The sequence below is a fragment of the Paraburkholderia sp. Ac-20336 genome (genome assembly GCF_017105025.1).
Lineage (GTDB): Bacteria > Pseudomonadota > Gammaproteobacteria > Burkholderiales > Burkholderiaceae > Paraburkholderia.
This window is the reverse complement of sequence record NZ_JAAGPS010000064.1, coordinates 1-41,840: the sequence shown is the minus strand read 5'-3', so window position 1 is coordinate 41,840 and position 41,840 is coordinate 1. Positions and strand designations below refer to the sequence as shown.

Below are 41,840 nucleotides of genomic sequence, written 5' to 3'. Positions count from 1 at the left end.
CAAAGCCAGCGACGACGACGAACCCCGCAGCGACACCAGCACGGAAGGCGGCCGCTTCGCGTGAACGGCAATCACCACGCATGACGCCCGCCCGATGCTGCGTCGCTATGCACAAAGCACGCGCAAAACGCCTCAAGAAACCGCTCTCTGTTGCAGATCGTTACATCGGCGCATGACACATGACCAGCCGTCGGCAACCTGGGCCGCCACACCGATACCGCAACTACGACAACAGCCTCCGCCGCACGGCAAAACCCGCGCGCAGCCGCCTCGCGCAAGCCATTTCGAGACAAAGCCGATGGTGTAATATCCGCCGTCAAGTGCAGGCTCGCGAGGCGCTTTCGCTCATCGAAACGTCATCGATTCAAGCCATGCTCGCGAACAATTCGGGGCCGCGCTATTGCAATTGGCCGGTACGCCCCGAACTCCGGTCCGAACGTTGCGCAGCATCGCGCGCGGCGGCGTAAAGTAGCAGTTCAAGGCAGTCGCGGCGCGCGGACATCGTCGGCGCCGCTTACATTCTCTGGAGGTTTTCATGTCGCTTTTTGACAGCATTTCGCGCACGCTCAAAGGTCTTCTGAACGATGCGGCCGACTCGGTGCAGGATCCGTCGCGCGACTCGCGCCAGATCGTGCGCGAACTCGACGACAGCATCGGCAAGGCCGAGAACTCGCTGATCGAGATTCAGGCGCAGGTCGCCACTCAGCAGAGCAAGCGCGATGTTGCCGCGGACAAGGCGAAGAAATACGAAGACGGCGCGCGCCGCGCGCTGCAGTCCGGCGACGAGGCGCTCGCGCGTGAAGCGCTCGGCGCGCAGGCCACCGCCGAAGCCGAACGCGATGCGCTGACGAAGGAGCTGACCTCGCTCGAGCCGTCGGTCTCGCAGCTGAAGAGCCAGATCGACGACATGCGCACGCGCCGCAACGACCTCAACGCACGCTCGAACATCCTGCAGGCGAAGCAGCAGATCGCGCAGGCGAAGGATACGGCGGCCACCGCGCTGGGCGGCATCGGCGGCAAGAATCTGTCCGAAGATTTCCAGAAGCTCGAAGACAAGGTCGCGCTGTCGAACGCGCGTTCCGACGCACGCCTGAATTCCGCCGACGAGAAAAGCGGTAAGGCGCTCGACGACAAGCTCGCGGACCTGAACCGCGGCCCGTCCGTCGACGATCGTCTCGAAGCGCTGAAGAAGCAGCTCAACACGCCGGCGCAGTAATTGTGCAGCGACAAGCGTGCCGTGGCGAGCGTGCCGCGGTACGTGTACGTGAATCGCCGCGCCTTCGAGGTACGCGCGGCAACCGCAGTGCTTGCCGGACCGCCGCTCGCGGCAGAGCCGGCATACCGGCCGCTCATGGCGGCCACCGCAATCGACTGAAGGAGACGGGCGCGCCGCGCCCGGTCCGCACATGAAAAAATTTCTCGCAACCGCCTGCGCTTCGCTGCTGCTCGTTTCGGCCGCCGCGTTCGCGGTGCCGACGGTGCAGCAGATCGAATCGGCGATGTCGCAAGGCAACTGGCAGCAGGCCGATGCCGGCCTCACCGAAGTGCTGCAGGCGCATCCGAACAACGCGCGTGCGCACTACCTGTACGCGCAGGTGCTCGATCGCGAAGGCCGTTACGGCGACGCGCTCGCGCAGGTGCAGCAGGCGAAGACGCTCGATCCGCAGATCCGCTTCACCGACCCGGGCCGTTTCGCGCAAACCGAAGCACGCCTGCGCCGCGATGCGGAAAACGCGGGCGGCAACGTCACCCGTCACGCCGCGAATCCGTTCGCGCAGCAGAATGCGCCTGCTGTGCAGCAACCGTCGGCGATGATGCCGCAAGCGCAACAATCTCATGGTCCGGGGGTGGGTATGTGGATCGGTCTCCTTATTCTGATCGCGATCATCGCGCTCGTGCTGCGCTGGACCTTGCGCCGCGCCCGCACGCAGGAAGACACGCGCGCCGACGACGAGCGCCGCACGCAACTGAAGCGAGCAACCGACATGCTGAACGCGGTGCGTTCGATCAAGCTCGACGTGAAGATTTCGACCGCGCCGGGTCATGAAGCGCTGGAAAAGGAAGTCGAAGCGACGGAAGACCAATTGCGCGGCGTCGTCGAAACGCTCTCGAACGGCAAGAATCCGCTGCCGCCGTATCAGCTCGACGAACTCGAACAGCGTATCGCGAGCTTGCGCGCGCGCGCCGACGGCCGGCCCGATCCGGCCGCAGCACCAGCGCCCGGCAGCCAGCAATCGGCCTATGCGCAGGAAGCCGAGCGCTTCGGCAGCCCGCAGGCGCCTTATCCGCAGCAGGGTCCGTATCAGCAGCAGCCGCAGGTCATCGTGCAGCAAGGCGGCGGCATGGGTGGCGGCATGGGCGGCCTCCTGACCGGCGTGCTGCTCGGCGAGGCGCTGAACCATGGGCGCGACCGCGTGGTGGAGCGCGACGTGATCGTCGACGACGACGAATTGCGCCGCCGCGGCAACGATGGCGGCAACGGCGGCGGACTCGACTTCGGTCAGGGTTCGAACGACTGGAACGACAACAGCGGCGGCGGTATCGACATGGGCAGCAACGACGATTCGGGCGGCTGGACCGATACCTGATCCCCGACCCTGATCTGATATCGCGGGTCGCCATGCGGCCCGCGTCGACGAAAACAGGCTCCTTCGCGAAGGAGCCTGTTTTTTTGCCGGCCGGTTTTGCTGAGCGCTGCGCAGCGCGAATTCGTCGACCTCAAACCCGCGCCGGCTCATCCGCGCTACCGGCCGCGTGTTGCGCAAGCAGTACCGCCCCCGCGAACAGCCGCACGATGAAGCGCTCCGCATAATCGATCAAGGCGTCGCGCCGCTCGGCACTCGCGTCGATGTATTCAGCGGATAGATGAAACAGTTGCAGCACGACCTGCGTGCAGACTTCGTCGACGGTCCCGCGCGCTAACTGTGGCATCAAGTCGAGCTGCACGACGTCGTCCGCCATTTCCGCCGCCACCTCGTGCAGATTCGCGCGCACCGCTTCGCGCAGTGCCGGCGAGGTGCCGTGATATTCGGCGAGCGCGCTCAGAAACGCCGCGCGGTTTTCCTGCACGAACGCAAAGAACGCCACGCAGGCGCGACGCGGCACGCTATGCGGTTCGTCGTGCGCGGCGAGCCAGCGTTCGCGCCGCAGCATCGGCCGCAGACGCCGGCTTACCGATTCGACGGCTTCGCGCGCCAGATCGTCGAGCGTGCTGAAATGGCGATAGAACGTGTTCGGGTTGAGCCCCGCCTCGCGCGCGAGTTCGCGCAAGCCGAGGCTCGCGAAACTGCGGCCGCCGGCGGTCAGCCGCAGCGCGGCTTCGATCAACTTGCGTTTGCCGGGCGGCAATTCCTGGCCGGCGAGAAGCGCCGCTTCGGGGAAGGAGGTCATGGGGTTTTCGGGCATGACGCTGTAGGTGCCACAGTGGGTACCACGGTAGGTGCCGCCGTGGGTCCGTTTGATAGCAGCACTCTAAACGATCTTGACGCAATGTGTACAGTTGTCTACCCTGCGCTTTACGCTGCGCGTGTAGACAGGCGTAGACGTAGAGGCTGCCCGCCTCGGCCCGGCGTTCGCAACCGGAACGAACACCCGTCGGCGTAACTGTCGGCGTACCCATTCGCCCTACCTGTCCTACACCGCTTTCACCCCATGCCGGAGACCGCCGTGACGCCTGCCCCTTCCGCTTCATCCGCGACACCGCACATTGCGATCGTCGGCAGCGGCTTTGCCGGCATCGGCATGGCGATCCGTCTGCTGCGGATGGGCATCGCGTCGTTCACGATTTACGAGGCCGCGAGCGATATCGGCGGCACGTGGCGCGACAACACCTACCCCGGCGCGGCCTGCGACATCCCCTCGCATCTCTATTCGTTTTCGTTCGAAGCGAACCCGTCGTGGTCGCGCGCATTCAGCGGTCAGGCCGAAATCCTCGCGTATCTGCGGCACTGCGCGCGCAAGTACGGCATCGAGCGCTACGTGCGCTGCAATGCGAAGGTGAGCGCGGCGCGCTTCGACGACACGCGGCAGCTCTGGCATGTCGACATCGATACGAACGGCACACGCGAAACCGTCGAGGCCGACGTGCTGATTGCCGCGAGCGGCCCGCTCTCGCGTCCCGCCTTGCCGCGCATCGCGGGCATCGAACGCTTCGCGGGCAAGCTGTTTCATTCGGCGCGCTGGGACCATGCCTATCCGCTCGACGGCAAACGCGTCGCGGTGATCGGCACCGGGGCCAGCGCGATCCAGTTCGTGCCGAGAATCCAGCCGCGCGTCGCGCACCTCGATCTGTTCCAGCGCACCGCGCCGTGGGTCATGCCGAAGCCCGACAAAGCCGTCGGCCCGCGCATGCAGCGGCTATTCCGCGCGCTGCCGTTCACGCAGCGTCTCGTGCGCAGCGCCATCTACTGGCAGCTCGAATCGCGCGCGCTGGCGTTCGTCGTCAATCCGAAGCTCATGAAGCTGCCGACGAAATTCGGTCTCAGCTATCTCGAGCGTCGTGTGCGCGACCCGGCGCTGCGCGCGAAGCTGACGCCGAACTACCGGCTCGGCTGCAAGCGCATCCTGCTGTCGAGCGACTACTACCCCGCGGTTTGCGCGCCGAACGTCGAGGTGGTGACGAGCGGCATTCGCGAGATCGTCGCCGATGGCATCGTGACCGAAGACGGTGTGCATCGTCAGGTGGACGCGATCATTTGCGGCACCGGCTTCCAGGTCAACGACGTGCGCGCGCCGTTCGAAGTGAGCGGACTCGATGGCGCCGATCTGAGCACGCTATGGCTGCGCGACGGTCCCGAAGCCTATCTCGGCACGAGCATCGCGAACTTTCCGAACTTCTTCATGATCGTCGGCCCGAATACGGGGCTCGGCCACAACTCGATGATCTATATGATCGAGTCGCAGTTGCAATACATCGTCGATTGCCTGCGCGTATTGCGCAGGCGGAACGCTCGCACGATGACCGTGCGCGCCGACGTGCAGCGCGATTTCAATGCGCGTCTGCAACAGGACATGCGCCGCTCGGTATGGACCACGGGCTGCCATAGCTGGTATCAGACGAATAGCGGCAAGGTCACGGCGATCTGGCCCGGCTTCACGTTCGCGTTTCGCAGGCGCACGCGGCGCGTGCGGCCCGAGGATTACCGCTTCGCGCGTTGAGGCTGGGCGTGCCGCCCTGCCTGGCGCCGGGCCTGGCGCTTTACTTGCTGCCGGGCTGCCGCAGGCAAGGCGTGACTGGCGAAAAGCATGCGGCCCCCGAGCGACACCCACACCGAACAACTAACAACACAGGGAGATAAGAACATGGCAGACACCGGCTCCACCTCATCCGCTTCCGCTGCGATGCTGCCGCGGCGCCCGCTCGCCGCGCGTCTCGGCATCACGAGCGTGCCGCGCGACGAACTGCGTCGGCGCTATACGCAAAGCGGCTCGAAGTTCGTGACGATCATGGGCGCCGACGTGCATTACGTGGACGAAGGTGCAAGCGAAGACGCGGGCCAGGGCAGCACGATCGTGATGATTCACGGCTTCGCTTCATCGTTGCATACGTGGAACCGTGTCGCCGACGAGCTGAAACGCGCGCATCGCGTGATCCGTCTCGATCTGCCGCCATTCGGCGTGACGGGACCGCTGCATTCGGCGAGCGGCGCAATCGAAACGATGGACCTGCCGACCTACCGCCGCTTCATCGACACGTTCATGCAGGCGCTCGGCATCGCGCGCGCGACGCTGATCGGCAATTCGCTCGGCGGCCTGATTGCATGGGACTACGCGCTGCGCCATCGCGGCGCCGTCGAGCGGCTCGTGCTGATCGATTCGGCCGGCTTTCCGATGAAACTGCCGATCTACATCGACCTGTTCAACCGCTCGCTGGTGCGCGTCAGTTCGCCGTGGTGGCTGCCCGAGGTGATCGTCACAAGCGCGGTGCGCAACGTGTATGGCGATCCGCGCAAGCTCGACCCGCTGACGCTGCGCCGCTACGTCGAGTTCTTCCACGGCGAGGGCACGCGCGCGGCGATCGGCAAGATGGTGCCGACGCTAGACTTCCGCGCGCTCGACACCGAGGCGCTGAAAACGCTCGACGTCCCCACGCTCGTGCTGTGGGGCGCGAAAGACCGCTGGATTCCGACCGCCCATGCCGCCGAGTTCGCGAGCCGCATTCCGGGCGCGCAATCGGTCATGTATGCGGAACTCGGCCATATTCCGATGGAAGAAGCGCCCGAGCGCGTGCTCTCCGATCTGCGCACGTTTCTGGGGACGCCAGCGGTTCATGCGCGGGTCCAGGCGGACGTGCAGGCCTGAGGAAACGCGCCGCGCCTCGGTCTAAGCCGATGCATCGATCCGCCAGCCTTGCCGGCACCGCCGCGGGCCGGCGCTCTCAGCCGCCGCCGCTCAGCAGCCGCAGCAGGTCCCACAGGAACTTGCAGATCATCACGATCAGTTCCCACAGGCGATAAAGCGGCTCCCAGTCCATCACGCGCGCAAGGCACTCGAGCAGGGTCATCGGTTGGAAAAACAGTAGCCCGCACAACGGCGGTCGAGGAAAGAAATAGCCGCCGCGCACGCGGCGCGCCGCACGTCCTTGCGCGCGGGCACGCTATGTCCGCGTCACACCGCCATCATCGCGCGCTTGCGCTCGGCGCGCTGCATGACGAAGTTGGCCGCGACCACCCCGACCGTCACGACCGCGATGAACAGCGTCGCAAGCGCGTTCATCTCGGGATTCAGGCCCAGGCGCACGCGCGAGAACACGACGAGCGGCAAGGTCGTCGAACCGGGGCCGGACAGGAACGCCGACAGCACGAGGTCGTCGATCGACAGCGTAAACGACAGCAGCCAGCCCGACACCAACGCCTGCGAAATCAGCGGCAGCGTGACGAAGAAGAACACGCGCAGCGGCGTCGCGCCGAGGTCGAGCGCGGCCTCTTCGAGCGACGGATGCAACTCCCGCACACGCGACTGCACGATGATCGCGACGTACGAAATGCACAGCATCACATGGCCGATCCAGATCGTGAAGATACCGCGTTCGGCCGGCCAGCCGATCAGGTGCGCCATTTCGATGAACAGCAGCAGCAGCGAGATGCCCTGAATCACTTCGGGAATCACGAGCGGCGCGTTGATCATGCCCGTATACAACGTGAAGCCGCGAAAGCGCCCCATGCGCGCGAGCACGAAACCAGCCCAGGTGCCGATGACAACCGACGCGAACGCCGTCATCAAACCGATGCGCAGCGACAGCCACGCCGAGGCGATCAGCTCGTCGTCGTGCAGCAGCGCCGCATACCAGCGCGTCGAAAAACCGGTCCAGACCGTGACCAGTTGTGATTCGTTGAACGAATACACGACGAGGCTCACGATCGGGATATACAGGAACAGAAAGCCGATGCCGAGCGCGATCAGCTGCAACAGGCGATTCGGCTTCATTGGCGGCCCTCGTCCAAGGCCTTCGCCTGCGCATGCTGGAACAGCGCCATCGGCACGAGCAGCAGCAGCACCATCGCGCACGTCACGGCGGATGCCATCGGCCAGTCGGCGTTGTCGAAGAACTCGTTCCACATGACGCGGCCGATCATCAGCGTATTCGCGCCGCCGAGCAGCTCAGGGATCACGTACTCGCCGACCGCCGGAATGAACACCAGCAGGCAGCCCGCGACGATGCCGTTCTTCGAGAGCGGCAGCGTGATCTGCCAGAACGCCTTCCACGGTTTCGCACCGAGGTCGTAGGCGGCTTCGAGCAAGGTCAGGTCCATTTTCACGAGGTGCGCGTAAAGCGGCATCACGAGAAACGGCAGGTACGAATAGACCATGCCGATATAGACGGCCGTGTTCGTGTGATACAGCTCGATCGGCGTATGAATCAGCCCGATCGACATCAGGAAGTTGTTCAGCAAGCCGTTGTTCTTCAGGATGCCGATCCATGCGTACACGCGGATCAGGAACGACGTCCAGAACGGCAGCATCACGGCCATCATCAGCAGATTGCGCGTGGCCGGATTCGAGCGCGCGATGTAGTAGGCCATCGGGTAGCCGATCAGCAGACACAGCACGGTCGAGATCGCCGCGACCACCACCGAGTTGACGTAGGTCGCGAAGTACAGGCTGTCGGTCAGCAGAAACGCGTAGTGCGACAGGTCGAGCGTGATGTGCAGCGCGCCGTCGGCAAAGTCGACGAGGCGCGTATACGGTGGAATGCCGAGCTGCGAATCGGCGAAGCTGATCTTCACGACCAGCAGGAACGGCACGAGGAAGAACAGCAGCAGCCAGATAAACGGCCCCGCTACCACCGCGGTGCGGCCCGTGAGCTTCAGGCGCCGCACCGGCCACGCGAAGAACGACACGAGCGCCTCTTTCATGACGTCAGCACCACGCCGGCCGATGCGCTCCAGCGCACGTACACTTCGTCGCCCCAGGTAGGCGGCTCGATCTCGGTGAGCGCGAGGCTCGTCACGTTCGCGATCACGGTCTTGCCGCCCTCAAGCTTCACGTGATAGAGCGAATAGCCGCCCATGTACGCGATATTCGTGACGACGCCCTTGCCCCAGTTGTGCGCGCCCTCGGGCGGCTTGCGCGTGAGCGCGATGCGCTCGGGGCGCACCGAGATCGTCACGGGCATGCCGAGCGGTCCCGTGATGCCGTGATTGACGTGCAGCTGGCACGGCAGGTCCGGCGTTTCGATAAAGACGTGATCGGCTTCGTCCTCGACCGTATGGCCGTCGAACAGATTGGTCGAGCCGATGAATTCCGCCGAGAAGCGGCTGTTCGGATACTCGTAGACCTCGTGCGGCGTGCCGAGCTGAACGATCTGGCCTTCGCTCATCACGGCGAGGCGGCTCGCCATCGTCATCGCTTCTTCCTGATCGTGCGTGACCATCATGCAGGTCACGCCGACCTGGTCGAGAATATTGACGAGTTCGATCTGCGTGCGCTGGCGAATCTGCTTGTCGAGCGCCGACATCGGCTCGTCGAGCAGCAGCAGCTTGGGGCGCTTGACCAGCGAGCGCGCCAGCGCGACGCGCTGCTGCTGGCCGCCCGACAGCTGATGCGGCTTGCGCTTCGCGAAGCGGCCCATTTGCACGAGTTCGAGCGCGTTGTGCACGCGGTCTTTCAGTTCGGCCTTCGGCACGCCTTCCTGCTTGAGGCCGAACGCGACGTTCGCCTCGACCGTCATATGCGGAAAGAGCGCGTACGACTGGAACATCATGTTGACCGGCCGGCGGTACGGCGGCAGTTGCGCGAGGTCTTCGCCGTCGATCAGGATCCTGCCCGAGGTCACGGTTTCGAGCCCGGCCATCATGCGCAGCAAGGTCGACTTGCCGCAGCCCGAACTGCCGAGCAGCGCGAACAGTTCGCCCTTCTTCACCGACAGATTGACGCCCTTGACCGCCACGGTCTCGCCGAACTTCTTCACGACGTCGACGATCTGGATGAACTGGTCCGCTGCGTCGCCCGTCACGGCGTTCGGGCCCGGGGACGGCGCGCCCACCCCCGCCAGCGCGCCCGGCTGGTCACTACTGATCATAATGCTGCTTCACTCCGGCGTTTGACGAACAAAGCCCCCGGTGAACACCGAGGGCTTCATGATGATGCGGATTCCCTGCTGCGCGCCGCGCTCAGCGGCCGGACTTGAGTTCGGTCCACAGCCGCGTTTGCAGCCGCTGGATTTCCGGCGGCAACGGCTTCAGCAGGAACAGCGTCTTGATGGTCTCAGGCGACGGATACACGGCCGGATCGTTCGCGACGTCCTTGTCCACGTACTTGCGCGCTTCCAGGTTGGTGCTCGGATAGTACACGGCATTGGTGATCGCGGCGTGTACCTGCGGCGTCTCGATGTAGTTGATCCATTCGAGCGCGGCTTCCTTGTGCTTCGCGTCCTTCGGAATCGCCATCACGTCGAACCAGACCGGCGCGCCGCCCTTCGGAATGTAGTACTCGATCCTGTACGGCTTCTTCGCTTCGATCGTGCGATGCTTGGCGATCACGACGTCGCCCGACCAGCCGTACGCGAAGCAGATGTCGCCGCCGACCAGATCGTTGATATAGCCCGACGAGTTGAACTGCGTGATGTACGGACGGATCTTCTTGAGCACTTCGAGCGCGGCGCGATAGTCGGCCGGGTTCGTGCTCATCGGATCCTTACCCATGTAGTGCAGCGTGGCCGCGAACATCTGGTCCGGCGCATCGAGCACCGACACGCCGCAGGCCTTCAGCTTCGAGATGTTCTCGGGCTTGAAGAGGATGTCCCAGTTATCGAGCGGGGTGTCCTTGCCGAGAATCTGCTGGGCCTTCGTGACGTTGTAGGCGAGCCCGGTCGTGCCGTAAGCCCAGGGCACCACGTACTTGTTGCCCGGATCGGCGCCGGCGACGAGCGCCATCAGCGACGGGTCGAGATATTTAAGGTTCGGCAGCTTCGATTTGTCGAGCGGCTCGAAAATGCCGGCGGCGATCTGCTTGCCCGCGTAGTTGCTGGTCGGCACGACGATGTCGTAGCCCGAATTGCCGGTGAGGAGCTTGGCCTGCAGCGTGTCGTCGCTGTCGTAGTTGTCGTACCTGACCTGCACGCCGGTCTGCTTCGTGAAGTTCGGGATCGTGTCCTTCGCGATGTAGTCGGACCAGTTATACACGTTGAGCTGCGTATCCTTCGCAGCGGCCGTCAACCACGGCGCCGCGCACAAGACCAGCGCCACCACCTGCCCCACTACCCGTCGTTTCATCCCGTTCTCCGATCCCGTCGTCACTCAAGCCGCTGCGTCGCGCGCGGCCCCCGAAAACTACCACCAATTACCGCGCGGTCCAAAAAAAACGCCGAGCTGTCGCGCAAACGGCACAGCTCGGGCCGCACCGCTGCAAAATGGCCGCAATTTTAACGGGTTATCGGCGCGTGTCCACCTAAAATTATGCGGGATTATGGGGCTGATAACCGGGTGGCCGCGGCTTGCGCCGGCGTCGCCAGCCCGCCGTTATCGCACTGTCATCCCGTTGTCAGGTGAGCGCGCGAGTAGCGGTGCACAATAGGCGCTTGAGGCTGGCGCCGCCATCATGCAATAGCCGCCCTGCCTCGCTCCACCGCCCGCCGCGCGCGACGGGCAGGTGGCTTGCAAGAGGATGCGTCTCTCCGACCTCAGGCACCGATGAACACCAATCCTTTCGCGTTGCGCCCCAACCGCCGCCGGCGTCTGCCGGGCGAGCCCACGCGGCCCGCGCACTGGTTCTCGTTCCTCGGCGCTGGCGCGCTGATCGCGGTCGGCTATATCGACCCCGGCAACTGGGCGACCGCGCTCGGCGCCGGCGCGGGCTACGGCTACCGGCTGCTCGGCATCGTGCTGCTGTCGAGCGCGATGGGGATGCTGATGCAATGGCTGTCGTCGCGGCTCGGCGTCGTAACCGGGCGCGACCTCGCGCAGCTATGCCGCGAGCGCAACGGCCGGCGCGCGACGCTGTTCCTGTGGCTGACGAGCGAGGTCGCGATCATCGCCTGCGACGTCGCCGAGGTGGTCGGCAGCGCCGTTGCACTGCAACTGCTGCTCGGCGTCTCGCTGACGGTCGGCGTAATGATGTCGGCGGTCTGCACGTTCGCGCTGCTCGCGCTCCAGCAGAAAGGCGGCCGCCGCCTCGAAGCGGTGATCGCCGTGCTGATCGGCTTCGTCGGCCTGTGCTTCGTCGTGCAACTCGCGCTCGCGCGGCCCGACTGGCGTGCGGCGCTGGCCGGCACCGCGCCGAGCGTCGAGCTGCTGAGGAATGCGGGCATGGTGTGGCTCGCGGCCGGCATCGTCGGCGCGACGGTCATGCCGCACAACCTCTATCTGCACTCGGCGCTCGTCAAGCATCACGCGCCGGACGGCAGCGACCCGCGCATCAAGGTCGCGCTGCACGTGGTCAATCTCGATACGTTCGGCTCGCTCGCGTTCGCATTCGTCATCAACGCGGCGCTGCTGATCGTCGCGGCGGCCGTGTTCTACGCGAGCGGGCATCGCGACGTGACCGATCTCGCCGACGCGCACCGGCTGATCGCGCCGCTCGTCGGCAGCCGCTGGGCCAGCATCCTGTTCGCGGCGGCACTGCTCGCCTGCGGCCTGAGCGCGACCGTCACCGGCACGCTGGCCGGTCAGACCGTCATGGAAGGCTTTCTGCAAATCCGGCTGCCGCGCTGGAAACGCGCGCTGCTCACGCGCGCGCTCGCGATCGGGCCGGCGCTGCTCGCGGTCGCGCTGTTTGGTCCGCGCGGCTCGAACCAACTGCTCGTCGCGAGCCAGGTGGTGCTGAGCCTGCAATTGCCGCTCGCGGTCGTGCCGCTGATCCGCTACGCATCCGATGCGAACCTCATGCGCGGCTGGCGCGTGCATGGCGTGCCGCTTGCGCTCGCGTGGCTGTCGGCGGCGTTTATCGTGATGCTCAATGGGGCCTTGCTGTGGCAGTTGGCGCTGGGCGCGTGACGCTTACGCATCGGGTAACATGGCGGGACTCCGCTTTTGCGCCACAAGGTTTCCGATGACTTCGAATCTTCACGATCTCCCCGACAGCCCGTGCGTCGGCGTCTGCTCCACGCTGTTCGATGAAGTCTGCAAAGGCTGCGGCCGCACCGCCGACGAAGTATCCAACTGGGTGTTCCTCAGCGACGAGGAAAAGCGCGCGATCTGGGAACGTATCAAACGGGAAGGCACGGCGATGCGTTTTCAGTACGACCGGTTGTAGGCCAGACAAGCCGTAGGCCGGTTTTCTCCGCAAATCGCGGGGAATGCGGGTGAGGCAGGTCGCGCATCGTGTCGTACCGCGCCTGAATGCCATGCCATGGAAAATGCCGGGACGTCCCGGCATTTTCTATTTTTGCGGCCGGCATTCGTGTCCGGATAAGGAAACGCCTGCGCCACAGCAAAAAGCCCGCCGAGGTATCCACCTCGGCGGGCCATCGGGTTCCATCAGGTTTCGCTACGCTGCCTCAAGACAATCAGGACAAACCGGCTGCCTCGAACAGGCTTTACTCCACGCCCTGACTCGTCAGGAAGTCCTCGTAATTACCGCCGAAGTCGTTCAACGTCCCATCGGTCTTCACTTCGATGATCCGGTTCGCGAGGCCGCTCACGAATTCGCGGTCGTGCGAGACGAAAATCAGCGTGCCGTCGAACTTGTCGAGCGCGATCTGCAGCGACTCGATCGACTCCATGTCCATGTGGTTGGTCGGCTCGTCCATCAGCAGCACGTTGTGGCGGCCGAGCATCAGCTTGCCCCAGATCATGCGGCCCTTCTCGCCGCCCGACAGCACCTTGACCGATTTGCGGATGTCGTCCGCATTGAACAGCAGGCGGCCGAGCGTGCCGCGCACCATCTGCTCGTCGTCGCCTTCCTTGCGGTACTGGTCGATCCAGTCCATCAGCGTGACGTCAGTCGGAAACTCTTCGTAGGTATCTTGCGGCATGTAGCCGATGTTGGCGTTTTCCGCCCACTTCACCGTGCCGTGATCGAGTTGCAGATTGCCGAGCAGCGAGCGCAGCAGCGTGGTCTTGCCCGCGCCGTTCTCGCCGATGATCGCGATGCGCTCGCCCGGCTGCACGCTGATGCTGAAGTTGTTGAAGATCGAGCGTTCGTATTTCTTCGAGATGGTATCCGCCACCACCGCGATGTTGTGCAGCTTCTTCTCGAACTCGAAACGGATAAACGGGTTCTGCCGCGACGACGGCTTGAATTCCTCAATCTTGATCTTGTCGATCATCTTCAGACGGCTGGTGGCCTGGCGCGCCTTCGACTTGTTCGCCGAGAAGCGGCGCACGAAGTCCTGCAGGTCGGCCACGCGCTCCTTGGCCTTCGCATTGGCAGCCTGCTGACGCTCGCGCGCCTGCGTGCTGGCGAGCATGTAGTCGTCGTAGTTGCCCGGGTAGACCTTCAGCGTGCCGTAGTCCATGTCGGCCATGTGCGTGCAGACCTGGTTCAGGAAGTGCCGGTCGTGCGAGATGATGATCATCGTCGAGTTGTACTGGTTCAGAACATCTTCCAGCCAGCGGATCGAGTTGATGTCGAGGTTGTTGGTCGGCTCGTCGAGCAGCAGCACGTCCGGCTTCGAGAACAGCGCCTGGGCGAGCAGCACGCGCAGTTTCCAGCCCGGCGCCACGTTGCTCATCGGGCCGTTGTGGTCTTCGATCGCGATGCCGATGCCGAGCAGCAGTTCGCCCGCGCGCGCTTCGGCCGTGTAGCCGTCGTACTCGGCGAACTTCGCTTCGAGTTCGGCGGCGTGCATGTAGTCGTCGTCGGTGGCGTCGGGGTTCGCGTAGATCGCGTCGCGCTCGGTCATGGCGGCCCACATTTCGGTGTGGCCCATCATCACGACGTCGAGCACGCGTACGTCTTCGTAGGCGAACTGGTCCTGGCGGAGCTTGCCGAGACGCACGTTCGGTTCGAGCATCACGTTGCCCGAGCTCGGTTCGAGATCCGAGCCGAGAATCTTCATGAAAGTGGATTTACCGCAGCCGTTCGCACCGATCAGGCCGTAGCGGTTCCCTTCCCCGAATTTGACCGAAATGTTCTCGAAGAGGGGCTTCGGCCCGAATTGCATGGTGATATTGGCAGTAGACAGCACGGCGCGTCCCTTTGAATGTGATATCGGCGAAAAACCCAATATTTTAGCAGACTATCGCTAATCTAACCCGCACGGACTGCGCCGCTTTGCCTGACGGCCCCATCCGTTGTTGCGGCGTCGGTAATACGGCGGTGAAAACCGGCGGCTCGGTATCGATCGGTATCGGCAAATTTCGTGGCCGCGCGCCACGGCGGGATGGCCGGCCAACGCCGCACGGCCTGACGGATCGGGCCATCGCATGTTACGTGCCGCGCATGACGCCGCTTTAACGGTCACACACCCGGCCCCACACGCGGCCACGCCACCGCCCCAGGCGTGCGGCCACACGCATCACCCATAAACCGCGCACATCGTTGCCTATACTTTTCGAAGGCGCTTGTCTCGCCCGCGCCCGGCCGAACGGCGCTTTGCCGATCTGCGGCGCAGACCCAGGAGAACATCCATGTCAGAGCACGTTTACAAGAAGATCGAACTGACCGGCTCGTCGACGAAATCGATCGACGACGCCATCAGCACCGCCATCGCCAAAGCGTCGAAAACGCTGCGTAATCTGCACTGGTTCGAAGTGACGGAAACGCGCGGGCAGATCCAGGACGGCAAGGTCGCGTACTGGCAGGTAACGCTCAAGGTAGGCCTGCGTATCGACGACTGAAAGCAGGATTGAGCAGCGGCGTTGCAGTGTCGTGACGCGGCGGCAGTCTCCGGTACTGCGACGTCGCGGAATCGGCGGTAGAAAAAAGCTGCACCCGGGCTGAGGCGGACGCAGCTTTTTCGCAGCGTTTTCGTGAAACCGGCCCGGCTTGCCGCAGCAGATGTCGCAGACGAGCCGCTCAAGAACCGGCTGCGGCTACAACGTGCCAGCGTTCACCGGCCGATGCCGATACCCGCCGGGCACTGCGAACCGGCCCGAGGCGACACGCCCCGGCCGCCCTGCCGCGCCTCACTTCGGCAACGACCCGTCCACCCCCTCGACATACCAGTTCAGGCGCTGCAATTCCGGATCGGTCAGCGTCTTGCCGTCCGGAATCTTCACCGCCCCCGACTGATCCTTGATCGGCCCCGTGAACACGTCGCGCTTGCCGCTCGCGAGTTCCTCGCGTTTCGCCGCCACCTGTTTCTGCGCATCGGCCGAAATCGCCGACGTGTTCAGGTCTTCGAGATTGACCGCCTTCTGCGGCAGGCCCCACCACACCGGATCGTTCTTCCACTTGCCGTCGAGCACCTGCTGGATCACCGCGTTGTAGTACACGCCCCAGTGCGCGACCACCGAGCCGAGGTGCGCGTCAGGACCGAACTTCTTCATGTCCGAATCCCAGCCGAACGCATGCACGTGTTTCTCCGACGCGGTCGCGAGCGTCGCGCTCGAATCGGTGTTCTGCAGCAGCACGTCGGCGCCCTGGCCGATCAGCGTTTCGGCGGCCTGCTTTTCCTTGCCCGGATCGAACCAGCTGTTGATCCAGATCACCTTCGTATGCACCTTCGGATTCACCGAGCGCGCGCCGAGCGTGAACGCGTTGATGTTGCGCACGACTTCCGGAATCGGCACCGACGCGACGAAGCCGAGCGTGTTGCTCTTCGTCACGTAGCCCGCGGCGACGCCGGCCAGATAGGCGCCCTGGTACATGCGCACGTCGTAGGTGCCGAAGTTCGGCGCTTTCTTGTAGCCGGTCGCGTGCAGGAACACGGCGTCCGGGAAGTCCTTCGCCACCTTCAGCTGGAAGTCCTGGAAGCCGAAGCTCGTGCCGAAGATGATCTTGTTGCCCTTGTTCGCGAGATCGCGGAACACACGCTCCGAGTCGGCCGATTCCGGCACGTTCTCGACGCGCGTGATTTTGATCTTGTTGCCGAACTTCGCCTCGACTTCGCGCGAGCCCTGGTCGTGCGCGAAGGTCCAGCCGGCATCGCCCGGATTGCCGATATAGACGAAGGCGACGCCCGGCACATCGGCGGCCTGCGCGGTTTGCGCGAGCGGCGCGGCGAGTGCGAGCGAAGCCGCGCACGAGGCGAAAGCGGTCAGCAGATTTCTTCTCTTCATGTGGTTCCCCTGTCGTGTTAACCGGAATGTGCAGCGCGGAATGTGCAGCGCGGACTGTGATGAGCGAAACGTGAAGCGCGGACTGCGATGAACGGACTGTGAAGCGCGAATGGCAATGAGCCGATGATGAAGCGCGAATCGCCAAAAACGCCGGCCCGCTCAGCCCGCCGAGAAAAACGGCTTGCCGAGCGATGCGGGCGCATTCAGACGGATCGTGTTCGGATTGCGCGAGATCAGCGCGAGTACGACGATCGTCGCGACGTACGGCAGCATCGCGAGGAACTGCGTCGGCACCGGCACGCCGATCGCCTGCGCATAGAACTGCAGGCCCGTGACCGCGCCGAACAGCAGCGCGCCGATCAGGAGACGCCCGGGGCGCCACGTCGCGAACACGACGAGCGCGAGCGCGATCCAGCCGCGCCCCGAGGTCAGACTCTCCTGCCACAGGTGCAGATTGACGATCGAATAGTAGCCGCCGGCGAGCCCCGCCATGCCGCCGCCGAAGGCCACCGCGCCATAGCGCACGCCGACCACCGGAAAGCCGACCGAGTGCGCGACCTGCGGCGATTCGCCGACCGAGCGCAGCACGAGCCCGGCACGCGTGCGATACAGGAACCAGCCGATCGCGGCAAACATCAGGAATGCGAGGTAATCGAGCGGCGTGAGCGTAAACAGCGCCAGGCCGAGCACCGGAATCTTCGAGAGGCCGGGAATGGTCCACGTGTCGATCGTCGCGCGCACGGCGGTCGACGTGTACGGCTTGCCGACATAGGCCGACAGGCCGATGCCGAAGATCGTCAGCGACAGGCCGGTCGCGACCTGGTTGGCGAGCATCGTCAGCGTGAGGAACGCGAACAGCAGCGACATCGCGAGACCGGCGCCGATCGCGGCGAGCACGCCGAGCCACGGGCTGCCCGTGAGCGCCGTGACCGCGTAGCCGCTCACGGCGCCCATCAGCATCATCCCCTCGACGCCGAGGTTGAGCACGCCCGACTTCTCGGCGACGAGTTCGCCCGCGCCCGCGAACATCAGCGGGATCGACGCGGTGACGGCGCTCGACGTGAGCGCGCTGGCTTGCTGGATATCCATAAGCGGCGGATGAGCGGATAAGAAATGGATAAGAAGCTGACAAGAAACGGATCAGCGGATTAGCGGGCCGCGACGGCCGCCGAGCGGCGCCGCACACGGTAGTTCACGAACAGATCGGCGCCGAGCAGGCAGAACAGCAGTAGCCCCTGGAACACGCCCGAGAGCGCCTGCGGCAGTTGCATCGAGGTCTGCACCGCTTCGCCGCCGAGATAGAGCAGCGCCATCAGCAGACTCGCGAGCACGATGCCGAGCGGATGCAGGCGCCCGACGAAGACGACGATGATCGCGGTGAAGCCGTAGCCCGGCGACCAGGTCGCCTGCAACTGGCCGATCGGACCGGCGATCTCGCCCATGCCGGCGAGCCCCGCGAGACCGCCGCTGATGAGCAGCGAGGTCCAGACGGTCTTCGTGTCGGAGAAACCGGCATAGCGCGCGGCGAGCGGCGCGAGTCCGCCGACGTTCATCCGGTAGCCCGCGAAGCTCTTGCGCATGAAAAGCCATGCGAGCGGAATCGCGATCAGCGTGAGGAAGACCGAGGCGTTGAGGCGCGTGCCGCGCAGCCATGTCCAGTGCCAGTCGCCATAGAGCGTCGGATAGAGCGCGTCGCCGCCGAACATTTCCGACAGCGGAAAATTCATGCCCTGCGGATCGCGCCACGGGCCGCTCACGAGATAGATCAGCAGTTGCGTCGCGACGTAGGTGAGCATCAGGCTCACGAGAATCTCGTTGGTGTTGAAGCGGCTCTTCAGGAACGCCGGAATCGCGGCCCACGTCATGCCGCCGAGCACGCCGGCGAGCATCATCGTCGGCAGAATCCACCTGCCGCTTGCCTGATCGAAATAGATCGCGACGCCGCTCGCGGCAATGCCGCCGAGCAGCATCTGCCCTTCGGCGCCGATGTTCCAGACATTCGCGCGATAACCGATCGCGAGACCGAGGCCGATCAGGCACAGCGGCGACGCCTTCAGCAGCAGTTCCGACCAGCCGTTGATGCTGGAGAGCGGCTCGATGAAGAACGCGTGCATCGCCTGCAACGGGTCGCGGCCGACGAGGCCGAAGATCAGGAAGCCGATCGCGAGCGTCAGCAACGCGGCGATCAGCGGCACGGCAAGCTGCATCGCGCGCGAGGGCGCCGTGCGGGCTTCGAGTCGATAAGGAAGCGTCATGAATAGCGTGTAATGGTTCGGGTTCGGTTCGGTGAGTCACGCATGCGCCGGCTGGTCCGCCGCGCCCTCGCGGTCGCCGAACAGCCCCGCCATCCAGCGGCCGATTTCCTCGGCATGGGTCGCGCCGGTCGCACGCACCGGCGAGAGCCGGCCGCCCGCGAGCACCGCGAGGCGATCGCAGATATCGACCAGCTCTTCCAGCTCTTCGGAGATCACGAGAATCGCGACGCCGCGCGCCGACAGATCGAGCAGTTGCTGACGGATAAACGCCGCCGCGCCGACATCGACACCCCATGTCGGCTGCGCGACCACGAGCACCTTCGGCGCCTGCAGGATCTCGCGGCCCATGATGTACTTCTGCAGATTGCCGCCCGACAGACTCTGCGCGAGCGCGTCCGGGCCGCCGCAGCGCACGTCGAATGCATCGATGCAGCGCTTCGCGAACGCGCGTATCGCGCCCGCGCGAATCCAGCCCGAGCTCACCATCTGCTGGCGATGCGCGGTGAGCAAGGCGTTGTCCGCGAGACTCATCGACGGCACCGCGCCGCGGCCGAGACGCTCTTCCGGCACGAAGCCGAAGCCGAGCGCGCGCCGGCCGCCCGCGCCGAGACGCGCGGTGGGCTTGCCGCAGATCGTGATCGCATCGGCCGGCATGCTGCGTTTTTCGGCGCGTTTTTCACCCGATAGCGCCGCCAGCAATTCCGCCTGCCCGTTGCCCGACACGCCCGCAATGCCGAAGATCTCGCCCGCATGCACGCTGAACGACACCTCATGCAGCGACGTGCCGAACGGGTCGTCGCTTGCCACCGACAGCCGCTTCACGTCGAGCAGCACCGCACCCGGCTGGTGCTCGCGCCGCGTGTAATCGGGCAGCGAATGGCCGACCATCAGTTGCGCGAGCGATGCGTGCGTCTCGTGCTTCGGCTTGACGTGACCGGTCACGCGGCCGCCGCGCATGACGGTCGCGGTGTCGCACAACGCCTGGATTTCGTCGAGCTTGTGGCTGATGTAGAGAATGCTGCAACCCTCGGCCGCGAGCCGGCGCAGCGTCGCGAAGAGCTTGCGGACCGCCTGCGGCGTCAGCACCGAAGTCGGTTCGTCCATGATCAGCAGCCGCGGCTTCTGCAGCAGACAGCGCACGATTTCGACGCGCTGCCGCTCGCCGACCGTGAGGCTGTGCACGTGACGCTGCGGATCGATGTCGAGGCCATAGTCGGCCGACACCTCGCGAATGCGCTTCGACAAGGTCTTCAGGTCGAATGGTTCGTCGAGCGCGAGCGCGATGTTTTCGCCGACCGTCAGCGTCTCGAACAGCGAGAAGTGCTGGAACACCATGCCGACGCCGAGCTTGCGCGCGGCCGCCGGATTCGCGATCTCGACCGTCTCGCCTTCCCAGCGAATCTCGCCGGCGTCGGGCCGCACCGCGCCGTAGATGATCTTCATCAGCGTGCTCTTGCCCGCGCCGTTCTCGCCGAGCACCGCGTGGATTTCGCCCGGCGCGACGACGAGCGTGACGTCGTCGTTGGCGCGCACGGACGGATATTGCTTGGTGATGCCCGTGAGCATCAGCCGTGGCGCCGTGGTGCCCGTGTTCGATGAACCCGGCCCCGGCTGCGCGGCGGCGTTGCCGCCAGAGGGAAAGTCGCTCATGTGATTGCGTCGTGCGTCAGTGACTGCCGGTTTCCGCGCGGGTTCGTCCAGCGTGCCCGCGAACGATCCGTCACCATAATCGGATGACGATACCTAATTCGCCCTACTCAGTCGAGCCGCCAAAATTCCCGCAAACCCGCGCCACTGCGACCTCTGCGGGTATGCCACCCTTGACGGCATGTTTCGTCCATATTAAAACGCTTATACCCACACGCCCATTCGATCAGCCAGCACATATATTTCGGAGAATCCATGAGTCAGCAACGCGAGGCGATCGACACGTACCTGCTGCGGGTCCTGCACACGCTGTTGATGGAGCGCAGCGTCACGCGCGCCGCCGTCAAACTCAATCAATCGCAGCCGGCGATCAGCGCCGCGCTGCGCCGTCTGCGCGACATCACCGGCGACCCGCTGCTGGTACGCGGCAAGTCCGGCATGGTGCCGACCGAATACGGCCTGCGCCTGCTCGAACCGGTGCAGAACGCGCTGCGCGAAATCGAGCGCATCAAGTTCCAGCAGCACAACTTCGACCCGGCCACCTCGATCCGCTGCTACCGGATCGGCTGCCCCGACTACCTGAACGTGCTGTTCGTGCCGACCGTCGTCGAACGCTTTCGCCAGGCCGCGCCGAACGCGACGCTCGAATTCCATTCGCTCGGTCCCGCGTTCGACTACGAACTCGCGCTCGAAGACGGCAAGCTCGACATCGTGGTCGGCAACTGGCCGGAGCCGCCCGAGCAGTTGCATCTGTCGAACCTGTTCGTCGATCAGATCGTTTGCCTGATGAGCAACACGCATCCGTTCGCCAAACGCGGCGGGCTTACGCTCGACCAGTACCTGAACGCGCCGCATCTCGCGCCGACGCCGTATTCGGTCGGCCAGCGCGGCGCGATCGACGTGCACCTCGCGCGCGAGCGCTTAAAGCGCCACGTGGTCGTCACGCTGCCGTACTTCAATCTGGCGCCGTACGTGCTGATCAAGTCCGACCTGATCTTCACGACCACGCGCCTCTTTGCCGACTACTACGCGAAGTTCCTGCCGCTGACCGTGGTGCCCGCGCCGCTCGATTTTCCGCCGATGCAGTACTACCAGCTGTGGCACGAGCGCGTGCATTACTCCGACGAAGTGCGCTGGCTGCGCGGGCTCGTCGCCGAGGCGACGAAGACGTTGATCGACAAGCCTTGAGGCTGCCCCGGGGGGCGAGGTCTTTGGCCCGTCCCCTGCCTGTCTTTCGCCGGCCCTCTTCTCGCTGCCCGTCGGCCCCCGCTGGTCAGCCTGCTGGTCGGCCTGCTATTCAGCCCGCTGTTTAGTCCGCTAATCAGCGCGTTAGCAGGGCCCTACACCGCCGCCTCATACAGCACCCGCGCCAGCCCGTTATGCCGCTCGATGACCGGCCCGAGGTCGAGCGTCGTCAAGCGTCCATCCCGCACGACCACCTGGCCGTCGATCACGCTATGGCTCACCTGCGACGGCGCGCAAAACACGAGCGCCGCCACCGGATCGTGCAGCGCGCCCGCAAACAGCGGCTGACGCAGATCGAACGCGATGAAATCCGCCGCCATGCCGGGAGCGAGCGCGCCGATGTCGTCGCGGTTCAGCACGCGCGCGCCGCCGAGCGTGGCGATTTCGAGCGCATCGCGCGCGCTCATCGCATCGGGGCCGAAACCGACGCGCTGCAGCAGCAGCGCCTGGCGCACCTCGGCGACCATCTGCGCGCCGTCGTTCGAAGCCGAGCCGTCGACGCCGAGCCCGACCGGCACCCCCGCCGAGCGCATGCGCCGCACGCGCGCGATGCCCGACGCGAGCCGCATGTTCGAACAAGGACAATGCGCGACGCCGGTGCCGGTGCGCGCGAACAGCTCGATGCCGGCGTCGTCGAGTTGCACGCAGTGCGCATGCCAGACGTCGCGGCCGACCCAGCCGAGATCGTGCGCATACTCGGCCGGCGTCATGCCGAACTTCTCGCGGCTGTACTCGACGTCGTTGACGTTCTCGGCAAGATGCGTGTGCATCGACACGCCGTACTCGCGCGCGAGCAGCGCCGATTCGCGCATCAGATCGCGGCTCACCGAAAACGGCGAGCACGGCGCGACCACGACGCGCAGCATCGCGTAACGCCCTTCGTCGTGATACGTCTCGATCAGACGCTGCGTGTCCTTCAGGATGTCCGCCTCGCGCTCGACCACCGAATCGGGCGGCAAGCCGCCCTCTTTCTGGCCCACGCTCATGCTGCCGCGCGCCGCATGAAAGCGCATGCCGATGCGGCGCGCAGCGGCGATGCTGTCGTCGAGACGGCTGCCGTTCGGGTAGATGTACAGATGGTCGCTCGACGTCGTGCAGCCGGACAGCAGCAGTTCGGCCATCGCAGTTAGCGTCGAGACTTCGATCATTTCGGGCGTGAGGTTCGCCCACACCTTGTAGAGATTCGTGAGCCAGCCGAACAGTTCGGCGTTCTGCGCGGCCGGAATCGCGCGCGTGAGGCTCTGGTACATGTGGTGATGCGTGTTGACGAGGCCCGGAATCACGAGATGGCCGCGCATGTCGAGCACCTCGTCGGCCGTATGCGGCAATTGCGCTGTCGGGCCGACCGCGACGATGCGGTTGTCCTCGATATACAGGCCGCCGTCGCGCAACTCGCGCCGCTCGCCGTCCATCGTGACGAGTACATCCGCGTGCTTCACGAGCAGCGTTTTTTTCGGTTTGCCCGCCGTCGCCGTCTGGGATGTTGCCTCGCTGGATGGCGTATTCGTGGCTGCTGCCGGTTCCATCGTCATTCGTTTTCTCCGCCTTTGTGCTTTCGGTGCTGTCGTGCAAAGTCGTTCGAACGCGATGCGGCGGCACGCGAACCGCGCCGCCGCGTTCCGTCGAACGCCGTTGGCCCGGTTACCCAGCGTGTCACGCCGTCTTCGGGAGTTGCGCGGGTTTGAACCTCGGCGTTGAACCTTGAACTATCGGTTCATCGCGCGCCGCGCATAACGTGAACCTTGCGTGGCCAAAATAACGGCCGCAACTCGCGCCGTTGCGATACCCGGATTCACGCCGCCGATATAGTGGTCCGTTTTTTGTCCGCGCTACGATGATCCGGCGAGCAAATGAACGTAAAACAGGCCGGAAAGCGGCGCGCGCGGGCTTTCAGAAGGCTGTCCGTCATGCGCCAGCTATTATCTTTCCTATCGCTCGCGCGCGGGACGGCGCATCCTTTCTACAATGACTTCCACGGCGCTCGCTTCAGTTCGCCGACGGGTATGTAGCCACTGACGTGGAGCCTCGATCCGCCGCTAACGTTAATGGATCGGGCCGCCACCGACACCTCGCATTCACACAAGGACAATTGCGAATGGGCAAGCTCACTACCCACGTGCTCGACACCGCGAACGGCCGTCCCGGCGCGGGCATCAAGGTCGAACTCTTCGCGCTCGCGGGCGACACGCGCCGCGTGCTCAAAACCACCCTCACGAATCACGATGGCCGTTGCGACGAGCCGCTGCTCGAAGGCGATGCGCTCGTCGCGGGCGAATACGAACTCGTGTTCGGCGCCGGCGACTACTTCGCGTCGCTCGGCACGCAGCTGCCCGAGCCGCGCTTCGTCGATCGCGTGGTGCTGCGCTTCGGTGTCGCCGATACGGGCGCGCACTATCACGTGCCGCTGCTCGTGTCGCCGTGGGCTTACAGCACGTATCGGGGCAGCTAGGCCACGGGCACCAGGCCACGGAGCAACCAGGCCGCGTACGCGAGAGCCGCGCCCGAACGCATTGCGCGGATGCTCGCCGGTCCCGCGGAGGAGACACGAGCGACGACCGGCGAACCTGCGCGCAACGCGATGGGCCGCACGCCCCGCGATACCCATAAAAACCCGTGCTGCGTCTTTTACCCCGCAGCCGGCGCGATGACCGGCAACGTCGAACGTCATCGCGCGCACAACGAATCAGAAGTGGAGGAGTTTCATGGAAGGCTTTATCACCGACTGGCTGAACCTCGCGATTCGCTGGTTCCACGTCATCGCCGCGATTGCGTGGATCGGCGAATCGTTCTATTTCGTCGCGCTCGACAACAGCCTGAAACCACCGACCGATCCGAACCAGCGCCGCCGCGGCGTGTTCGGCGAGTTGTGGCACGTGCATGGCGGCGGTTTCTACAACATGCAGAAGTACACGGTCGCGCCGCCCGAAATGCCGGAAGACCTGCACTGGTCGAAGTGGCCGTCGTACACGACGTGGATGTCGGGCTTCGGTCTCTTTACCGTGCTGTATCTGTTCTCGCCGAGCACTTACCTGATCGACAAGAACGTGCTCGACATGGGGCCGGTGGTCGCGGTCGCCTCGGCAATCGGCTTCCTCGCGGCCGGCTGGATCGTCTACGACTCGCTGTGCCGCATTCTCGGCACACGCGACAGGCTGCTCGGCATCTGCGTCGGCGCCTACGTGCTGATCGCGGCGTACCTCGCCTGCCATATCTTCGCGGGTCGCGCGGCGTATCTGATCATGGGCGCGATGCTCGCGACGATCATGTCGGCCAACGTGTTCTTCGTGATCATTCCGGGCCAGCGCAAGATGGTCGACGCGATGCTCAAGGGCGACACGCCGAACCCGATCTACGGCAAGCGCGGCAAGCAGCGCTCGGTGCACAACACGTATTTCACGCTGCCGGTCGTGTTCGCGATGCTGTCGAACCACTACGCGATGACCTACACGCATCCGTACAACTGGGCCGTGCTCGTCGTCATCATGCTGGCCGGCGCGCTGATCCGCCAGTTCTTCGTGATGCGCCATCGCGGCCAGGTGCTGTGGTATCTGCCGCTCGTCGGCGTCGCGCTGATGTGCGTCGCGCTCGCGTGGACCATGCCGCGCCCGGTGGTGCCGCAGGCGCAGGCCGCCAACGCGCCGACGCTGAAGGTCGCCGACATCGCGCCGGTGCTGCAGCAGCGCTGCGTGGCCTGCCACTCCGCCCATCCGACGATGATGGGCAGCGCACCGGCCGGCGTGATGATGGATACGCCCGACGAAATCTCGCAGAACGCGCAGCGCATCTATCAGCAGGCGGTCGCGCTGAAGGCGATGCCGCTCGGCAACGTCACGCACATGACCGATGAGGAACGGATGAAGATCGCGGCGTGGTTCGAGGGAGGCGCGGCGAAGTAAGGGTGGGTGCCGGGCGAGCGATCCGGCACCGAAGTCGAGGCTGCAATGTAAAGCGGGCTTGTCGCGGGAGCGGCAAGCCCGCGGTCGTTTGGCGATGGTGGCGTGTGTGGTCGGCAGAATCGATATAGCACTTTGACGCCCTGAGTTGATGCCCTGAGGCTACAAAAAGCATCGAAAACGGGAAAAATGTAGCCCAAGAGGCACAAAAATAAATCGTATTTCTGTGTCTCCTGGGCTACAATTCAAGCTGAATTCGCCGAATTTGATGCCCTGAGGCTACAAATGACCCACCTCGCCGATGTCTCCGAGATGCTCAAAACCGTGCGGCGCAACAGCAACCTGTCGCAGGAAGAACTCGCGCGCCGCGCGGGTGTTGCCCGCACGACCGTCGCACGTATGGAAACGCTCGCCAAAAACGACATGAGCGTGTCCGTGCTCGTGCGCCTGCTCGAAGCCGCCGGCTACGACCTCAAGTTCGTCGCTCACGGACACGGCCGCACGCTCGAAGACATCCTCGCGGAACAGCGCAGCCCGGACGCGCAGCCATGAAGCTCGACGTCCAGGTACTCGGCAAAAACGTCGCCACGCTGTTTCGCGAACGCGACGACTATGTGCTCAAATACAACGGCGACGCGAGCGCGGCCGACTTCATCAGCCTGACGATGCCGGTGCGCGAAGAGGCCTGGCGCTGGCCGCGTGACCTGCATCCGTTTTTCCGGCAGAACCTGCCCGAGGGCTATCTGCTGAATCTGATCCGCGAGCAGTTCGGGCCGCTGCTCGACGGCACCGATCTCTCGCTGCTTGCCGTCGTGGGCTCGATGGGGATTGGCCGGGTCACGGTCACGCCCGAAGGGGTCGCGCCGGGCACCGAACTCCAGGCGCTCGACGTCGAGGACATCCTGCACGGCGACAACTCCGCCGAACATTTTGCGCAGCTCGTCCGCGAATACGCGCGGGCCGCCATCTCGGGCGTCGTGCCGAAGTTCATCGCACCGGAAGCGACGCCGCCCGTTGCGCCCACGCTGTTGCCGCTCGGCAAACCCACGCTTCGAACGAGCCGCCACATCGTCAAGGGTTCGGACGACAACACGCCGTTTCTCGGTTTCAACGAGTTCTATTCGATGCGCGTGCTGGAGAGGCTCGGCGTTGCGCCGGTTGCGCGCACGCGGATGTCGGACGATGGCCGCGCGCTGATCGTCGAACGCTTCGACGTCGATGCGCAGGGATTTCCGGCATATGGCGTGGAAGACATGTGCGGCCTGCTCGGCTTGCCGCCGCACGAAAAATACAATTCGACCAGCGAAAAGCTGCTCAACGCCGCGCGCGCCTATCTGCTCGATCGCGACGCCATGCGCGCGCAACTTCAGCAGCTTGGCTGGCATCTGCTGACGAACTACGTCGTGCGCAATGCGGACTGCCACACCAAGAATGTCGCGCTGTTCTATACCTCGATTGACGATGTCGCGTTCACGCCTGTCTACGACGTCGTAACGACGCAGGCATATCCGCGCTTCGCAGCCAATCCGCCGGGCCTGGCCGTTGACGGCCGCAAGACCTGGGCAGCCGGCAAGACACTGGAGCGCTTTTTCAACACCCGTATGGGTATCGCGCCGCGTCAATATGCGCAGATGGTCGAGGCGTTATGCGACTCGGCGGTCGACGTCGGCCATGAACTGATCGAAGCGGCCCGCAACGAACCGCAGTGGCGCGCGCTCGCCAAGCAGATGCTGCATGCGTGGGACGACGGCATGGCCTCGTTGCGCTCCTCGAAGAAAAGCCTGCAATTCAAGGGGCTCAAGCCGGCAATCGAAGCAGCGGGATTTTCGGCGCCCGAGCCGCCCGAACGGACAAGAGAGGTGATCGGACATTCGCCGCTGCTTGGCAGGCGAAGCTGAGCGCGCACGCTGGCGTCGACGTTGACGCGGCCCTTGATGCAAGCCTGAATGCAAACCTTCATGCAACCTTTGAAGCCAGCGTTTTCGTCTCGCCAACCACCGCCCCCATAAAAAAGCCCGCGACATACCCTACGTCGCGGGCTTCCCCTTCAAACCGGCACGCTACCGGCTCCCCGGCAGTCGTCTTGCCATCAAACCGCCACCGCGCTCAACGCATCCTCGGTCAGCCACAGCGGCTCGTCGAGATCCTGCTCGTTGAGATTGAGCCCGTCCCCGCCGCGATCGACAACGATAAAGTCGCTCACCTCGCCCAACGCGATCAGCGGATGGTGCCACACGCCCTTCGCGTAGTTGACACCCTGCCAGCCGCTCGTCACGAACGCGCGAATCCGCGCCGGGTCGAGTTCGCCCACAGGCGCGACGACGACCAGATACGGCTTGTCGTTGAGCGGCACGAACGCCTGGCTGCCGAGCGGATGACGCTCGAGCATCTTCACCTCGAACGGCAGCGTGCGCGGCTGACCACGAAACAGATTGACGAGCGTGCGGCCGTTCTCGTCGCTCACGTCCACTTTCGCGAGATCGTGATAGCGGATCGTCGTGCCGAGGTTGATCGGAATCTGCCTTGCGCCTTCGAGTTCGATCACGTCGCCGAATGCGGCGAAGGCGTCCTTCGTCAGCGGTTCGATGGCGAGCGTTTTCATTCGAGCGTACCCCACAGACGCAGACGCGACACGCCGCCGTCCGGATAGATATTGAAGCGCACGTGCGTGACCGGCCCGAGCGCCGCGATCTCGCTTTCGAAGAAATGCTGCTTGTCCATCTGCAGCTTCTGTTCGCCGAGCAGCACCGGCCAGAACATCGCCTGCGTGACGAGCGAGCTGTCGGTGCCGCCCTTCACGTACGCGGCCTGGATCGAGCAGCGATCCGGATAGTTGCCCTTGAAGTGCGCGGTGTCGACTTCGATCTTGCGGATCACGCCCGGCTGCGCGAGCGCGACGATCGCCCAGTCGTTGCCCGGCTCGCGGCGACGGCGCGTTTCCCAGCCGTCGCCCATGTTGACGCCGCGGCCCGGCATCATGATCGTCGAGGCCGCGCCGAAGTGCTGGTTGTTCGCGCCGACCAGATACGCGCCGTTTTCCATCGCGGCGAGATCGAACTGCTCGGTGCGGCTCGCGCCGGCCCAGTCGACCTGCGGCTGACCGTACACACGCAGACGCGCGATGCCGCCGTCCGGATAGATGTTCACGCGCAGATGCGTGTACGCGTTCGCGTCGCTGACGTCGAGGTAGTGGTGGCTATTGCCCTGCAAGGTAGTCGACGGCACGATCTCGGTCCATTGCGTCGCCTGGTTCGGCGCGCCATCCACGACGCGCGCCGCTTCCACCGACGCCGCCGGCGGGAAGTTGCCGGTGAAGTGGCTCGTGTCGAGGTCGAGCCCCTTGATGACGCCCGGCCGCGCGAGCTTGACGACGCACCAGTCGTAGCCGGTCGTGCGCTTGCGGCGCGTTTCCCAGCCGTCCATCCACTTGCCGTTGTCGTCGTACTTGCCCGGAATGAAGACGGCCGGCTCCGGATTCAGCATGCGGTCCTTCGGCGCGAAAAATTCGTCGCTGGCCGCGAGCGCCTGCGCGCCCAGACGCGGGTCCGCCAGGTTCACGTAACGGCGCGTGAATTCCGGTGCGTTGGGATCGAGAATCGGAAGTGCCATCTTTGTCGTCCTTGATATCGATTGGTATGGGTGCGGAAAAAAACGTTACGGTTCGCGGCCTGCGCCGGATGACCGGGCACGCCCGCCTGCCGGGCGCGATGACGTCACGCGTCGATCAGGTCGTCGAGCCGGAAACGTGCGATGCGATAGATCTGATCGAGGCTCGCGCGCATTTCGTCGGCGCGGCTGTTGTTCACGCGCGACTCGAAGTTCGCGATGATGCCGTGACGGTCGTAGCCACGCACCGCGAGAATAAACGGGAAGCCGAATTTCTCGCGATACGCATGATTCAACGCATGCAGCTTGTCGAACTCCGCCTGCGTGCATTGTGCAAGCCCCGCGCCGCTCTGCTCGCGCGTCGATTCGGCGGTCAGCTCGCCGCGCACGGCGGCCTTGCCGGCCAGTTCCGGGTGCGCGTTGATGAGCGCGAGTTGACTGGCTTCGCCGGCCGTCTCGACGATCTTCGACATCCGGTGATGCAACGCGTCGATGCTCGCAAACGGCCGCTCGCGCGCCGCGATTTCCGCGACCCACGGCGAGTGCTCGAAGATGCCCGACAGCGCCGCGACGAACGCGTCGGTAGAGAGGCTGTTGAGTTGGTCCAGGGTGTATTGCATCGCCTTCATGCCGCTGCCTCGCGGTTGTCTGGTTGGTAAGGATGATGTTCGTGCCAGTGCCGCGCGATGTCGACGCGCCGCGCGACCCACACGCGCTCGTGCTGTTCGATGTGATCGAGAAAGCGCTGCAGCGCGCGAAACCGCCCCGGCCGCCCGAGCAGCCGGCAGTGCATGCCGATCGACAGCATCTTCGGCGCTTCGGCGCCTTCTGCGTAGAGCACGTCGAATGCGTCGCGCAGATAGGTGAAGAAATGATCGGCGGTATTGAAGCCTTGCGGCGTCGCAAAGCGCATGTCGTTGGTATCGAGCGTGTACGGCACGATCAGTTGCGGCACCTGCCGGCCGCCCGTCACCTCGACGTCCATCCAGAACGGCAGGTCGTCGCCGTAGTAATCCGAGTCGTACAGGAAGCCGCCGTATTCGGCGACGAGCCGATGCGTGTTCGGGCTGTCGCGCCCGGTGTACCAGCCAAGCGGCCGCGTGCCCGTGACACGCTCGATCGCTGCCATGCCGAGGCGCATGTGCTCGGCCTCCTTCTCCGGCGACATGTCCTGATAGTGAATCCAGCGATACCCGTGGCAGGCGATCTCATGACCGAGTTCGACAAATGCGCGCGCGAGCTCGGGATGCCGTTCGATCGCCATGCCGACGCCGAACACCGTGAGCGGCAGGCCGCGCTTTTCGAATTCGCGCAGGATGCGCCACACGCCCGCGCGCGAGCCGTATTCGTAGATCGACTCCATGCTCATATGACGCGCCGGATACGCCGCCGCGCCGACGATCTCCGAGAGGAACTGCTCGGATGCGGGGTCGCCGTGCAGCACGCAGTTCTCGCCGCCCTCTTCGTAATTGAGCACGAATTGCACCGCGACCCGCGCGCGTCCCGGCCAGTTCGCGTGGACCGGGTGGCGGCCGTAGCCGATCAGATCGCGTGGGTAGTTCGGGTCGAGTGGCATGGGCTGACGAATGCGTGGTAACGGGACGAAAAATGCATGTGAGGCTCGGGCAATGCGCGGGCCGGTATGGGATTCATGCCGGCTCGCCGAGTTGACCCAGTGTAGCGAAAACGTCCGGGTGCGCCCATACACATGGGCAGATAGTGCGTGTTACACGGAATGTATGTGCGGGGCCGCGGTTTTAGCGTTTACCCGTGGATGGCGGGGGTGCGATGGGGTTGTGATCGACGCTCAGGATGCCGTAATGTGGGGAGCCCCAGGCACTGTCGGTTAGTTGCGTTTTGATGATGAAAAGAAAGCAGGCCAGCGCTGCCCGCTTACGTCTTTAACGTCTTCACGTCTCTGCTTCCTCCCGCCCGCTCCTGCCCGTCTGCGTCCTGCTCTATGCGCCCCGTTCAGCCCTCCGGCCTCAGGCCAGGCAGGGATAACCCGACAACGTCAACCTGAAACCGTGCGCGTTGGCGACGAGATGCGCGTCCGCGCCGACCGGCAGCGTCAGCATGTTGCGGATATGGCCGAACTGCAGCCCCGTGACGACCGGAATGCCGATCAACGCCCTCACCTGCTCGATCATCGCGTGCAGGTCGTAGCCGTTGTCGTACTCGTAGGTCTTGCCGCCCGAGAAATCGCCGAGCACGAGTGCCTGCTGCTGCGCGAGAATGCCGGCCAGATGCAGTTGATAGATCATCCGCTCGATGCGGAACGGCTGCTCGTTGACGTCCTCGAGAAACAGGATGCCGCCTTGCACCGGCGGCATGTACGGCGTGCCGACCAGCGACGCCAGCACCGCCAGATTGCCGCCCCACAGCATGCCCGACACGTCGACCGTCTGCGCTTGCGGCGTGTTGCCCGTCACGGTCATGGACGGCTTCGTCAACGCCGACCAGAAATGCCGCATCGTGAATTCGCTCAGCTCTTCCGCGCCGAAATCGCTCATCAGCATCGGGCCGCCGAAGGTCTTCACGCCGGCGCGCGCGAGCAGCGCAAGCTGGATCGCGGTGAAGTCGCTATGGCCGACCAGCGCGACCGGCTGATCGACGAGCCGCCGCCGCAGCCCTTCATAGTCGAGGCCATGCAGGATGCGCACCGCGCCGTAGCCGCCGCGCACGGCGAGCACGACGTCAGGCAATGCGCGCGACGGATCGGCGAGCCGGTTCAGATCGGCCGCGCGCTCGCCGTCGGTGCCGGCAAAACGCTGATAACGGCGCATCGCCGCCGCTTCGCCCTCGACCCGATGCCCCTGCGCGCGCAAGCGATGCAACGCGCGATGCAAGCCTTCCGGATCATGCGGATACCCGGACGGCGCAATCAGTTCGATGGTGCGATGAGCGATCATGGCAAGGCCCGTTGCGGGTTGTCGTTTTAGAGCGGCGGAGTTGGGGGCGATTCGCTGCTGGGGCGGTCGGTGTCGGTCGCGGTGTCGAAGCTGGTGGTCGCTGCACTATTGGCCGGAACCTGCGTGCTGGCGTCAGCCGTCTTTTCCGTGGATTTTTCCGCTGCCTGTTCCCCGCTTCCTGTCGTGGCTTTTCCCGTCTCTTCGCCCATGCCAACGACCTCGCCTCGCGCCGCCGCGCGGGCCGCCCGGCTCGCGCGACGCCGCTCCGCGAAAAACGAACTCAGCGCCTCGCCGCATTCGGTTTCGAGCACACCGCCGCTCACGCTCGTGTGGTGGTTCAGTTGCGGATTCGCGAACGCATCGACGACACTGCCGCACGCGCCGGTTTTCGGATCGCGCGCGCCGAACACGACCCGCGCGATGCGCGCGTGCATGATCGCGCCGGCGCACATCAGGCAAGGTTCGAGCGTCACGTAGAGTTCGCAGCCCGGCAGGCGATAGTTTTCGAGCGCCTGCGCAGCGGCGCGCAACGCGACCATTTCCGCATGCGCGGAAGGATCGTGCGCGCCGATCGGATGGTTGAAGCCCTTCGCGATCACTTCCTCGCCACGCACGATGACCGCGCCGACCGGCACTTCACCCGCCGCGCGCGCTTCTTCGGCGGCGGCCTGGGCCAGCGCCATAAAACGCAGGTCGCGTTCGGAAACGACGGGGATTTCGGGAGACTCGGGTGGGACGACGGCGGTAGCGGAAGCGGCCGCGATGCCGTCGGCCACCGGCGCCACGGCAGTACCGGCTACGTCAGCACGAGCGGATTCGGCACCGACAGCCGGCGAAGATGGTGCAGCGACTTCGGCAGCGTTCGCGTTCGCGCGGCGGCTTTCGGCACCCGCGCAACCAGGCCCGCTACAGCCCTCGGCCGGCCCCGACGCATCCGCTGCAGCGGCTTGAACGAAGGGCTCGCTCACCGTGAACCCGCGCCGGTTTGATCGGGATTGCCGGCACGCTCCGACAGACGTTCGGCGATCCGGCGGCAGTATTCGCGCGGCAGAACGAGCGGACCGCCGCGCAGCGATTCGAGCGCCATATCAAGTGCGAGCATGCGCGCCTGAAGACGGCAACGGGTTGCCGGATCGCTCACGGCATTGAGCTCCGTTTGCAGGTCGCGTAACGCGCGCAACTGTTCGACAGCGGGCGGCACGAAGCCCGCGTTTTTCAGAATCCGGTTGGCGACGCGCACCTCTTGCGGCACCAGTGCATCGTCGTCGAGAGGCAGCGGCGCTCCCGCACCCGGCAAATCGTCGAACTCGCCGCGCGCGGCGGCGGCAATACGCTGTTCGACAAGCGCATCAAGCAATTTCATCTGCAATCCACTACGTTGCGGCCCGTGCATTCTATCAGGGAGCGCACGAGCGTTCAGGCTGCCTCGCCGGCATAAAACCGCCGCCGATCCGTGGCCTTCGTAGCCTTCGTGGCTTTTCTGGATTGCGCGAATTTGCCGCCCCCAGGAGCGAAACCCGGGTGAAGCCCCGCCGCCGACCAACCGCTCACTCTCCATCAAGGCTCTCCCGTCAACGGCCAGCGCGCGAGGACGATGTGCCGCGTACGCCCCAGCAAACTGTGGATCAGCGCAAATTCCCGCACGTTCCAGCCCGCTGGCTCGACCGGGCGACGCTCGGCCCAAGGTATCCCATAGGCGAGCGTCACGTGCGGCTCGAAGTGTGTATCGGACCCGAAACTGGGCCCGATACCAGCGTTCCGCAAGGCCCCGCCGAGCACCTCGTGCAGCCTATGCAGCCCCTGTACGCCATCCTCGCCGACCAGCACCGCCGGGCCTGGCCGCGGCTTCTTCGCGAAGCTCTCGAGCGCGTCGAACTCGGCCGTGAACGGCGCCATGCTGACCGCGCCAGCCGCCCGCTTCGCCACGTCGACGTATTCCGGCGGCAAGCCGCCCGCGAAATTCCCCAGATGACGCAGGGTGACATGCAAGCGGCCCGCCGCGAGCGGCTTGCTGCGCACGCGCGCCTCGTCGCAGACCTGCCGCGCGAACTTCGCGATGCCGGCCGCCGTATGGGTGTCGGGAAAGACGGCGAAAAAAAGTCCGTCGGTTGGCGTGGGCGGCGCCTCGAGTCCGGGCAGCCACAGTTGTTCAGGCATCTTGCCTCGTTCCTTCGCTGGTTTCCGCGCGAGTTTTCACGTGTCCGTTCGTGCGCTGCGCGCGCCGCCTGCACTCGCGGCCGGTCTTTCCATCATACTGTATATTCATACAGTATTTCATGCCCCACGCAAAAAAAACAGGCCCCGGCTACACCTCGGCCGGCTTGCCGATGCGCTTGTACCAAAGCTCGATAAACGACTCGGCGGCCGGCGAGAGCGAATGCCCGGCACGCCGGATCAGGTTCACGTCGCGCGTGACGGCGGGCGCTTCGAGCTTGCGCGCGACGAGATCGCGGTGCGGAAACGCGCCGAGCAGAATGCCCGGAAAGATCGCGATACCGAGACCCGCCTGCACCATCGAAAGCCCGGTCGTCATATACGACACCTCGTATTCGACCGGCTTGCGCGTGCCGAGCGCAAACAGCGTTTCGTCGATCAGCGTGCGGATGCCGCTCGTCGAACGGATGCCGATCCATGGGTACTGCAACGCATCCTTCCAGCTTACGCGGCGCTTTTTCGCAAGCGCCGAATCCTTGCGGCAGATCGCGCACAGCCGGTCGCGCGCGAGGCATTGCAGCGTGATGCCGTCGAGCCGGTCGCTGATCGTGCCGATGCCGAATTCGACGTCGCCGGTCAGCGTCGAGGCGGTCAGCCGATCGGGCGCGGCGTCGTCGACCGACACCTCGATGTTCGGATAGAGCGCGCGATATTCCGCCAGCAGCTTCGGCACGATCGCCGCCGCGATCGACGGCGTGGCCGCGAAACGCAACTGGCCGCGCTCGCGCCCCGTCAGTTCTTTGGCGCTCGACTGGATCGTTTCGAGATCGCGCAGCATGCGTTCGACGGCCGGAAGAATTTCGTGCGCGGCCGCCGTCGGCCGCAACGCACGCGACGTGCGATCGAACAGGCGCAGGCCGAGCGCTTCTTCCATCTGGCGAATCAGCACGCTCACCGCCGGCTGCGTGATGAACAGCTCGTCGGCCGCGCGCGTGAGCACGCCGAACCGGCACACGAGTGCGAACGCGCGCAGTTGCTTGATCGTGGGAGTCATGAGAGCAAGGTCATAAGGGCAAGATCATGAAGGCAGGGGTCGTGAGGACAAGGCCATCGAGACAATCCAGCAAAAGCACAATCATAAAGTTACTTTATGCAAGCATTGATTTTGTTCGATTGTTTTCATGCCGACAGTACCCTACATTGCTTGCCTACGCATTGCACCGCCGCCGGCAGACCGGCACGGCCATGCAATAGCGCGGCGGCGCGCCGAAGCGACGGGCGCGACCGGATAAAACGACAGGCGAGCCCTCGCAGGAGACAGTCGTGACAACGACCGCAACCGATTCACGCAGGCGCTGGCTAGGCGCCGTGGCATCGACGCTCGGCAACGTGCTCGAGTGGTACGACTTCGTGGTGTTCGGCTTTCTGTCGATCATCATCGCCAAACAGTTCTTTCCGAGCGACAGCGAATACGCCGCCTTGATGCTCACGACCGCGACGTTCGGCGCGGGCTTCGTCGTGCGTCCGCTCGGCGGGATTCTGCTCGGCATGTATGCCGACCGCAAAGGACGCAAGGCCGGCCTGACGCTCGTGATCGCCCTGATGACTCTCTCCGCCGCAATGATCGCCCTCACGCCGGGCTTCCAGCAGATTGGCCTGATCGCGCCGGCGATCGTGCTGTGCGCGCGTCTGCTGCAAGGCGTGTCGGCCGGCGGCGAATTCGGCACTGCCACCGCGATGCTGATCGAGTACGCGCCGCCGACGCGCCGCAATCTCTATGGCAGTTGGCAGATGTTCGCGCAGGCGCTCGGTGCGCTGCTCGCGGTCGCGATGGGCAGCGCACTCACGCATCTGTTCACGCATAAAGCGCTCGAATCGTGGGCGTGGCGCCTGCCGTTTCTGCTCGGTCTGCTGATCGGTCCGGTCGGTTTCTACATCCGCCGCAATCTGCCTGAAACGGGAGCGTTCGAGAAGCTCGGCCAGCGCGCGAAGGTGCCGTTCTCGCGCGTGCTGACGCACTATCCGCGCGAGCTGTTCGTCGCGCTCGCATTGAGCGCCGCGCTCAACGTCATGTCGTACGTGATCATCACGTATCTGCCGATTTACGCGGTGCAGAATCTGCATATGCCGGTGACGCTACCGTTCACCGTGCTGCTCGCGAGCGTGCTGCTGCGCGTCGTGATGATTCCGGTGTTCGGCCATCTCGCCGACCGCATCGGCGGCGCGCGCATGATCCGCGTCTCGCTCGTGCTGTTTCTCGTCGTGCTGTATCCCGCCTACTACTGGATCGTCAACGCGCCGTCGATGGCGTCGATTCTCACGGTCGAACTGAGCTTCGCCTTGCTGATCGGTGCCTCGAACGCGCCGATTCCGACCGCGCTCGCCGGCCTCTTTCCGACCGAAGTCCGCTCGACCGGACTCGCGATCTCGTACAACATCGGCGCGGCGCTGTTCGGCGGCCTGTCGCCGCTCGTGCTCACATGGCTGCTGCATGTGAGCGGCAACAACATGATGCCTGCGCATTTCTGCGCGGTGTTCTTCGCGCTCGGCCTGATCGGCGCGTTCATGCTGAACCGTCACGCACACGACGGCAACGATTTTGCCGCGCCCGCGCCGCTTCCCTCCTATCCACACGGCGATTCGCATCGATAGATCGTCAGTATCGCGAATCGTTCGCCTCGAACCGAAGGCGCATGGAACGCCTTCATGCCCTTTCTTTTTCGGGAGAGCTTGCATGCCTGTCATCGACGTTCACACGCACATCTTCACGCACAAATGGCTCGAACTGCTGCGGCAGCGCGGCGGTGCCTACAACATCCAGACCCGCCCCGACGGTCAGCAGGAAGTGTTTCGCGGCAACACGCCGGTCGTGATTCCGCAGAAGGGTCATTTCGATTTCGACATGCGTATCCGTCAGATGGACGAATCGGGCATCGACATCTCGGTCGTTTCGCTGACCTGCCCGAACGTCTATTGGGGCGATCAGGAAACGAGCTGCCTCGCCGCGCGCGAATCGAACGACACGCTTGCCGAAGCGCAAACGAAGTACCCCGGGCGCATCCGCTGGTTCACGTCGTTGCCGTGGGAATATCCGCAGGCCGCGCTCGAAGAACTGCGCCGTACCTGCGATAACGGCGCGAGCGGCGTGATGGTGCTCGCGAACGTGGCGGGACGCAGCCTCACCGATCCGATGTTCGCGCCGATCTGGGCCGAGATCGACCGGCGCGCGCTGCCGGTGCTCGTGCATCCGACCGATCCGCCGGGCGCCGAACTGATGGACATGACGAAGTTCGATCTGAGCTGGGCCGTCGGCTTCATGTTCGACACGACGCTCGCGATCACGCGCATGATCTTCGAGGGCTTCTTCGATCAGTACCCGAACCTGAAGATCATCGCATCGCATGCGGGCGGTGCATTGCCGTATCTGGCCGGCCGCTTCGAGAAGGGCAACGAGGTCGAGATTCCGCAGCGCCGTCAGATGAAGCGCAAGCCGATCGACTATCTGCGCCATATCTACTACGACTGCATCACGTACAGTCCGGCCTCGCTCGAATTTCTCGTCTCGGTCGTCGGCGCGGATCGCGTGATGTTCGGCACCGACTGGCCGCATCAGGTGCACGATATTCGCGGCGCGTTTGCGAACACCGCGCGTCTGCCGAAGGAGCAATGCGAGGCGGTGCGCGGCAACAATGCGCTGCGGGTGTTCGGTTTCTAGGAACGCCAAGGGGTTAATCGGGAGACGCTCATGCTCCCGGCGAGCATGACGGTGATCGACACCCGCCCGGATATGAGCGCTGCGATCAACGCCGGAATACCTCGACGCGAGGTGTTCCCGCGGAAAAAGCGGAGCGCAGCGCCCATTCCTCATAGGGTTTTGCGCCGGCCAGATACGCCGGCAACTTCATTGCCAGATCATGCCAGACGGGATCGCCCTCAGGCACGGTCAGGGTACGGCCATCGTTCAGGCCGACCAGCAGCAAGACAGTATTCCCGACCAATTGATCCGACCGTGTGGCGACCACTTCGCCAATATCCTGCCAGGCAATGTACTGCTCGCCTTGCGGGTGCTTCACGGTAAGACCCTGGTCGCTCAGGGATAGCGAGACGGAGAGTCTGCGCGATGGCAAGCGCCCGAGCAGCCAGGCGTTGATCCGGCTCATTATCATGTCGTCACTCTATTTCCATTGGATCGAAGCGAGGCGCCAGATATCCGCTGCTGCCTCATTACTTACATTGTGGCCGATCCGGCCCGCCATCCGGCAACCATTTTCAATCGCGTTCTAAAGGGACCCGCGAACGCGTCTGCCTGACGCCGGCGCGGCGGCTTCCCTTTTCACCGCACCGACCGCCCCGTCAACCCTCCCCGCTCGGGCCAGCCGTCGTCGCCGACGAGCGGCACGAACCTCACTTCGTCGAACGAAGTTTCCTCGTATTCCTGCTCGCTGCGGCGCACGATCTTCACGAGCCGCTGGCGCCCTGCCTCGCGCCCGATCGGCATCACGAGGCGGCCACCGCACGCAAGCTGCGCGAGCAACGCCTTCGGCACGTGCGGGCCGCTCGCGGCCGCGACGATCGCGTCATAAGGCGCATGTGCCGCGAAGCCAGCGGTGCCATCGCCGAGATGCACCGCCACGTTCGCGTAACCGAGCCGCTCCAGGCGTTCGCGAGCGGCCTCGACCAGTTCGGCGTCGCGTTCGATCGAATCGACGCTCGCCACGATCCGCGCGGCAATCGCGGCGGCATAGCCGGAGCCGGTGCCGATATCGAGCACGCGGTCGCCCGGATGCAGCGCCGCCGCTTCGAGCATCCTCGCGACGATAAACGGCTGCGAGATCGACTGCCCGCCGCCGATCGGCAACGGCGAATCGTCATAGGCGAATTCTCTCCAGCCCGGCAGCACGAACGCATCGCGCGGCACGCTGCGCATCGCCGCCAGCACGTGGGGGGCGCGCACGCCCCGGCGCACGATCTGCCGCTCGACCATGCGCTCGCGCGCCTCGGTGAAATCGCTCATCGCAGCCTCCTGCCGGTCGCCACACCGACCGGCCCCATCAACCCAGCATAAGCCGTGCCGCCGGAATGCGCGCAACGCGTGCGCGGCCGTCCCGCGAACCGCCCTGCTCCATCCCGCGGCCTTGCGCTTATCCGCGATAACGATAGCGCTCGATATTATTTGCGCGGCCACGGGCGCCTCTCTACGATCTGATGACCTTCATTTCCCTTCATTCGATAACAGCAAGATCATGAGAACAACGAACCTGCTCAAGACCGCCTTTCTTTCTCCGTTGCTCGCGGTTCTTCTCGTCTGCGGCATCGTCGGTGCGCAACCGGCACGCGCGGCCGGACAGACCGTGCGCGTCGGCATCATGTCCGGCGAAGACGAGGACGTATGGCGCGCGGTCGCGGCCAATGCGGCCAGACAGGGCATCACCGTGAAGGTCACGACGTTCTCCGACTATACGCAGCCGAACGAAGCGCTCGCGCAGCACGACCTCGACGCGAATTCATTCCAGCACAAGCCGTATCTCGATGCGCAGATCGCCGCGCGCCACTACGATATCGTGCCGGTCGGCTTCACCTATGTGCAGCCCATCGGCCTCTATTCGGTCAAGGTGAAATCGGTCGCGGCGCTGCCGCAGAACGCGACAATCGGCGTGCCGAACGATCCGAGCAACGAAGGCCGCGCGCTGCTGCTTCTGCAGGCGAACGGGCTCATCAGGCTACGGCCCGATGTCGGTCTGCTGCCGACCGCGCGCGACATCGCGGACAACCCGAAGCACATCCGTATCAAGGAGCTCGACGCGGGCATCGTCGGCCGGGCGATTGGCGATCTCGACGCAGCCGTCGTCAATACCGACTGGGCGATCAAGGCCGGCATCCGGATTCCGCAGCAACGCATCGCGCAGGAAAAAGTGCCTGGCAATCCGTATCGAAACTTCATCGCGGTCAATGCCAAAGATTCGAGCGCACCTTGGGTGAAGGTTATCGTGGACAGCTATCAGCAGGCCAATGTCGCCTCGGAGATTCTGAGCGTCTATCGCGGCGCGACACTGCCGGCATGGGACGGCGCGCCGCAGCACTGACCACCCTCTTTCTTCTACCGCTCGCCATCATGTCCACTCAACGAACGACCCGCGATCGTCGCGCCTTCCTGAAACTGTCGCTCGGCGCCGCGGCGCTCGCCGCATCGTCCGCCAGCGCGCCACCCGCTTTCGCACAAGGACCCTCGGGAACCTCGCGCACCTTGCGCATCGGCAATCAGAAGGGTTATCTGACTCTGCTCAAGGGGCGCGGCACGCTCGAAAAACGGCTCGCGCCGCTCAACGTCTCGGTCAGCTGGACCGAGTTCGCGGCGGGTCCAGTGCAACTGGAAGCACTGAACGTCGGCTCGATCGATTTCGGCGACGTCGGCGAAGCACCGCCGATCTTCGCGCAGGCCGCCGGCGCGCCGCTGGTGTACGTCGCCGCGACGGTCAAGCGTCCGCAATCCGAAGCGGTGCTCGTGCCGCCGCAATCGACGATCCGCTCGGTCGCGGACCTCAAGGGCAAACGGATCGCGCTCAACAAGGGCAGCAACGTCCACTACTTTCTCGTGCAGTTGCTGCGTCAGCATGGCCTGCAATACGCCGACGTGAAGCCCGTGTTTCTCGCGCCCGCCGATGCGCGAGCCGCATTCGAGCGCGCCTCGATCGACGCATGGGTGATCTGGGACCCGTTCTTCGCGGCCGCGGAAAAATCGCTCGGCGCGCGCGTGATTGCCGATGCGAACGGCGTGGTCGGCAATCGTGCGTACTACTTTTCGTCGCAGAGCTATGCCGCGAATAATCCCGACGTGATCCGCATCGTGATCGAGGAACTGGACAAGATCGACCAATGGGGCCAGCAGAACCGCGACTCACTCGCGAGCGAACTGGCGCAACTCTGGGGTCTGCCGAAACCGGTCGTGGACACGGCCGTGCAGCGCCAGCAGTTCGGCACGCAGCCGATTACCCGCGCGATTCTCGGCGAGCAGCAGCAGATTGCCGATACGTTCCTCGAACTCCGCCTGATTCCGAAGCATGTCGACGTGTTGAAGGCCGCGCCTTCGAATCTCGCGTAGCGGCAGGCGCCTATGAGATGAACCCGCACTATCAGTTCGAGTCGTGAGCACGAACACCGCGTGCGGTGATTGCCATGTCGATGCAATCACCGCACGCGGTTGTCGTCACCGATCGTGACTACTATGACGCGCTCATGCCGCCCGCTTCAGCGGCGCCGTATCGTCTGGCAATTCGATCCGCTTGATATCGCCGAGAATGAAGATGTACGACGCTGCGCCCAGTATCGCCACCGCGCCGATAAACATCAGCCCCCAGTAGAACGACCCCGTCAGTGAGACGATCGCACCGATCACGATCGGTGTGACGATGCCGGCGATGTTCGCAGTGAAATTGAAAATACCGCCGGTGAGTCCCATCAGGCGCTTCGGTGCGATATCGGGAATGATCGACCAGCCGAGCCCGCCCATGCCCTGACCGAAAAACGCGA

Annotated in this window: 38 protein-coding genes and 2 pseudogenes; 16 read left to right on the top strand and 24 right to left on the bottom strand. The window is 64.7% G+C overall.

Features of this window, described 5'->3' with window-relative positions; genetic code table 11:
- Positions 1–535: 535 nt before the first annotated feature.
- On the top strand, positions 536–1,216 hold the full coding sequence (locus GXB81_RS18895) for a PspA/IM30 family protein (RefSeq protein WP_167046048.1): 681 nt from the start codon (positions 536–538) through the stop codon (positions 1,214–1,216).
- A 190-nt stretch (positions 1,217–1,406) separates the two neighbouring features.
- Positions 1,407–2,588, top strand: a complete 1,182-nt coding sequence (locus tag GXB81_RS18890; RefSeq protein ID WP_205990029.1) for a tetratricopeptide repeat protein — start codon at positions 1,407–1,409, stop codon at positions 2,586–2,588.
- A 130-nt stretch (positions 2,589–2,718) separates the two neighbouring features.
- Here GXB81_RS18890 and GXB81_RS18885 read toward each other — a convergent pair whose 3' ends face one another.
- On the bottom strand, positions 2,719–3,405 hold the full coding sequence (locus GXB81_RS18885) for a TetR family transcriptional regulator (RefSeq protein ID WP_205990028.1): 687 nt from the start codon (positions 3,403–3,405) through the stop codon (positions 2,719–2,721).
- Between the two features lie 261 nt (positions 3,406–3,666).
- Here GXB81_RS18885 and GXB81_RS18880 point away from each other — a divergent pair, with 261 nt between their 5' ends.
- Together GXB81_RS18880 and GXB81_RS18875 are read left to right on the top strand one after the other, a co-directional pair.
- Positions 3,667–5,157: an NAD(P)/FAD-dependent oxidoreductase gene (locus GXB81_RS18880; protein WP_167284046.1), complete on the top strand. Its 1,491-nt coding sequence runs from the start codon at positions 3,667–3,669 to the stop codon at positions 5,155–5,157.
- Positions 5,158–5,301: 144 nt separating this feature from the next.
- Complete coding sequence (locus GXB81_RS18875) at positions 5,302–6,300, top strand: alpha/beta fold hydrolase (protein ID WP_167046060.1); 999 nt, start codon at positions 5,302–5,304, stop codon at positions 6,298–6,300.
- Positions 6,301–6,376: 76 nt separating this feature from the next.
- Here GXB81_RS18875 and GXB81_RS31790 read toward each other — a convergent pair whose 3' ends face one another.
- The 5 genes from GXB81_RS31790 to GXB81_RS18855 all read right to left on the bottom strand — a co-directional run bounded on the left by GXB81_RS31790 (position 6,377) and on the right by GXB81_RS18855 (position 10,712).
- The gene (locus GXB81_RS31790) at positions 6,377–6,502 is read right to left on the bottom strand and encodes a hypothetical protein (RefSeq protein ID WP_277396795.1); all 126 of its coding nucleotides are present in this window, start codon (positions 6,500–6,502) and stop codon (positions 6,377–6,379) included.
- A 104-nt stretch (positions 6,503–6,606) separates the two neighbouring features.
- The gene (locus tag GXB81_RS18870; protein ID WP_167046063.1) at positions 6,607–7,425 is read right to left on the bottom strand and encodes an ABC transporter permease subunit; all 819 of its coding nucleotides are present in this window, start codon (positions 7,423–7,425) and stop codon (positions 6,607–6,609) included.
- Positions 7,422–8,354 (bottom strand): ABC transporter permease subunit, encoded by a 933-nt coding sequence (locus GXB81_RS18865; protein WP_205990027.1) that lies wholly within the window; start codon positions 8,352–8,354, stop codon positions 7,422–7,424. The genes GXB81_RS18870 and GXB81_RS18865 overlap by 4 nt, the downstream gene beginning before the upstream one ends.
- Positions 8,351–9,520, bottom strand: a complete 1,170-nt coding sequence (potA, locus tag GXB81_RS18860; protein ID WP_167046069.1) for a polyamine ABC transporter ATP-binding protein — start codon at positions 9,518–9,520, stop codon at positions 8,351–8,353. Before potA ends, GXB81_RS18865 begins: the two co-directional genes overlap by 4 nt.
- A 91-nt stretch (positions 9,521–9,611) precedes the next feature.
- Positions 9,612–10,712 carry a polyamine ABC transporter substrate-binding protein gene (locus GXB81_RS18855; protein ID WP_205990026.1) on the bottom strand — a complete coding sequence of 367 codons (1,101 nt, stop codon included), beginning with the start codon at positions 10,710–10,712 and terminating at the stop codon, positions 9,612–9,614.
- A gap of 417 nt (positions 10,713–11,129) precedes the next feature.
- Between GXB81_RS18855 and GXB81_RS18850 the strand changes: the two genes are divergently transcribed.
- Both GXB81_RS18850 and GXB81_RS18845 read left to right on the top strand, forming a co-directional pair.
- Positions 11,130–12,431 carry an Nramp family divalent metal transporter gene (locus GXB81_RS18850; RefSeq protein WP_167046075.1) on the top strand — a complete coding sequence of 434 codons (1,302 nt, stop codon included), beginning with the start codon at positions 11,130–11,132 and terminating at the stop codon, positions 12,429–12,431.
- A 55-nt stretch (positions 12,432–12,486) separates the two neighbouring features.
- Positions 12,487–12,690 carry a DUF1289 domain-containing protein gene (locus GXB81_RS18845; RefSeq protein WP_167046078.1) on the top strand — a complete coding sequence of 68 codons (204 nt, stop codon included), beginning with the start codon at positions 12,487–12,489 and terminating at the stop codon, positions 12,688–12,690.
- Positions 12,691–12,973: 283 nt separating this feature from the next.
- Here the strand turns inward: GXB81_RS18845 and GXB81_RS18840 are convergent, their stop codons facing one another.
- Entirely contained in the window at positions 12,974–14,566 is a 1,593-nt protein-coding gene (locus GXB81_RS18840; protein ID WP_167046080.1) for an ABC-F family ATPase, read from the bottom strand.
- 442 nt (positions 14,567–15,008) lie between these two features.
- Here GXB81_RS18840 and GXB81_RS18835 point away from each other — a divergent pair, with 442 nt between their 5' ends.
- Complete coding sequence (locus GXB81_RS18835; RefSeq protein ID WP_167046083.1) at positions 15,009–15,218, top strand: dodecin; 210 nt, start codon at positions 15,009–15,011, stop codon at positions 15,216–15,218.
- A gap of 288 nt (positions 15,219–15,506) precedes the next feature.
- Here the strand turns inward: GXB81_RS18835 and GXB81_RS18830 are convergent, their stop codons facing one another.
- From GXB81_RS18830 to GXB81_RS18815, 4 genes are all read right to left on the bottom strand, one after another.
- A complete protein-coding gene (locus GXB81_RS18830) occupies positions 15,507–16,601 on the bottom strand; it encodes a BMP family ABC transporter substrate-binding protein (RefSeq protein WP_205990025.1) in 1,095 nt (364 codons plus the stop codon).
- A gap of 159 nt (positions 16,602–16,760) precedes the next feature.
- Entirely contained in the window at positions 16,761–17,690 is a 930-nt protein-coding gene (locus GXB81_RS18825; protein WP_205990024.1) for an ABC transporter permease, read from the bottom strand.
- A gap of 59 nt (positions 17,691–17,749) precedes the next feature.
- Positions 17,750–18,856 carry an ABC transporter permease gene (locus tag GXB81_RS18820; RefSeq protein WP_205990023.1) on the bottom strand — a complete coding sequence of 369 codons (1,107 nt, stop codon included), beginning with the start codon at positions 18,854–18,856 and terminating at the stop codon, positions 17,750–17,752.
- Positions 18,857–18,892: 36 nt separating this feature from the next.
- Positions 18,893–20,422: an ABC transporter ATP-binding protein gene (locus tag GXB81_RS18815; RefSeq protein ID WP_241016433.1), complete on the bottom strand. Its 1,530-nt coding sequence runs from the start codon at positions 20,420–20,422 to the stop codon at positions 18,893–18,895.
- 336 nt (positions 20,423–20,758) lie between these two features.
- On the opposite strand from GXB81_RS18815, the gene GXB81_RS18810 reads away from it, so the two are divergent.
- A complete protein-coding gene (locus GXB81_RS18810) occupies positions 20,759–21,691 on the top strand; it encodes a LysR substrate-binding domain-containing protein (protein WP_167046098.1) in 933 nt (310 codons plus the stop codon).
- A 152-nt stretch (positions 21,692–21,843) separates the two neighbouring features.
- Here the strand turns inward: GXB81_RS18810 and GXB81_RS18805 are convergent, their stop codons facing one another.
- Positions 21,844–23,280 (bottom strand): 8-oxoguanine deaminase, encoded by a 1,437-nt coding sequence (locus tag GXB81_RS18805; RefSeq protein ID WP_240159138.1) that lies wholly within the window; start codon positions 23,278–23,280, stop codon positions 21,844–21,846.
- A 563-nt stretch (positions 23,281–23,843) separates the two neighbouring features.
- Here GXB81_RS18805 and uraH point away from each other — a divergent pair.
- The 4 genes from uraH to GXB81_RS18785 all read left to right on the top strand — a co-directional run bounded on the left by uraH (position 23,844) and on the right by GXB81_RS18785 (position 27,539).
- On the top strand, positions 23,844–24,197 hold the full coding sequence (gene uraH / locus GXB81_RS18800) for a hydroxyisourate hydrolase (RefSeq protein ID WP_205990021.1): 354 nt from the start codon (positions 23,844–23,846) through the stop codon (positions 24,195–24,197).
- Positions 24,198–24,450: 253 nt separating this feature from the next.
- Entirely contained in the window at positions 24,451–25,644 is a 1,194-nt protein-coding gene (locus tag GXB81_RS18795; RefSeq protein ID WP_205990020.1) for a urate hydroxylase PuuD, read from the top strand.
- 282 nt (positions 25,645–25,926) lie between these two features.
- A complete protein-coding gene (locus GXB81_RS18790; RefSeq protein ID WP_167046107.1) occupies positions 25,927–26,193 on the top strand; it encodes a helix-turn-helix transcriptional regulator in 267 nt (88 codons plus the stop codon).
- Complete coding sequence (locus tag GXB81_RS18785; RefSeq protein WP_167046110.1) at positions 26,190–27,539, top strand: type II toxin-antitoxin system HipA family toxin; 1,350 nt, start codon at positions 26,190–26,192, stop codon at positions 27,537–27,539. Before GXB81_RS18790 ends, GXB81_RS18785 begins: the two co-directional genes overlap by 4 nt.
- 191 nt (positions 27,540–27,730) lie before the next feature.
- Here the strand turns inward: GXB81_RS18785 and GXB81_RS18780 are convergent, their stop codons facing one another.
- The 9 genes and pseudogenes from GXB81_RS18780 to GXB81_RS18740 form a co-directional block, all read right to left on the bottom strand.
- Entirely contained in the window at positions 27,731–28,243 is a 513-nt protein-coding gene (locus GXB81_RS18780) for an ureidoglycolate lyase (RefSeq protein WP_205990019.1), read from the bottom strand.
- Positions 28,240–29,250: an allantoicase gene (gene alc, locus GXB81_RS18775; protein ID WP_205990018.1), complete on the bottom strand. Its 1,011-nt coding sequence runs from the start codon at positions 29,248–29,250 to the stop codon at positions 28,240–28,242. The genes GXB81_RS18780 and alc overlap by 4 nt, the downstream gene beginning before the upstream one ends.
- A gap of 104 nt (positions 29,251–29,354) precedes the next feature.
- Positions 29,355–29,876: a 2-oxo-4-hydroxy-4-carboxy-5-ureidoimidazoline decarboxylase gene (gene uraD, locus GXB81_RS18770; protein WP_205990017.1), complete on the bottom strand. Its 522-nt coding sequence runs from the start codon at positions 29,874–29,876 to the stop codon at positions 29,355–29,357.
- Positions 29,873–30,823, bottom strand: coding sequence for an allantoinase PuuE (puuE, locus tag GXB81_RS18765; protein ID WP_167046121.1), 951 nt, complete (start codon positions 30,821–30,823; stop codon positions 29,873–29,875). The genes uraD and puuE overlap by 4 nt, the downstream gene beginning before the upstream one ends.
- A 409-nt stretch (positions 30,824–31,232) precedes the next feature.
- Positions 31,233–32,159, bottom strand: a complete 927-nt coding sequence (gene ldcA / locus GXB81_RS18760; protein ID WP_205990016.1) for a muramoyltetrapeptide carboxypeptidase — start codon at positions 32,157–32,159, stop codon at positions 31,233–31,235.
- Positions 32,160–32,383: 224 nt separating this feature from the next.
- Positions 32,384–32,923: pseudogene (tadA, locus tag GXB81_RS18755) on the bottom strand (tRNA adenosine(34) deaminase TadA); the annotation flags it as partial.
- 200 nt (positions 32,924–33,123) lie between these two features.
- The gene (locus GXB81_RS18750) at positions 33,124–33,522 is read right to left on the bottom strand and encodes a DnaJ family domain-containing protein (protein ID WP_205990015.1); all 399 of its coding nucleotides are present in this window, start codon (positions 33,520–33,522) and stop codon (positions 33,124–33,126) included.
- Between the two features lie 194 nt (positions 33,523–33,716).
- Positions 33,717–34,316, bottom strand: a complete 600-nt coding sequence (locus GXB81_RS18745) for a 2'-5' RNA ligase family protein (protein WP_205990014.1) — start codon at positions 34,314–34,316, stop codon at positions 33,717–33,719.
- 148 nt (positions 34,317–34,464) lie between these two features.
- Positions 34,465–35,367: a LysR family transcriptional regulator gene (locus GXB81_RS18740; protein ID WP_167284064.1), complete on the bottom strand. Its 903-nt coding sequence runs from the start codon at positions 35,365–35,367 to the stop codon at positions 34,465–34,467.
- Between the two features lie 269 nt (positions 35,368–35,636).
- On the opposite strand from GXB81_RS18740, the gene GXB81_RS18735 reads away from it, so the two are divergent.
- Both GXB81_RS18735 and GXB81_RS18730 read left to right on the top strand, forming a co-directional pair.
- A complete protein-coding gene (locus tag GXB81_RS18735; protein WP_205990013.1) occupies positions 35,637–36,965 on the top strand; it encodes an MFS transporter in 1,329 nt (442 codons plus the stop codon).
- 82 nt (positions 36,966–37,047) lie between these two features.
- On the top strand, positions 37,048–38,028 hold the full coding sequence (locus GXB81_RS18730) for an amidohydrolase family protein (protein ID WP_167046141.1): 981 nt from the start codon (positions 37,048–37,050) through the stop codon (positions 38,026–38,028).
- A gap of 85 nt (positions 38,029–38,113) precedes the next feature.
- Here GXB81_RS18730 and GXB81_RS18725 read toward each other — a convergent pair whose 3' ends face one another.
- A complete protein-coding gene (locus GXB81_RS18725) occupies positions 38,114–38,473 on the bottom strand; it encodes a hypothetical protein (protein ID WP_205990012.1) in 360 nt (119 codons plus the stop codon).
- 173 nt (positions 38,474–38,646) lie between these two features.
- The gene (locus GXB81_RS18720; protein WP_205990011.1) at positions 38,647–39,327 is read right to left on the bottom strand and encodes a protein-L-isoaspartate(D-aspartate) O-methyltransferase; all 681 of its coding nucleotides are present in this window, start codon (positions 39,325–39,327) and stop codon (positions 38,647–38,649) included.
- 229 nt (positions 39,328–39,556) lie between these two features.
- Between GXB81_RS18720 and GXB81_RS18715 the strand changes: the two genes are divergently transcribed.
- On the top strand, positions 39,557–40,396 hold the full coding sequence (locus GXB81_RS18715; protein ID WP_205990010.1) for a MetQ/NlpA family lipoprotein: 840 nt from the start codon (positions 39,557–39,559) through the stop codon (positions 40,394–40,396).
- A gap of 29 nt (positions 40,397–40,425) precedes the next feature.
- Positions 40,426–41,412, top strand: a complete 987-nt coding sequence (locus tag GXB81_RS18710) for a sulfonate ABC transporter substrate-binding protein (protein WP_205990009.1) — start codon at positions 40,426–40,428, stop codon at positions 41,410–41,412.
- 132 nt (positions 41,413–41,544) lie between these two features.
- On the opposite strand, the pseudogene GXB81_RS18705 reads toward GXB81_RS18710, so the two are convergent.
- Positions 41,545–41,840, bottom strand: a pseudogene (locus GXB81_RS18705) (MFS transporter); the annotation flags it as partial.

Excerpts from the sequence above, each read along its gene's own strand:
- GXB81_RS18795 (WP_205990020.1), top strand. The coding sequence starts at position 24,451 with ATGGAAGGCTTTATCACCGACTGGCTGAACCTCGCGATTCGCTGGTTC.
- GXB81_RS18740 (WP_167284064.1), bottom strand. The coding sequence starts at position 35,367 with ATGACTCCCACGATCAAGCAACTGCGCGCGTTCGCACTCGTGTGCCGG.
- GXB81_RS18720 (WP_205990011.1), bottom strand. The coding sequence starts at position 39,327 with ATGAGCGATTTCACCGAGGCGCGCGAGCGCATGGTCGAGCGGCAGATC.
- GXB81_RS18730 (WP_167046141.1), top strand. The coding sequence starts at position 37,048 with ATGCCTGTCATCGACGTTCACACGCACATCTTCACGCACAAATGGCTC.
- GXB81_RS18780 (WP_205990019.1), bottom strand. The coding sequence starts at position 28,243 with ATGAAAACGCTCGCCATCGAACCGCTGACGAAGGACGCCTTCGCCGCA.
- GXB81_RS18895 (WP_167046048.1), top strand. The coding sequence starts at position 536 with ATGTCGCTTTTTGACAGCATTTCGCGCACGCTCAAAGGTCTTCTGAAC.
- GXB81_RS18810 (WP_167046098.1), top strand. The coding sequence starts at position 20,759 with ATGAGTCAGCAACGCGAGGCGATCGACACGTACCTGCTGCGGGTCCTG.
- GXB81_RS18805 (WP_240159138.1), bottom strand. The coding sequence starts at position 23,280 with ATGACGATGGAACCGGCAGCAGCCACGAATACGCCATCCAGCGAGGCA.
- GXB81_RS31790 (WP_277396795.1), bottom strand. The coding sequence starts at position 6,502 with ATGACCCTGCTCGAGTGCCTTGCGCGCGTGATGGACTGGGAGCCGCTT.
- GXB81_RS18725 (WP_205990012.1), bottom strand. The coding sequence starts at position 38,473 with ATGAGCCGGATCAACGCCTGGCTGCTCGGGCGCTTGCCATCGCGCAGA.
- puuE (WP_167046121.1), bottom strand. The coding sequence starts at position 30,823 with ATGCCACTCGACCCGAACTACCCACGCGATCTGATCGGCTACGGCCGC.
- GXB81_RS18830 (WP_205990025.1), bottom strand. The coding sequence starts at position 16,601 with ATGAAGAGAAGAAATCTGCTGACCGCTTTCGCCTCGTGCGCGGCTTCG.
- GXB81_RS18845 (WP_167046078.1), top strand. The coding sequence starts at position 12,487 with ATGACTTCGAATCTTCACGATCTCCCCGACAGCCCGTGCGTCGGCGTC.
- GXB81_RS18835 (WP_167046083.1), top strand. The coding sequence starts at position 15,009 with ATGTCAGAGCACGTTTACAAGAAGATCGAACTGACCGGCTCGTCGACG.
- ldcA (WP_205990016.1), bottom strand. The coding sequence starts at position 32,159 with ATGATCGCTCATCGCACCATCGAACTGATTGCGCCGTCCGGGTATCCG.
- GXB81_RS18710 (WP_205990009.1), top strand. The coding sequence starts at position 40,426 with ATGTCCACTCAACGAACGACCCGCGATCGTCGCGCCTTCCTGAAACTG.
- GXB81_RS18890 (WP_205990029.1), top strand. The coding sequence starts at position 1,407 with ATGAAAAAATTTCTCGCAACCGCCTGCGCTTCGCTGCTGCTCGTTTCG.
- GXB81_RS18715 (WP_205990010.1), top strand. The coding sequence starts at position 39,557 with ATGAGAACAACGAACCTGCTCAAGACCGCCTTTCTTTCTCCGTTGCTC.
- GXB81_RS18870 (WP_167046063.1), bottom strand. The coding sequence starts at position 7,425 with ATGAAGCCGAATCGCCTGTTGCAGCTGATCGCGCTCGGCATCGGCTTT.
- GXB81_RS18865 (WP_205990027.1), bottom strand. The coding sequence starts at position 8,354 with ATGAAAGAGGCGCTCGTGTCGTTCTTCGCGTGGCCGGTGCGGCGCCTG.
- GXB81_RS18785 (WP_167046110.1), top strand. The coding sequence starts at position 26,190 with ATGAAGCTCGACGTCCAGGTACTCGGCAAAAACGTCGCCACGCTGTTT.
- alc (WP_205990018.1), bottom strand. The coding sequence starts at position 29,250 with ATGGCACTTCCGATTCTCGATCCCAACGCACCGGAATTCACGCGCCGT.
- GXB81_RS18790 (WP_167046107.1), top strand. The coding sequence starts at position 25,927 with ATGACCCACCTCGCCGATGTCTCCGAGATGCTCAAAACCGTGCGGCGC.
- GXB81_RS18885 (WP_205990028.1), bottom strand. The coding sequence starts at position 3,405 with ATGCCCGAAAACCCCATGACCTCCTTCCCCGAAGCGGCGCTTCTCGCC.
- uraD (WP_205990017.1), bottom strand. The coding sequence starts at position 29,876 with ATGAAGGCGATGCAATACACCCTGGACCAACTCAACAGCCTCTCTACC.
- GXB81_RS18750 (WP_205990015.1), bottom strand. The coding sequence starts at position 33,522 with ATGAAATTGCTTGATGCGCTTGTCGAACAGCGTATTGCCGCCGCCGCG.
- uraH (WP_205990021.1), top strand. The coding sequence starts at position 23,844 with ATGGGCAAGCTCACTACCCACGTGCTCGACACCGCGAACGGCCGTCCC.
- GXB81_RS18850 (WP_167046075.1), top strand. The coding sequence starts at position 11,130 with ATGAACACCAATCCTTTCGCGTTGCGCCCCAACCGCCGCCGGCGTCTG.
- GXB81_RS18855 (WP_205990026.1), bottom strand. The coding sequence starts at position 10,712 with ATGAAACGACGGGTAGTGGGGCAGGTGGTGGCGCTGGTCTTGTGCGCG.
- GXB81_RS18825 (WP_205990024.1), bottom strand. The coding sequence starts at position 17,690 with ATGGATATCCAGCAAGCCAGCGCGCTCACGTCGAGCGCCGTCACCGCG.
- GXB81_RS18815 (WP_241016433.1), bottom strand. The coding sequence starts at position 20,422 with ATGCTCACGGGCATCACCAAGCAATATCCGTCCGTGCGCGCCAACGAC.
- GXB81_RS18875 (WP_167046060.1), top strand. The coding sequence starts at position 5,302 with ATGGCAGACACCGGCTCCACCTCATCCGCTTCCGCTGCGATGCTGCCG.
- GXB81_RS18745 (WP_205990014.1), bottom strand. The coding sequence starts at position 34,316 with ATGCCTGAACAACTGTGGCTGCCCGGACTCGAGGCGCCGCCCACGCCA.
- GXB81_RS18820 (WP_205990023.1), bottom strand. The coding sequence starts at position 18,856 with ATGACGCTTCCTTATCGACTCGAAGCCCGCACGGCGCCCTCGCGCGCG.
- potA (WP_167046069.1), bottom strand. The coding sequence starts at position 9,520 with ATGATCAGTAGTGACCAGCCGGGCGCGCTGGCGGGGGTGGGCGCGCCG.